The organism is Streptomyces sp. NPDC024555, assembly GCF_055559335.1.
Map to the genome: position 1 here is coordinate 1 of NZ_JBVHKV010000037.1, position 41,472 is coordinate 41,472.

Here is a 41,472-nt window from a genome sequence, read left to right on the forward strand (position 1 = left end):
GAACACCTCCCTCAACGGCACGGGAGCCCTGTCCGTTGCGCCCCCGATCCCACACCGCACCATCACTCGACCGGTGGCCACTCTGAAAACGCTCAGTGAACCCGGATTAGTCGGCCACGAGCTCAGCCGCCGAGAGGATCATTTCCGTTGTCATCCCGGACAAGCCAGACCACTTTGCTTTGGCGGACATCTCGAAAGAATGCCGCCGCTTGCGAACCGCTCTGACTCATGGCCGCAGATCCTACCGTTCCCCAAAACTCGTTTCGCTAGGAGTTCTTAGCGTTTACAGCCCACGAAGTCGATGACTTCTGCGGGGGCCTTGAGGTCCTTCAGGCTTCGGCAGTCTCGAAGCCAGTCCGGGTCTGCCTCATCGCCCATGACTGGAACTAGGGTCACTGCTGGGTCGAGCCTGGACTGGTCGCGTTTGAAGACGCTGATGTCGACGTCATCAGTGGCTGGCTCAACGCTCCACACTGCCGCAACCCAACCGTTCCAGCAGCTGACCTTCCCGAGATGCGGCGCCCCTGGGGATACGGGGACAGCGAATTGTTTCTTGATAGCCTTCCGAATGACTTCTCGCGAAGGGCAGGGGGCCCGTTTCCCTGGGTCGATCTTCGACGGGCTAGGTGTTGGAGTCGAGTTCCAGACGTGCGACCAGAGGATTTTCTCCACGTGGTAGAGATCGCTGATCTCGGCGGTCATTATAGGCTCGCCATTGCGAAGCCAGGGGTCGAACTCAATTCCTGCAGCGGTGTAAAGTCCGCCCTTGAGTTCAGCTTTTTGTTGCCCGCCGAACTCATCCACCTCTGCGATCTTGTATCCAGGGGTGATGTCGAGATAGGGGCCTGCCACGCCGTAGATTTTCGTTCCGATTCGCAGTCCCGCCTTGGCGGTGGCTTCTGTCGCGACAGTTGGTCCCTTGTTGAGCTTGAATTCATTCTCGAAGGATGCAATCGGTGTTGTCCGGCCGCCGCGCCACTCCATGCCAGCGGAAACCTTGGCATTTTGCGTGAAGTCAAAGGAGAGGTCGGACTTCAGCGTCCCCTCCAGGGCGGCTACGAGGTTTACCTCCATGGTGATCACGACTGGGATTGGCCCGACCATAAGTGTGAACGTTGCCACTGGGGCCGGCGGGTCGGGTTCCTTGAATTTGAAAGCACACTTCTGCCGCTCAACGGCGGGCATTTTCACCTTGATGTGGAAGTCTTCCTTGAGGGTGATTGTATATTTAACTCTGTTGACCCCGGACCAATCCCAATCTGCAGCGAACTCGCCTAGGCCGGGCTTTTGCCCCCCAAGGCTGATCTCCTCCAAGGGGCTAGCGGTCAGTGCTGCGGAACATTCGAAGGTGAGACCATCGATGATGGTCTTGCTGTTGAGTAGAGTGGAAATGGTGAAGGCGCCGTCACTGCCGGTCTGCACTCCTGGCTCAGAGGCTTTGGTCTGCAAAACCTGAGCGTTCCTGTTGCTTGTGACGCCAGAGCTAAACATCGCCTGGGAAGCGGGTGCGGGCTCGGAAGCCGGGCTGTCCGGCCGGACATCCTGAAAGTCGATCTTTGCCTTTGGTAGAGCGTCCCGAAGTGATGCCTGCTTCGTGCCGATGACCAGCCGCCCCCTATCGTCGTGCCGGAATGATGTCACACGCCGAATCAGCCCATTCGGCGTCTTCGGTCCGACGCCAGAGACGATCACGTCACCGACGGCGAGCGCGGCATCGGATTCCAGCACCAGCCGACTGCCTGCGACATCGCCGACAAGTTCCAGCTGAGAAGAGTCCAGGACTTTGGTCGTGTGAGGCACGACGTTGGCGTAGAGCGCCTCGGCCGTCGCTGTGCCGACTGACTCCACTGATGCAGTCACTGCGGAGCGCGTTGGGTAGACATCGACTTTCGCACCCCGCACCGGGGCAATTGAGAGGGTGTACCGCCCTGTCGGGATGTCGTTGAACGTCTGGTTGGCTGTCACGCGACGTGCAAAGCCGTCGGGCCCACGAACGGTGACGTTGGCAGCAGCTCCGCTCGGCAACTCCCTCACCAGGACCCTCAGGGCGTTGTGCTGTGGCTTCTGCCACCAGCTGTATCCGGCAGCCAATGCGCACGCAGTGAGCACGACCAGCAGGGCCAGAGTGAACCTCTTAGCCCTGCTTTCAAGATGTACGAGACTTGTCCAGCGACTCACGTAACCCCCAATGTTTGCGCCGCCGTTCGAGTCTTCTGGCGGGCGTGAAGGGGCAGCGTATCGAGTGGTCAGCCTGGAGCCGGACGTCGGACAAAGCCCTGTCGACACGGGCAGGACGGGCAGCAAGCATCATCTGATCACGATGGCTCCGGCGTCCCGCTGACCGGCGGCAACCGCAACGACGGTAGCCAGCTCATCCCGCTCCTGTAGGCGGTGCCGCGTGTGCGGGGTAGGCGCAGCCGCCCACCGCGGCGCCCTGACATCGTCCTCGCTGATCGCTGATCGCTGATCGCTGATCGCGGATACGACCACGACAAGTACCGCCGCCTGGTCTGGGGACTGGGAGTGAGACCGCTGGTCGCCTGCCGGGACACCGAGCACGGATCCGGACTGGGCACTCAACGCTGGGTGGTCGAGCGTGCTTTTGCCCATCTGCACTGGTTTCGCCGCCTACGGATCCGATGGGAGATCCGCGACGACACCCATGAAGCCTTCCTCACCCTCGGATGCGCACTGATCTGCTGGCGGCGCCTGAAGACGCCCCGCTGAGGCCGAGGCGGTTGTTGCAGGATCTGGGAGTCGGGATCCAGCTCCGGGAGGCACCCCATCGCCGGCAAGCGGGCGGAGATGACTGCGGCCGCGTCCTCCCGGGTGCAGTCCGCCAACGCGCGAAACCCAGGCAGCCGGACCGCTCAGACCGGGTTCGCCGCCCGCGCCCAGTCCGCCGCAGCGAAGGGCTCGCGCGGCGGAGGGAAGTGATTCCCGCCTGCCCAGCCAAGAGGTGGCCCCAACCGATTCGGCGGGGGCCACCTCTGTGCTCTCTTCGAGCGCTATCCGGAAGTCCTGCGCGAGGCGGGTCGCAGGGGCCCGCAGAGTGTGGGGAGCCGCTTGGTGTCGAGCGGCCGCAGAACCCTTCCGATCCTTCCCTCGACCCTGCGTACGAGACCCTCCTCAGTGTTCGCTGCCAGCGGGACGACCATCAGGCGGGTCCACCGCGCGGCGCGTCCGCGCAGTACGTGCTCTTGGACGCGGTCACCGACCGAGCCTTCGCGGAACGCACTTCCGGTGTAGCGGATGACGTTCTCGAAGTCGGCGGCGATGTAGATGCCCGTTGGGAACTCGTTCCAAGCTCCGCCCTCTGTGATCTGCAGGATCGTCGAGGCGGCCGGGACGCGGCGCAGCAGCGCGGTTCCAGCGAGATCGCACGCGGTGTTGTAGTTCTCCGGAGTGAGCGTGTACGCGGAGCGCTTCATCGGGCCTCTCCGCTCCCGTCCAGGTCCGCCCGCATCCGGTCGGCTCGGCGACGAGTGCCCCGCCATTCCGAGACGAGGTCAGTGATCTCGACGAGCGTGTTCCGCACGTTGGAGTTGTCGTACCCGAGCGTGTCCACCAGCGCCACGCCGTCCTGCCCGGTCACACCGCCGACCTGCTGAGCCGACTCGAGCAGTTCGTCCAGACGGTCCTGGAACGTCTTGAGCGCCGTCGCGAATCGGTCCTCGGGGCTGGCGTGCGTGATGCCTTCCCCCTCGAACAGGTCGGCGAGTTCGCGCAGCCGCTCGGGGGTGAGGATGTCGGCGTCCGTGATCTGGTTGTCCTGCGGCATGGTGCCCTGGGGCAGTTCCTGCGGGTCCCGGCCGGCCCGGCCGTCCAGAACGATCTGGCACAGCTGGCGCAGGCCGACGTCGGTCTTGGCCATCTGCCGCATGATTTGCTGGGGCTCGGTGTTGCTGCCGCGGCCGCCGAACTCGGAACGGGTCAGCAGCTGGGTACGGCCTCCGACCAGGTGGTAACTGGCCAGCGTGGCGAGCTCGGCGATGGCCGGGCCGGCGGCTTCCCCAGCCTGTACGAGCTCGCGAAGCGCCTTGGGCAGCAGGTCGAGCGGGGGGGCACAGGTCAGTTCGACGCCGCGCAGCGCCGACCAGCGCCAGGCCCGGTCGAGCGACGAGCGCAGGGCGGTGAGCCGCTTGTCCGCTGGGAAGCTCCGCAAGGCGACCTCGGCAGCCAGCTGGGTCCGCTCCTCCAGCTTGGGCTTGGCGCCGGTGAGGTCGACGATCGCCTCGTTGACCGCGCGGGCCTGACGCTTGTTCGGGTGCGGGTTCAGTGCGCCGCAGGCCAGGACGGCGGCCTGGTCGGGGAGAAGGCCGTGCTCGCGGTTCGAACCGTCGAGGATGTCACGGACCCCTTCGGCGGTCATCCCGCTGGGGACGGGAAGCAGGCCACGTTCGTAGAGGTTGTCCACCGCGGCGTTCGCCTTGGCGTTCAGCGTCGTCGCGGTAGAGAAGTTCATGGGCGGCGCCATGTGTAGATGCGCCACGAACCGCCGACGAGCCCGGTCGAACCCTCGCGGGGCCGAGAAGCCGATGATCACCCGGGCGTTGGGCATGATCGAGCAGCGGACCTTGCGGGCCTGCTCGTCCGTGACCATGTCGCTGCCAGCCCACTCCACAAGCTCCCGGAGCAGGCTGATCGCGCGGCGGCCGCCCGGGCGCAGGTTCCAGGCGACGTCCTTGAACGTGATGCCGAGTCCTTCGTGGCTGGCCACAGTACGGCCGAAGCCGTCCGTGGACTCCAGCCTCGTCACAGGGCCCAGGTTAGTGGTCACCCGGACGGCACTCAGCCAGCCCGGCGTTTCGATCCCGCGGTCGAGGATGGAGCCGACGTGCGGGTTGTTCGCCACCATGTCGGCGATCCGCGGGGCCATCGCGTCGATCAGCTTGTCGGCCGAGTCCATCTCGAAGGTGAGCAGCGCCTCCCGCTCGACGGCCCCGAACCGAGGCATGCCAATCGTGCCGCGAGCGTGCTCGTCCTCGAAGCGGATGTTGTCGGGCGACGGCAGGACGCGCCAGGTCACCACATCGAACTCGATGTACTCGAACTCCTCGGAGCCGAAACGCTGCACCTTCGGCGAGCGCAGGGCCCGGCGAAGCTGCTGCTGATCGGCGGCAGCGGAGGCCAGCGTCTCGGCTAGCTCCCGGCTGAGCCCGGCCGTGATCCCGGCGGCGATGCTTTTGTCGATCACCGCCTGTGAGGCGGGCGGACGCAGACGCTCACCGATGAGTCGGTGGTCGACGACTTCCGACTCGATGCGCAGGGAAAGCTGCGGCTCGACGGCCGAAGCGGGTACGTGGGACACGGGAGTCTTCCTCAGTCTCTCGACCTGCTCACCGATCTGGCAAGCAGAGGGCGAAGGCTTGGACCTGACTCGGCACCGTGCCCCCACCTGCCCTCCCGGCCGGGTGGCCGTCCAGGGTTGTGGCGCACACCACCCAGCTCGTTGCTCTTTCAGGACACCCGCCGATCAGTGACGGATGGAGCCTTGGCGCGACCGGGCCACCAGGATGGCAACGGCCGTGCTGAGCGATCGAACTGACGATGATGCAGCTAACCGGGGAGAGTACACCAGGTGCGTCATGTTGCATATGGGTTCCGGCAGGGCTAGTTGGCACGAAGCCTGGCATAAGCCCAACACCAGAGCTGTCACAGAGGATCCTGACCGGTGCCATTCGGACAGCCGTCTCCACCGAGAGCCTCGTCGCCGATCGACTCTTGCCCCCTCCTCGCCCGGATGCTCGCCCGGCGTGTACGGCCTCGGGGAACATCGGTACAGCGCGGTTGGCGCTGCGAGCGACCCTCACCGGCGATGACCTGATCGAAGGGATTGCGGCCATGTCACCGCGCGCGAACCGCACCAACCACACACTGTTGCTCCTGTCTTACGAGCAGTGGTTCACCGAGGGCGCGGCCGCACGTCGGTCCGGGACCCGCAGCGTCGTGGAGAGCGTGCTGCGCGCGGGTCGACATCGTGGCGCCCTGCGTACGCGTGGAAAGGACGACGCCCTGAGCGTCATGCGGACCCACACCCGAGCCGGCGCTTCGCCTGACGCTCACACAGCGCGCAGTAGTGGAATCTCGGTTACGGCCGTCTCCTCGACCTCGACCACATCGGCGCTCGTAGCCGCCGGCTCGACGGCGCCTGCGGGCGCCTCGTCGTGTTCGGCCTTGCGGTCGTCCAGGTGGCTCTTGAGCTTCATGCCCGCGTACACCAGCCCACCGCCCACCGTTGCCGACACCGCGGCGACGCCCGCGACAACACCGGTCGCGGAGCGCAGGCCTGCGTGACCGACGATCTTGTTGCCGGTCCCGCGCAGCAGGGCCCGGAGTACGCCGGGGCTGCTCGATTCGGACAGCGCCGTCCAGTCCGGGTGCTCGACCACCTTCAGGGTGTAGCGCACGCCGTCTTTGACCCAGCTCATGTCCATGGCGTCACTGTACGGGCGCGCCCCCGTCTCGTGGGGCGGCGGAACCGGGTGTTCTTCGCCGTCGTGGCAGGCGACCAGGGACGTCACTTTCCTCGTCGAGTGGTCGACGTCGTTCGACAAGCGTGACCCGCTGCCGGCCGGGTTCTACCTCGCCTTCTTGCAGGCGCTGGACGAAGCACAGCGGAAGACCTTCAAGAGGACGACTCCGGGCGACCAGGTGATCAAGGCGGAGTGGTCCATCGACCAACAGGAGTGACGATGGGCGGTCCAGGATGTCGAGGGCCTGGAGCCGGGCAAACCCTGACGTCGTGCGCGGTACGGCGGTGGGTCCTGGCCATGTCCCGGGCCCCACCTCCTGGTGGGGATGGACAGGTCCAGGGGCGTCGGCCTTCACGCGGAGCCAGGCAGCGCATTCCCGTAAAACAACCACTACTGCTGCCGATGGGAATGCGGATCGGGGTGCCGGTCCCTGGCTACGCTGTGCGGGTGACTTCTGCAACTGCTCTCTGGCGCCCCCTCAGCGAGATGCCGTGTGACCCAGGCCGTATCCAGTTGACGTACGAGCTGGAGGCGTCGCTGGACAACAGCGATCGTGAGGACACCCTGGAGAAATGGAGGGTGGTTGCCCACCTGGGCGAGGACTTCGGCCTGGAGAGCATCCCCCGTGTGATCGGTGCATCGAGCGATGGAACCGGACCGAGGAGACCGGCGGGTACGTCGACGAGGACGACGGCTGCGTCCACCGCCTGCACGTCGGCGTGCTGGAGCTAGTCAAGGTCCGCTGGGGCGGCTCGCAGAACCCGTTCTGGGCCATGGAGGAAGAGTCCCAGAACCTCTACGAGATCGCCGAGACCGTCTACAACGACGAGCACAACGGGTTCACGGAGGAGTTCGAGCAGATCGCCGAGTTCGGCGGCGAGGACTTGCTGGTGCTGGACAAGGCTGAGCTCGAGCCCGCGTGGCGCGGATTCAACCTCGCGCCGATGATCGCAGCGGACAGCTTCCGCCGGCTGGCCGGCGGATGCGGGGCAGTCATGGTGCACCCCAGCCCGATCGACCCGACCGGCATGAGCAAGGACGAGTGGGCTCGTGCCAGTGACCGGCTGCGTGAGACCTGGGCGCAGCTCGGGTTCGTGCCCTACGGCGCCACCCCGTACATGATCTTCGCTACCTGCTGGGCCGATCCGGAGGAGAAGCAGTACGCCCTCCGCCAGCAGTCCCAGGAGCTCAGCAAGCAATGGCGGGCAGGGAAGGGCCGCAGCTGACCCACGCGGTCGGCCTCACCGCAGCCCGAGACCTGAGCGACGCGCACGTACAGCACGCCTTCGTCCTGCTCCTGGATCGCTCCCGCGTCCCGGCGGATCGGGTCGCCGCCGGACACACTGGCGTCTTCGGGATGGCCTACCAACTCTCCGAGGGCAGCGCCCGCCCCCGTCTGGTCACCGCTCACGGGGTCACCGCCACGGATGTCCCCACCGCGCATGTCGGTTGATCACCCGTCCTGTTGGATGTGCGGCGGCGGCTCCGCCTGCCAGCGGCAACCCGCCGTGAGCGTAAACCAGCATGGTGAAGGGCCAGTTGGTGCCTTTTCGGCCAGCTGGTCCGTAACGCCATGAAGGCGGCTCTGACGCCGGTTAGCGTGATCAGAATGGCTCCGACGCGTTCCGATCAGGGGAGGATCGCCCGTATGAGCAGGCATGCCACCGCCTACGTGCACAGTCTTGGCATCGCCGATGAGACCGCCCGCCGGGTTCTGGTCCTTCTGGCCGAACGCACCCACCGCCCGGCGACCCGTACCGTCCGGAAGACGTCCCCGAGGTCATGGGCCTGCACCTTCCGGACTCCGACATCCTCGCCCTCGCAGCCCAGGCCGGGCTCGATCCGGATGCGGTGCGCCAGCAGCTGCGCGGGCTCAAGGAGCACGTGAAGATGGGCGTTCTCGAGCACACCGACGGCAGCTGGGAGATCGTCTACGGGCCCTCCTACACCCGGGCCGCGACGCCGCACCCGGCAACGCCGGACCTGACGCAAGGCGGACCGCACCCGTTCTGGCTGCCGGGCTGGGAGAAGTACAGCACCTGGGGGTACGAGCAGGGCCCTGGCGGACACCAGCACCTGTACGCGCAGCTCATCCTCAACCAGGACGGCGCCGATGCGGAGCCGCGGATCTCGATCACCCCGCCCCAGCACCCGGCAACGAGCCTCGACGAGCTCGCCGAGGCTCGTTGCCGGGGCCCTCGCGCCGTACGGTCCAGTCCCTGTGCCGGCCGCCGAGGTAATGCGGTGGCTGACCGCGCCACCTTTGTCCTCCCGGTAACTCTGTCGACACGCACCCGCCGTGCCCGGTTCAGGCGCGCAGCCTGAACCGTCAGCCGCCGTCATCAACGTCTCGGAGGTGTGGTGTTCGACGAAGACGGGTCGCTCGACCCGCTGCTGAAGTTCCTGTTGTACGCCGTCCTTGCGCTGGCCATCGGCAAGATGGCGTGGGAGTGGCTGACCGACGACGTCAGCCGGTGGATCACAGTGGACCTGTGGGGGCTGATCGCCAACCACCCCTGGTGGACCGCCCTGATCGCCGTCGGCGCACTGGTCATTGTCGTCCTTGTGGTGAGGCTGCTGTCGTTCCTGTTCGACGCCGGCACCTATGCCTACGTCGGCGGCGAGGAGGACTACTCCTTCACCGCAGGATCGGGCGAAGCGCCCGATCCTGATGTCTTGACCTTCAAGATGAAGCAGCTCGCCGCGATGAGCGCGACGGGCTTCGAGCAGGCGTGTGCCGATCTTCTGGCCCGCGACGGGTTCCGCGGAACACGGCGGGTGGGAGGGGCCGGTGACCTCGGCGTGGATGTCACGGCCCGTGACCCCGACGACCGGCTGCTGATCTTGCAGTGCAAGCAGTACAAGAATCCGGTCGGCTCGGGGCACGTGCAGAAGTTCAACGGCACGGCCCGCCTCCACCACGGAGCCGACGTCCCGATCATGATCGCCCTCAACGGCTTCACCCAGCCCGCGGCCGACTTCGCCGCGCACCACCATCTCATCCTCATGGGCCGCCCCGAACTGAAGAGATGGGCCCACGGCCAGCACTTGTACGACGTCCTTTGCATTTCGAGTACGACCCAGTGACCCTTAAAGCGGCCCCATCTCGCTGCCGGACCGCCAGCCGCCGGAGGAACGCTGCGGGGCTCCTACGAACAGCCGGTTCATCGCGGCCAGGGTCGCACGGCGGACGGCTTCAGTCTTGAACCATGCTCGCCACGGTGGCGTGGCATCCTCCGCGCCGAGCGCATCACGCCGCGTCCGGTCACACACGAGGACGCCACGATCGTCCGGGCCGTGCTGACAGACCCCGACGTCCGGGCTTTTCTGGGCGGTCCGGTGGGTGAGGGGCGCATCGAGGCCCGGCAGCGCGAGTACCCGGCCACCTCCGGCGTGTGGGCGGTCGCTTTCGCTGCTGAAGGCGAGGCGATCGGCCGGGTCAGCATCACCGTGGACAGTGCTTCGCGGGCAGGGCCGAGATCTCCCACCAACTTCTCCCCTCGGCCTGGGGCCGGAGCCTGAGAAGTCTGCCGGTTCTGGGCGACCAGATCGAACCGGTGGCTCTGCACCGGCATTTCTTCGATACGTGGTCAGCGGAGGAGGAGCATCGCCGGGTACTGCTCGCCCTCCTGAAGCCGTGGAGCCGGCGCTATCCCTCCGTCACCGTGACCGAGCACACGCAAGTGGGGTTCGCCGCCGAGATGCTGGTCTCTCTGGCTGCCGGCGCCCAGCTCCTGGTGGTCGGGCGCAGCAGTGGTGGCAGCCGGTACCTGGGGCACGTCGTCCACTCGGTACTCCATTTCGCCAACGCCCCCGTCGCCGTCGTCCCCGTCGCTGTCGTCCCCACGAAGACACAGGCCGACTGAGGCCACTGCGGGGCAGGGCGTCTCCTGGCCCCTTTTGCGCTGCCGGTGGTCAGCAGCCGGTGGCCGGAGCGGGCGCCGGCCCGCGGCCCGGCGTCTCCCGTGGTGTGTCCGGGAGGTCCCGCGGGCCGTGCCGCACACAGGCGTCGGCGAGGGCAGGCAGGACGGCGGGAAGGGCGAGCACCGCCAGTCCCGCACCGAGGACGAGCAGGGCGCGGGGCCGTACCGGGGACTGCCCGCGCACTGTACGGGTACGGCCGTGGCCGGGGTCGTCGACGCGTCCGAGGCGTGCCGTCCCCCGGGCCACGAAGGAACTCGGACTGCAGACTGCGGCACGACGCGCCACCAGCGCGGTGTGCTGGTGAGCGCGGTTGGCCGCCGAGCCGACCGATGCCTCGACTCCTTGTGCCGATGGGGCCGAGGCAGGAGCTGTCACAGAACCATGACGTGCGGGGTCACAACCAGCGGCTGGGACGGCCTGTCGAACTGTGTGGGGCGGCAGGCTGATCCACCCGCCGTCCGCGGGACGCGGCATCCGGCCGCGCCGCTCACACATCACAGGGGAAAACTTTGAACACCGTTGTCCGCACTGTGCGTTCGTCAGCCGTCGCCTCGGCGGCCGGGCTGCTTCTGACCATCACCGGGGCTGTCCTGGCCCCGGTCGCCCTTGCCGCTCCGGCCGACACCGGAACGCCCGAGCTGGCCGTCGTCACGGAGGCCCCCGCGGAGATGGGACTGGGCGGTCTGCCGGTCGCCTTCACCACCACAGCCTCCAACCCCGGCACGACCGACACCGCCTCGGCCCGCCTGATCTACCGCATCGACGGCGGCAGCGGACTGCCGGACAACGCCCTGAGCCTGGAGTACCGGCTGAATGGCTCGACGTGGAAGAAGGTCCCGCTGAGCATCGTCGACGGCACGGTCTACGGCGGCGAGCTGCCCGAGCAGTTCCCCCTGGCCGCCGGGAAGTCCCGGACCGTGCAGCTGCGCCTCGGCCTCCCGATGGGCACCCCGCACCATGGCGACAGCAACGGCGGCACCGACCACCTGAAACTGACGACGATGATCTCCTACGGCGCCTCGGGCGCCGCCAACGCCACCGATGTGGACGACGTGGCGGTCAAGGGGCTGAGCACCCACCTGACCGATGTGCCGACCACCGCGACCGCGGGCGGGGCGGCGATCACCTTCAAGGCCACCGTCGACAACCCGACCCCGTCGGCGTACGACAACGTCACGGACGTCCTGTTCACCAACCGCTACACCACTGTCCAGGTCCGCCGCTCCGGCGTGTGGACAACGCTGGAGCCGATCACCGCCGCCGCCGAACCGGACGTCTACGGATACGACGTCATCGGCAAGGATGTCTCCCTCGCCGCGCACGGCAGCGCGACTGTGGACGTCCGCGTCACCTACCGCAAGGATGCGCCGGCAAGGAAGACCGAATTGTCCCCGTGCGTGATCGTCAACGAAGGATCCATCCCGTTCACGGGCATCACCAGCTGTGGCACACCGGCCACGGTCACCGTGAAGGTGGCGAGCACCTTCGCCACCCCGTCCCCGTCCCCGTCCACCTCCGCATCGGCGCCGGCCGGTGCCTCGGCGGGCACCGGCACCACCACGTCGTCGGCCCCCGGCATGACCGAACAGCTCGCCGATACGGGAATCGGCGGCCTCGCGGCACCGGCGACGGTTGCCGCCGGCCTCGTCGCGGCCGGAGTCGGCGCTCTGGGCTTCACCGCCACGCGCCGCCGACGCAGCCGCGCCTGAGCCCGCACCACCATGGACCGCCCCCCCGCCCCCCCGCCCCCCCGCCCCCCGCCCCCCGCCCCCCGCCCCACCGCGCACCGCGCACCGCGTGCGGGGCGGGGCGCGGTCCGCCCGCCCCGCAGCCGCCATCAGTTGCGTGACCAAGAGTGACGCCCACCGGTGCTCTCGAAGGAGTGAACAGCCGATTCCCATGAAGCTGCTCCAGGGCTTTGCGAGCCCGGAAAAAAGCGTCACCACCTGGCTTCGAACCGCTCAACCGGGGGCGTGCCGGTCACCCTCAGCTCCGCACCCAGCGCCTCCGGAGGAGGCGGACCGCTCCCTTCCGCATGGTGGCGCGGAGTGAACGCCCTCGCGGAGCGAGTCCTGAGCGGCACCGGCAAAAGCATTGACGAACATATATATGTCTTCGTATCTTCTGTGTGGCGCACGCCGCAACATGCTTGATTGCGGGTCAACGCCGCGTAGAAGAAGGGGAGTTGTCATGAGTCAGGGTTCGATCCTGGTGGTCGGTGGAGGTATCGGGGGTCTCGCGACGGCTATCGCCGTTCAGCAGAAGGGCTTCGACGTGACGGTCGTCGAGCTCCACTCCGACGTGCACTCGTCCGTCTACGGCGTCGGCATCATCCAGCCGATGAACGCCCTGCGGGCTCTCGACATGATCGGCTGTGCCCAGGACTGCGTCGCGGCCGGCTACCCGGCCAAGCGCTGGGGCGGCCTGTACGCCACGGACGGGACCTTCATCAAGGAGATGCCTGGCACGCCCGTCCCGGGTGTCGACCTGCCTCCGATGAACGGCCTCACCCGTCCGAAGCTGCACGAGATCCTGACCTCCCACGCCCTCGAAGCGGGCGTGACCATCCGCTACTCGACGACCTTCACGGAGATCGAGGACGACGGCGCCGGCGTGGACGTCACTTTCACCGACGGCTCCACCGGTCGCTTCGACGTCGTCGTCGGTGCCGACGGCGTCTACTCCAAGACCCGCGGTCACGTCGTCGCGGACGAGGTCGTGCCGTACTACATCGGGCAGTCGGCGTACCGCGTCAACATCCCTCTCCTGCCGGAGATCGACAGCATCATTCTGCAGGCCGGCCCCGAGGGAATGGCCGGTCTCGTCCCGATCGGCAAGGACCTGGCCTACCTCTTCTACAACGCCCACATGGAGAAGCAGACCCCTGACTCGGGCATGGACAGCGCGGAGAAGCTCCGCGAGTACCTCGCTCCGTTCGGAGGCTTCATGGGCCGTATCCGGGACGAGTTCGTCACCGACGACTGTGACATCGTGCTGCGGCCCGAGGAGTCCCTGATCGTGGACGCCCCGTGGCACCAGGGCCGCATCGTCCTGATGGGCGACGCCGTCCACGCGATCACACCGCACCTGGGCCAGGGTGCCGCCCAGGCGATCGAGGACGGCGTGGTGCTGGCCGACTGCCTCGGCAGGCATGACGACCTCGACGTCGCCTTCGGGGAGTACACCGACCGCCGTTTCGAGCGCTGCAAGCTCGTCGTCGACACCTCGCTCGACATCGCCGAGTGGGAGATGGGCCGCAAGCCCGGCTACGACAACATTGCCGCCACCGACCACGTCCTGGAGGTCATGGCGCAGCCCCTCTGAGCTGTGCCTTCCCCGTGGGGTGGTTGACTACGATAGGCCGGATGAGCCTCTCCCCGCACCAGCCTGAACTGGCCGACGTCCTGCGCGAACTCGGGTGGACCGTCCACCGGCGGACGCCCGAGAGGGCGGGTGTCGGCCCGATCCCGACCACTGAACTGGCGCTGCTGAAGCAAGTGGTCGACGCGCCGGGGTCCACGGTCGGAGAACTGGCGCAGGTACTGGGACTGCGCCAACCGAACGTGAGCGCGGCGATCCGGGTCCTGGCCGACCGGGGCCTCGTGATCAAGGAGAGAAGCCCCAAGGACCGCCGCATCACGCTGGTCAGACCCACCCCGCTCGGCTGCTCGGAGGACGCGGCGATCGCGGCCTGCTGGGCGGCGCCGATTCGGCAGGCTCTTGAGGGGCTGAGTGACGAGCATCGGACGGCGATCGAGCAGGCCAGGGAGGCGCTGGCGGCTCTCCAGGAACGTCTCCGGGGCATAGATCCGGGCGCGACGCAGATCGGGGCCCCGGTCTGACGAACTCGTGCACGGTAAGCGGCTGACCCCGCCGCCCGCGAACAGCGAAGGCCCCGACAGTGCACCGCGTCCTCGGGGCCTTCGCCGGATACCTGCGCGACCATCGAGGACGCTGCCCGCAGTCTCATCTCGGGCTGCACCCGGCGCTACTGAAGCCCACAAGACGGACCGGCACGCCCGGTACACGGTGGGGGCGCCCCATGAGCGCACTCACACGCGCCGGTCCCTGCGGCCGGACGACCGCGGTCTGCGCCGTAGGCCTTTGGCCGGCTCTCCCCGGTGCTGATCGTTCGCGCTGAGCGTGGCTCTGCCCGCTTGCACGCCGTCCGGGCCGTGGAGGCCGCCATCGGCGACCACGACGGGGACGGCGCCGGGGCGGGCGCCCGATGAGCGACACCCACCACATGCTCCGCAACCCTGCCGGCCTGATCGGGGGCGACCGGAGTCTGCCCGGCCCCGGTGGTGGCAGGGCAGCAGCTTGCCGATGGTGACGGCCGGGCGGGTGGCGGCGTCGATGACGACCTCGTGTCCGGGGGAGTGGAGGTCAGTTCCTGCCGGAAGCGGCCACGGTCCGGTCGCGGGCGAGAACCGGAGTACTGACCAGGACGAGCACGCTCTGCGTGCTGCATCGCTGCCGGTGCTGGAGCGCGAGAGCCGGTTTGAGGCGGTCGACGGCAGCGACCGCGGACTGGCCGTTTCGCCGCACCGTGAGACGGCGTGATCTCAGCGACCGTGCTGCGTACTACGGACGATACCTTTCCAGGTGAAGCCTGGGCCGCGGCGATGCCAGCTGTGGTGTAGGACGGGCTTTCCCGTCCTGTTCACGTGTGTTCCGCACTGATCCAGCCGAGTTGTTCCGCGGATACGGCACGTGGACCGGCGGTTGGTCCGGCGCCTGTGGGTACTGGGCGTGTGCCCGGGAGCGGGGCATGAACGGTGCCGGTTCTCGCGGACCCGGCGGCACAGACGGGCGGTCCGGAGATGTTGCCGTACCGGTCCCGGGCTCTGCCCAGGCGCCCCCGGACCCCGCCCAGGCGAGGCGCGCGGGCACGTGCCGGGGAGCCTGCGTGCACCCACGGTTGGTTACTGACAGTGCTGGCCTGGTCGGTCTCGTCGGGCACGGACCGGGTACTCGTGGAAAGTTGTACGGGGTGCTTGCCGGTGCTTGTGGCGGTGTCGTCTCGGTGCGGCTGGAATGCAGTCATTCTTTCGTGTGACCTGCGCCTACAAGGTCCTGCGGGGGAGCAGAGTGGGCGCAGACGGGCCGTTGCCTCAGCCGGGTCGCCCCCCCTTCGGCGTACCTGGCAGCGGCCCAGGACAACCCCCACCCCACTTCAGGAGGTTACGCATGGCTACCGAATTGCAGGAGAGCTTCTACCGCCGGATCGACGCGGTGCTGCGGTCGAGGGACGAGGGGAACATCGCCTGGTTCCTCAAGGACACCCAGTACGTACGCTACGACCTGAAGGCCGACGAGGGCGTGGGCGGCGCCAAGCCCATCGCGGGCCACTGGGACGGGCTCCCGGACTCCTTCACCCGCGGCATCGACGCCGCACTCAACCGCCACGACCAGCCGGCCGTGGGCTACCTGTTCAAGGACGACCAGTACGTCCGCTACAACCTGGAGGCCGACGCGGCCGCGCCCGGGTACCCGAAGAGCATCGCGGAGGGATGGGCGGGCCTGCCCGTCGCGTTCCAGCAGGGCATCGACGCAGCGGTCAACCACCCCACCGACGACGAGATCGTCTGGTTCTTCAAGGACGGCCAGTACGTCCGCTACAACGTCCCCGAGGACAAGCTCGTCCTCGGCCCGAAGAGCATCGAGGGCAACTGGGCCGGCCTGCCGGACTCCTTCAACCGCGGCATCGACGCCGCCGCCCCCCACGCCACCAACCGCAACAAGGTCTACCTCTTCAAGGACGACCAGTACGTCCGCTACGACCTCGACGCCGACCGCGCCGACAGCGGCTACCCGCTGTCCATCAAGGCCAACTGGCACTTCTTCAGCTGACCCCCGGTCCGTCTGACTGAGTACCGAACCCCGCCGCCGGCCGGCCGCGCACTTCGCGGCCGGCCAGCGACGGCGTGCCCGGCCGGCTGCGCTTGGCGGGGCTGCGTGCCGAGGCTGCCTCGCCGAGGTGCGCGACTTCACCACACGGCAGGGCATGTTGCTGATAGTCGACGAGATGTACGAGCCCAAGCCCGCCACCGCACGGACCCGCGGCGGTCATCCGCGAAGCGCTGATCCGGTACGCGTCCGACGACCGCCGAGACTTCGCCGACAACGAGCGCGGCATTCTCGTCCCGTTTCCCGACCCGGTTCGCTCCGCCGACGGGTGGGTGATCTTCCACCCGTCCTGGTTCGCCTACGTCCACGACCAGGCGCTGCGGCTCGCGAACAAGGGCTACACCCCGCTGGAAGCCGCCGAGGTCATCGAACTGCCCGAAGAGCTCGGCCGGAACTGGGCCGCCCGCGGTTACCACGGAACCCTCCACCACGATGTACGCGCCGTTTTCCACAAGGAACTCGTGCCACCGCCCTCACCACGCGCGGCACCCCCCGTCCAGGGTGACGGTGCCGAGCGGGGTGAGGGCGGCCGGGTCCTCCCTGGCCGCGGTGAGGAAGATGCCGCGCCACTGGGGGACGCGGTCGCGAAGGCGGCGGGGACGATGCCCTCGCGCAGGCCTCGGTGTGGTCGGGGTCGGCGAAGACCAGCGGTGCCGGCGATCCACTGCGCGTAGGCGGTGCGGTCGGTCCTCAAGGGTGCCGGGGCCGATATGACGCTGTGGCCGCTGCCGTCGGCGGCGGTTGTCCGGTCTCTGCGAAGCTGGCGAGCGTTCCGCTGATCATGGCGAATCGGCTGGGGCCCGGTGGGCGTTACGGCTGGGCGTGCGGGTCGTGTATCGCCGGGTGCGGCCTGGTCGTGGTGCGCGGGGCAGAGGCGGTGATGCGGGGGGTGACGTGCTCGCGAGCGTGCCGGACATCGCTCACGCGCAAACGTAACGGAGGCATCGGATCGGGCCGCCCCTGCGGCGCCTGCGGCACACCCGTTACGGCTGGGCGTGCAGATTCTGCATACTGCACTGCGGCCTGCCGGCAGAGGGCATACCGAAGCCGGCGCACCCGCCGACTGCCGCCGGACCCCGTCCCGGAGTCGCCGGAGACAATCGCCCCCTTCGTCACCACCAACGACTCCGGAATCCCGCAGCCGCTCCACAGGGCGCCGTGCCGCGTACTTGGCACACATCTGCGTGACCGTGCTCCAGACGGGTTCCTCGCCAGGCCCGCCACCATGGACCCCGAGCGGGGCAAGGTCCCCGGCATCGACGAAGGCCGTCGACTCCGCACCGCCCTCCGCCACCTTCGGACGGCTCAGAACCTTCACGCCTAGACGTAACAGCCTCAACGACCCACACGCCCAGCCGTAACGCCCATCGGGCCCCAGTCGATTCGCCATGATCAGGGGAACGCTCGCCACCTTCACGGAGACCGGACGCCTTTGCCCTCGCGGAGGCGATTCACCCCCGGGAGCGCTTCCAGCCTTCAGTGTGAACACGTAGTGTGCGCATGCAAGTACTGAAAGTAATGAAAGGGAAGTTTGTGCTCCGCACCATGAAGCAGCGCCTGGCCGTCAGCGCCGCAGCACTTGTCGCCGCCACCGCAGGCTCGTTCACCGCCTCGGCCGCCGGCCCCCAGGCCACCGACCTGACCTACGGCACCAACATCCTGCTGCAGAACCAGTACGGCGGTAACGGCGGTTACCTCGACACCAACGGCGTCTCCAGTCAGCCCGGCGCCACGTACAACGTCAGCACCAACCAGACCCCCAACAGCCGCGGTCCGGCGACGTCGGTGTGGAAGGTCCTGTCCGCCACCGGGAAGGCGGCCGGCACACGCGTCACGAGCGGCGATGTCATCTACCTCGTCAACCAGTACGGCAACGGCACCTACCTCGACACCAACGGCGTCTCCACCAGGAGGGCGCCAAGTACATGGTGTCGGCCACCGCCACCAAGGACCGCGGCACCGGCACGGGCAAGTGGCACATCTTCGGCAAGACGTCCTCGCCCACGGACGGCCGCATCCGCACCGACGACATCGTGCACCTCCTCAACGACTACAACTCCGCCAACGGCGGATTCCTCGACACCAACGGCGTCGCCAACCAGTCCGGCGCCAAGTACGACGTCGTCACCAGCCACTACACCGACCGCGGCACCGGCACCGGCTCATGGAAGGTCCTGCCCTCCAGCTGACCCCGCCGCCCGCGAACAGCGAAGGCCCCGACAGCGCACCGCGTCCTCGGGGCCTTCGCCCGTACCTGCGCGACCACCGAGGACGCTGCCCGCAGTCTCATCTCGCGCCGGCCCTGTCCCCGTGCGCGGCCGTCCGTCGTGCGTCATCCTCAACGCGGTGTTCCGGCCGTCGAAGCCGGAGGCCCACGGGCCCCCGTTCAGCTCCGCGGCGCCCTGAGCGGGCCACCACGTGGCCGATGTACTGTGCGTGCCGGTCGCGGAGCGGCTTCCCGCTGACGGTGACGGAGAGGTCCTCCGGACTGATGGTGACCGTGTGGACCTCCGGGTCACTCGCCTGCATCCTGCGCAGCGCATGATGCGAACCCGGTCGGTTACCTGCTTCGCCATCAGATCGGTGTCCTGCCGGGCAGCGGTGTACGCGGTCTCCGGAGTCTCCTTGTCCTTCTCCAGCCGGGGCAGCCGCTCGCGCAGTTCCGTGAGCTCCGCGACCTCGCGCAGGTGCTCGGCGTTCTGCTCCAGCCGCGCGGCCAGCTCCCGCACCGCCGCCTCGACCCCCACCGTGATCTGCTGCCCGTCCTGGCTTGCCGCCTGCCGACGACTCCACCGCCGCTACAAACGCGCGGCCGACTGCTCCCTGGTGGCCTTCCCCCCCGGCGTCGCCCGCACCCTCCGCTGCTACCGCCAAGTCGTCACCGGATTCGGGCGTACTCTGTCGCGGGATCGAACACAGTCGAGTGGCAGTTCGCCGGAGGAAGACACCGTGCCGCGCCTCCCGCTGGGCTGCCCCGGGGGGGGACATCATGAACGACGACGACCGTGCGGCGCTGCCGCGGCGTGCGACCTGGTGGTGCCGGGTGACAGGGACGGCGGCGCTGGCGGCGGGGGCACTCACCACCCTCTGCCTGCTCTTCCCGACGCCCGATTCGGGCGTTGGGAGCGACCTGGTGGTTCGGTACGCGGTGCTGACCGCACTCCTGACCGCCCTGTGGTGGGTCGGCACGCTTCTGGCCCCTCCACTGATCCTTCCGCCCTTGTCATCGGAGCCGGGCCCTGCGGCCGTCCCCGCCCGGCTGCCACGCCGACGCAGGGCGCGGGCAACACTCCTCCCCGGGCTGATGCTGTCCGTGCTCCCGCTCGTCGTGGCCCGCACGATAGGCGCCCACGCCGGCCCGCTGGAACCGGCCATGAACCTGATCACCGTCGTCGCCGGGTTCGTGTCTCTGTACCTGCTGCGCCTGTGGGTGGTCGGCCTCTTCGCCGGTGGCGGCCCTCACGCGGGCCCCGCCGAGCTGCGCCGGGACGCTGCCGCCGGTGCGGTTGCCGCCCGCCGCGTCCGGGTGGGCAAGGCCCAGTGGGACGGCGAGGGCGACGTGACCTGGCTCGCGCGTCGCCTTACGCTCACGGCCGACGACCAGACCTTCGCGCTGAGGAGTCCGGACGAGAGGAACACGGCCTTTCGCTGGCTCGACCTGGAACCGGGCATCGCCCTTGAGGGCCGGTCCGGTTGGCTTTGCTGGGCCGCGGCCGGCGGGTCCTGGGGCGAACCGACGGAAGCGATGGGCGCGGCCTTGGTCACGGACGACGGGTACGTCGTCTGGGGCGCGACGGACCGCTACGCGGCGGAGTCGGCGTACGCACCGGAGCATGCGCAACCCACCACGGCACGCCGCGTCCGCCTGGCCCCGCGCACCTCCCAGTACCGCGCCGCGGCGCACCTTCCCGCACTGGCCATGGCCGCGGTGACGCTCCTCGCTCTCGTCGTGGCCGAACGCGGACCGGGGCCCGACGCGGTGGCGTGGATCCTGGCCGTGGCAGCCGCGTACACGGGCGTGCGCGGCATCTACCGTTTTGCGGAGGACTTCGACGCGGCCCCGGGCCCCGGCTGGGTGCGATCGACGTCCGCGAGGGCCCGGCGCGCACGCCAGGACCCGTAAGCCGCGATGTCCCGGTGGGGTGCCGCTCACCGGACACCGGCACCGCAACGGTGCGGGCGGCCTGGAGGATGCTGTCGCACATGCGGATCAGGTACCGCGGCGCTCCCGCGCGGTGGTTCTTGCCTCGCGTTCATCCTGGCGGCTTCGCGGGCAGTGGCGATGGTGAAGCCGGAGACGAGGCCTGGATGGGCGGCGACCGGTTCGGCACCGTGCACGGTTTCGACGGCGAGCCCGTCCCGGCGCCCGCGCTGCCCGATGTGTGTTGAGGCCCCGGGACGTGTGCACTGAGCCGCGGTTTCCTTGTGAGGGATGCTGATTCCGTTTCTGAGGATCATGAAGGCTGGATGGCGGCTGCTGGCTCGGCCGGCCGCGTCACGGGTTCGGGCCAGGGTTCGGTGGTGGTGTGCGGCGTCGGTCCCGAGGTCCGTCCATGCTCCCTCTGGGGTCAGCGGGCTGAACCGGGTGGATCGGTCCGGTGGTTGGTCGCGTATGCGGCCATGAACATGTCGAGCAGTCCGTCGACCGCGTCCTCGTCGACGGGGCGGGTGGAGAGGAGGCTGCGGTAGTGCAGGGCGCCGCAGAGGATTTCGGCGGCGTGTTCCAGGGGGGTGTCCGCGGTGAGTTCGCCGGTGTGCTGGGCGCGGGTGATCCGGTCGAGGGTGCGGTGCTCGACGGTGGTCAGGAAGCGTTCGTGCAGGGTCGCTCGCAGGGCGGGGTCGGACTGTGCCTCGGCGATGAGTGCGCGGTAGACGGGGCCGATCGGCGGGCTGGACAGGGCGAGTGCCGAGCGGTGTGGGCGGCCGGATTCGTGCTCACCGGCGTGACGGGCGAGGTGGAAGCGCGGATCGCCCTGCTGGTGAAGCGGGCGGTGGGATGACCGGTTGCGGTGGGGGTGTCGTCGTCGGCATGGCGGGCTCGGGGTCCCCGACGGGCCCCCGGCCGGGCGTCGGTCACCCGGGGCCGGCTTTCTGCCGCTGCAGTGCGGAGGGGTTCTCCTTCGGCGGCAGGACTTCCTCGTGGGCGTTGGACCCGTCCCGGTCCGCGTCAATCCGGGTGGAGCCGAACTCGCGGCGACCCCGCAGCATTCACCCACCTTCTACCGACCCGCCTCGCAACAGCCGGCGTTTCGCTGCAGCGAGGCAACCCTCTCCGACGAAGGAAACAGCGTTCTGGGATCCGGCTGCGAACCGGCGTAGACCCGCACACCGTCCAAGCCGGATTGCTGCAACCGGTGCCGGGTGAGAGCGCGCGCCGTGCGGATCGCCGACGCAGGCGCGCTCGTCACCCTGAAGGCGCGGCTGCTGCCTCCGGGGGTTTCCGGTGCGGTCGGCGCGCACGAGGCGACCATCCTCACCGCCGCTCCATCCCGCACCCGCCGGGAAACCTGACGCACCGACGCCGCTACTGGCCTCACCCACACCCCCTGCCGCGCCGATACCCGCGCTCGCCTCGCTGATCCCGACGAAGACGCACCGCCCCGGGCTGACCCGGGTGCCCGTAACGCACCTCAACCTTCCCCGCGAGCGGGTACTGCTTGCCTCCTGAGCGCACTGTCAGTGACCAGTGCGACGATCCCCGGACGACTGCGCGAGGAGAGACATGGGCGCCTGGGACTTCGGCCCTTTCGACAACGACACCGCCGCCGACTTCGCCGGTGACCTGGACGAGGCAGCACTGGAAGAACGCGAAGCCATGATCCGCGGCGTGCTCAAGCGCGCCGCCGGGCCGGCGGACTTCCTGGGAATCTACGACGGCGAGCGAGCCGTGGGCGCGGCGGCCCTGGTCGTCGCCCAGCATCCCGACGGCGATCCGGCGTGTTCGCACTATGGCCCATCAGAGCCGCTACCGGAGCTGTCTGCAGACCTTCGAGGGCTCGCCGTCGACGCCTTGGACCAAGTGGTCTCCAACCGGTCTGAACTCGCCGAGCTATGGGCCGAAGCTACGAACTGGTCGAAGTGGCGCCAGGACATCACCCGCCTCCGCAACGTCCTTGACCCTCCGATCCCGCCACAAGAGGAAGCCCTGTTCGAGATTTGATCGGTGACCTAAAGTCACGGACCACAGAAGTTGAGCCAGAGCCCATTGCCACGAACAGAGCCAACCGTTCCGGCCGCCGCCGACGGCGCACATCGCGTGGGCGCCGATGGGCGAGGAGGAACGCCGGGTGCTGGAGCTGCGCCAGGACATCGTCGTGGACCTGACGCTGGAGTGGCTGGGGGAGTCGGTCGCGCAGATGCGATGTGCGCCGTCGGCAGGCAGCTTCACCGAGGACATCCTCGCCGAGGACCACGGCGACGTCGCCGACGTCCTGCGCCAGCTGGAGGCCGCCGGGGTGAAGCAGGCGATGGAGGCGCACCCGCCGCACCGCACCATGATCCGCCTACGAGAATCTTGCCGGAGCCACGTTCGTGTGTACGCCGACAGCCCCTCGATCCCGTGGGCTGACCGAGCTGCGTCGCTGCAGTGGGAGCCTGATTGACGGCTCGGGAAGGAGTCGGCAGACAGTCTGCTGGGCCGCTAACATCGGCTTCGTGATGTCGCGAAGGTCGGATGCCGCGTAAGTCCCCGCGCCTGGTGCGCGCCGGTCTTAGTGATCGCCAGGTGCACGACTCGATCAGCACGCTGCTGGTCACTGCCTGTCCTGGGCCACCCGTCTGTGGTGCTGTACACACGTACCTCTTCGTCGATGGCCTCGATTTGATCGCGCGTGGCTACAGCGGTGCAGTTGGCGGTCCCCCAGGTCAGCTGCTCAGACCGGGGGGTCCGCTCTACCCCACTGATCAAGCCCGGAGTGTGGATGTTGCAGCCCATGGGCAGGGCTTCACGGCCTCGGCGCTCTGCATCCGGATACGGCTCCGAGGCCAGACCGTGCTCTGGGACGGTCTGATGTACCCAGGGGCTGACGATCGGGTCATAGAGGAAGTTCGATTTGACCTTGCTCAGTACCTAGCTGCGATCGAACAGGGTTTTTCGCGGTGGGGTCGTGGCGCGTAAGGCGTCAAGCGACCTTCGTCGGCGTAGTGGCGCGGTGGGTGCTCCGACAAGTCCGGGGCCGGAACAGGACCAGGGAGTAGGCCCGTATGGCGGATGCGACTTCGTCGGTGAGGTCCGCCGCGTTGCTGTGGCTGAGAGTGATGAGCAACGCTCAGGACTTGTGGATCGGTGCGGGGAGGGATGCGGAGAGCGTACCTTCCCGAATGATCCTGTGATGGTGACCGAGTAGGCCCGCGTTCGCAGCGCGGGTGGGGAAGGCACGCCCGTGCTCAGGGTAGTGAATGCCGACGGTTCCGCCGAGCCCGGCTCCTTGATCGGCGCGATCGTCCGTGAGGGCGCCTGTCGGAGCCTGGCTGCGGCGCTGCAAGCGGAAGTCGACTGGTACATAGCCGAGTTGGCGACCGAAGCCGACGAGCGGGGGCATCGGCTGGTGGTCCGTAACGGCCACCACCGGTCCCGGACCGTGGTCACCGCGGCCTGCCCGGCCGAGGTCACCGCGCCGGGGTGAACGACCGCCGCGTCGACGAAGAGACCGGCGAGCCCCCGTGCCGGCCACGCGCTCCGGGTCAGCAGACCGGCGCAGATGACGTCGGCGACAAGGGTGGCGCCGCGGCTGGCGGCGCAACACCGTCGGCTGCGCGAGGGCCGCCGAGGGCCGCCGCAGGCGTTACCTCCTGGGAGGAAACCGGTGGCGGGTTCGCCTGGCGCAGCGCCTCGGTCTGGCGTTCGACCGTCGCCTCGGGTTGGTGTCGGTGGATGGTCTTGACTACTACGTGCTGCATTCTCTCGTTCGCACGGGGGCGCGCCATGACACATGCCAGCCGCGGCGTTTCGTCACAGGATCTGAAACACCTTGTAGGCGATGCCGCCCTCGACGAGGTATCCCGAACCCACGCAAACCGTGTGGTTGAGCCATGCGTAACGCTCCGCCCCGGTCTCGAACAGTGGGTTGGTGCGGAAGTAGTAGCTGGCCGGGTCGATCCGGTGTCGCTCTTCGGGGTCGGCCAGGGCGTCGCGTGCCTCGGGCGGGGTGATCCAGCGACCGCCGTAGGCCATGTGCAGGAGGGCGCCGTCGTGGGTGCGCAGTGTCAGGCGTACGTCCAGCGCCATCGCTCCGTCGGGCGCGAACAAGGCCCAGTCTCCGCCTCCAGGGTGGACGTCACCGCTCAGCGCGGGGCCGTGGAACGTGCCGCCCGCCGCGCCGAAGAAGACGCGCCGGCCGAGCGGGCCATCGCCGAAGGGCAGGCGGGGGTTCAGGTCCACGACCATGTCGAAGAGGTGCGCGGTCCGGATTTCGCCAATGTCCTTCACGCGTGGGTCCTGCTTCATGCCGTCTCACCTTCCGCAAGCGCGGGGAACAGCTTCTGGCGGAGCGCGTCCGTTGAAACGCCCGACTGGGCGCACAGGGTCGCCAGGTCGAAGAAGAAGCGTTCTCCGGCGATCAGGTCGTCTTCGAAGGTGAATTGGATGAACACCGGCATCTCGGCACGCCTGCCGTTGGGGACCACGCCGAACCGGTTGCCCGTCATGGTCAGCCGCGCCGTACCCCAGCACGTGAGCGTGTCAGCGTTGTTTGCGTGGCCGTCCAGGACGACGTCATAGTCCGGGAACGAGGCGAAGAAGTGACGTAACGCCCTCTCGTTGTCGGCCAAGCCCCGATATGACGTACCTAAGGCCGGGGTCTCCAGGGCCATGTCGGGGTGGAGCAGCCGCAGGGCGGCCGGAACGTCCTGCTGGCTCTTGGCGACGGCGAGCGCCTGCGCCAGTTCAAGCATGTGTTGCCCGTGCATAGGTGCCTCCTTCAGGCTCGTGAAGTAAACGTACGATCGGTCGCACGTTTTGTGCAAGCGCATGGCAGGATGAAGCCCGGTGAACGGGCTATCAGGAAACCGAGGGGTGAGAAGTGGCTATGTCTTCGAAGGAAGCGGCAGACGTAGCGGCGTCGGACCAGCGCCTCGCCCGCGGTGCCCGGGCCCGGCAGAGAATCACGCGCCACGGCGTCGACATCGCCTCACTGGAAGGGCTCAACGGGCTTAGCATCGGCCGTCTGGCTACGGACCTGGGGCTGAGCAAGAGCGGGATCCAGACGCTCTTCAAGACCAAGCAGAACCTGCAGCTCGCGGTCGCGAAGTGTGCGCGCGAGGAATTCGCGGAAGCGGTTATCCGTCCCTCGCTGACAGCTCAGCCGGGCGCCGCCCGGTTCCGCGCGCTGATGCAACACTGGATCTCCTACGTCGAGGAACCACTGTTTCCCGGGGGCTGCTTCTGGGCGGCCTGCCTCCCCGATTTCGACAGCCGACCCGGGAAGGTCCGCGACGCCCTGCTGCTCCACCGCCACACCTGGCGCACTCTGCTCGCGGGTGAACTCGGTCGCGCAGTGAGTAACGGGGAGATCGCCCAGCTGGACGTGGACCTGGCTGCCTTTCAGATCGACGCCGTGCTTCACGCCGTGAACACCGCATTGCGCCTGGGGGAAAGTGACGCGGTCACAAAGGCCCGCTACGTGATCAACGGGATCCTCGCAGCTCCGTCTGACAGGTGCCTCTGTGGCGAGCAGCGCCTCGACGGCCGGACGGCGCGACACGTCACGGGCGGTTGAGGGCGCGGCAATGCCGGACGTGAAGACGAGACGCCGCACAGGCATGGGGCGACCCCGAGGGGAACTGACGTCATCTTCTGCGTAAAAGCCGGTTGCGAGTGCCCGCTGAGTGTCCATCGTGCAGTGGTCAAGGCAGATCACACGGGTGACGGCCGGGCTGACGGGATCTACACCTTCGGGACGTCCGGCAGCGCCAGCTGTCGCCCGCCGAGCGAGACGTGGGGCGATGACGTCGGCTACGGCTGGGCAGACCGGCCCGCACGACGAGGCGCCTCCGCAGCCACCAGTCCCTCGGTCGCGCCAGCTGTGCTGGCAGACTGGGCGGGTGAGCAGCAACGACATAAGCGCCCAGGCGGGCGGTCCCGAGCGCGAGCCCGACGGCCCTTTCCGGCACGGGAACATCACGAGTGACGGAGGGAACGCCGCCAAGGCGGATGGGCGGGTCGAGCGGGGCAACCGCACCCGGCGCCTCGTGCTACGCCGGACCGTTGACATCGCCTCCGTCGAGGGGCTCGAAGCCCTGTCGGTGGGACGGCTTGCCACCGAGCTCGGGCTGAGCAAGAGCGGGGTGTTCGCGCTGTTCGGTTCCAAGGAGGAGCTGCAACTGGCCACGGTCCGGGCTGCTTCGAGGATCTTCGCCGATGAGGTGCTGGGGCCGGTGGACGGCATTCCCTCTGGAGTGGCCCGCCTTGCGCACCTCTGCGGGAGCTGGCTTGGCTATTCGCAGCGCCGGGTGTTTCCCGGAGGCTGCTTCTTCTATGCGGTGATGGCCGAGTTCGACGCCCGGCAGGGCCCGGTACACGACGCGCTCGCGCAGTCGCTGGCGACGTGGATGGCGTACGTGGAGGACTGCGCGGTCGACGCGCAGGCAGGCGGTGAACTTCGCGGCGACAGCGATATGGCGCAGTTGGCCTTCGAGTTGGTGGCGCTCATGGAGACGGCCAACGCGCATTCGCTCCTGACCGCCGAGACCCTGCCGTACGTCCGGGCGCGGACAGGCATCATTGCCAGGCTGCAGGCGACGGCAACGGACCCTTCGCTAGTGCCCCAAACGCTCTGAATTGTTCCGTTATAGGCCCCGATCGAGCGTGGGAAAATAATAGCACGATCGGTCGTGTAGTTTTATGCTCGCGCTATGACCACTCGACCTGAGACCTACCGGCTGTTGCGCACCCGCTGGCGTTCCGGCCCTGTACCGCTGGCCCTGTGCCCCGTCGTCGTGAGCGTCACCGACTTCACCGCGACGAGTCATCCGCACGCGGCCGTGATCGCTCTCGCGGGCCTGCGCCTTCGCCGAACCTGGCCGAATACGCCGGGCGCGCTCGGCATGTGGCTGTGGGCTGACGTGGCGGGCCTGCGCTCGGGCTCGGTCAGCGTGTGGCGCGACGAGGCCGCGCTCAGTGCGTTCGTCGGCCGCTCCGACCACATGGCGGTCGTTCGGGCCCGCCGGGGCGGCGGCACGATGCGGGCCGCCGCCTGGGAAGCCGAGGATTTTGATCCGGACGCCGTGTGGGGCCGGGCCCGCGCCATTCTCACCGGTAGGACTCCCTGGCCGGAGGGCTTCGCCCGCCTGGAGGACGCGTGATGAACTTCGTGGAGCTGGACCGCATCGCCGCGCTGGAGACGTTACGTCTCGTGCGCCGCGCAGCCGACGTCGCTGCCGGCGGCGGTACAGAGACCTGGGACCCTTCCTGGCTGTGCAGACCGTCGACGAGTTCGGGGGCGTTCTGCGGAGCGCTCTGCCAGAACAGGACCGGCAGGTCGTCCCACCCGAGGTGGGCCTCCAGATTGTGACGAGCTTGGGCGGGGTCTGCCGGCGTCGTCGGGGCGGGCACAGCCCAGGGAGGGGCCGTCCGGCTGCGCAGTCCGTCGTTGATGAGCCGGTAGGCGTCATCGGCCGACATCGTCGTCGTACGGTCGTCATGCCGGATCGGGACCGTCCAGCCCTCGGTGAACTGGTCCTTGTCGTTGAGGACCTTGCGTACCAGGGCCCAGCGCTCGGCGTCGGCAAGCCCTTCGATGTCGATCACGAAGTAGTGCCCGGAGGCTTCGTCGTCGCCTTCGGGGTGAGCGAACCAGTGATAGGAGACCTTGATGAGCGGTCGGACGAGGTCGTCCACGGTGGTCTTGAACTGGTCGATCTTGATGAGCGACTGCTGGAACGGGGTGAGCTTCGTGGCGACCTCGACGAGCTCGGTCGCCTTCTGCTTCCCGGCAACGCCGCACACGATCAGCCCGCCCCCGGAATTCGCGAACGCGGCGACGTCCTTGCTGAGCTCGAACTTCCCCTTAGGCGTGCGCAGGTCGTACGGGGCGCCGAAGCCGCCGCTCTTGAAGTCGACCCAGTCGCACTCCGCAGTGCCCAACAACTCCCCGGGCTTTCCCTGTGCGAGAAGGGCGATGAGCTCGGAGCGGCTGGAAGCGGGCATGCCCGGAAGTGTAGATAGATGCGTACGCGCACGCGATCCTCTGCACGTCCCCTTCTCCCGGACGTGGAAGCAGGACGCACCGTCCGCGTCTTGGGGCGGCCGAGCAGGACCTGGGCACACGCCGCACTGTCCGTCTGTTCGGGGCAGAACGCCTCGGCGCTGATCAGGCCGGTGAGAGCCATGCGGTGGCCGGCGAGCCGAGCGCGGGTCCGCGCGTTGTCCGACGGTCCCGTGCTCCTGGCTCCCTGATCGGTGCTCTCGGTGCCCATCCGGTGTCTCCCTGCTCTGTGCGTCGGGGTGGGGAGCCGTCGTTCGGCTGCTCAGGTCACGCCGAGGGCGGTGAGTTGCGCGCGCTGGGTGGTGCTGAGGCGGTTGCGTCGGCTGCGGGTGTTGCTGATCCAGGTGCCCAGGCGGATCGGTCCGTGGGGTGTTTCCTCGATGTGGGTCCGGGGGACGACGGTGCGGCCTTCGCGTCCCGCGTACTGGGTGAGCGCGGTCAGTCCGCGCTCGAAGGAGTTCGTCTTCTCGGCAGTCGGCCCGGAGACGGTCCCGGCCGGAACAAGAACTCAGGGCGGGGCCCCGGGTCGGTCGGGCGGGGGTGGGCGGAGGTGTTTGAGGCGTTCGCGTTGTCCGGGGGGCGAGGGCCTGTCAGACATCTGGGACACGTTGGTGGTTGATCGAGGTGCCGGTGTCGAGTCCGTGGACGGTGACACCGGGCAGGACTTCGGTGAGGCCGTTCTCCTCGTCGAGGAGTTCGCGGGCGGCGGCGTAGTGGCGTTGCCAGTCGATGGGCCAGTGAGGGTTCCAGTCGGGGGCGATCGCTTCGAGCGCGCACGCCGTTCCGCGGCCCGGCCGGGGTGTGGTGGTTGTGGTGGTAGGCGCGGGCGGCGGACCGGTTCTTTTGGAACTGGGCGTCCGCGACGGGCCAGATCATGTCGCGCTCGTTGAGGAGGCGGGCGCGCCATGCCTTGAGCGTGCTGAGGCGGAAGGCGCGGCGCTGCTCGCTGACCCAGGTGCCGAGTTGGTAGAGGGTGTCGGTGGTGGTCTGGGGCGGGGTGGTGGCGTCGAGAGGAACGTCGGCGTTTGCCGTGTTCGGTGGTCCAGTGGCGCAGGGTGTTGAGGCCGGTGAGCCAGGTCTCGCGCGAGGGTTCCGGGGCAAGGGTGGCGGTCACGGATTTACCTTTCTGTATTTGAGAATCCAAAATTCGGGTACGCGAAAGCCGTGCGGCGGCCCACGGAGGGGCCGGCGGGAAGGAGGGGTCAGCCCAGTAGGGCGCACAGCGCCGTGAGGGCGAGCTGCCGGAGCCGTTCGGGCTCCGCCCCGGTCTGCGCGGTGACGCGCAGGCCCGAGATGACGGTGTTCACGAGCACGGCCCCGTCCTCCGGGTCCATGTCCTCCGGGATCGAGCCGTCGGTCCGGCCGGCGCGGATCGAGTCGGCCAGCAGGGCGGTCCGCTCCCGCAGGTCTTGCCGGAGGATGCGCGTGATGCGCTCGTCGCGCCCGCGGAGGTCGGGGCTCATGAAGCTGTTCACGACCATGCAGCCGGCCGCGTGGCCGTGCTCGGCCGCGTGCCGTTCCTCCTCGACGACGAGTTCGATCAGCGCGCGCAGCCGGTCCGCCCCGGGGCGTGAGCCGTCCGCGAGGATGGCCGTCTGCCACGCGCGGATCGTCGTGATGTAGCGCTCCAGCGCCCGTACGAACAACTCGTCCTTCGAGACGAAGGCGTTGTACAGGCTGCTGCGGCGTACGCCCGCCGCCTCGCAGAGCTGCCCGGTGGACGTGTCGGCGTAGCCGTGCACCCGGAACTGGGCGGCGGCGGCGTCGAGCACGGCGTTCTCGTCGAACGTGCGGGGCCTGGCCATGGGCACACCGTAGCGCATTCTGTATTCGAGAGTCTAAAACAAGGGCGGGGCCCAGCCGCCTGGTCCTCCCCAGCGAGGGCCGGGGTGAGGCCGGCCGCCGTTCTGGCCGACTTGTCGAGCGCAGACGGCCCGGTAGCGGTGCGCGTACGGCGGGACGTTTCCCCGAAAACCGCCGCGTATGGCGGTGACCTGCGAAAGCGGGACCGCCGGACACTGATATCGGCGCCGCGGCAGCGCGGCACGCGACGAGGGCGACCGGTGCCCGGCTCGCCCTTCGAGAAGGAGTGGGAAAATGAAGGCCGCACGGTTCTACGGCAAGGAAGACGTTCGCATCGAGGAGGTGCCGGAGCCCTGTCCCGGGCCCGGGCAGGTGAAGCTCCGCAACGCCTTCGCCGGCATCTGCGGTTCCGATCTCCACTTCTACTTCTTTCCGGAATCGCTGCCCTTCGACCTGGACCAGCCGCATCCCCTCACCGGCGCCATGCTGCCGCAGATTCTCGGCCACGAGTTCGCCGGCACCGTCGTCGAGGTCGGCGAGGGCGTGACGGACGTGAAGCCGGGCGACCTCGGCGCCGTCTACCCCCTCGCGGTCTCCTGCGGCGAGTGCGGGGCCTGCCGTAAGGGGCTGCCCTTCTCCTGCCGGCTGATGGGTTCGCTCGGATCGAACGTCGATGGCGGCGGCCTGGCGGAGTTCACCCTGGTCGACGCCTCGAAGCTGCATGTGCTGCCGGACGGCGTCGACCTGCGCATGGGAGCGCTCGTCGAACCGATGGCCGTGGGCTGGCACGCTGTGTCGCGCAGCGGCGTGCGGGCGGGCGGCAGCGCGCTCGTCGCCGGGGCCGGACCGGTCGGGATCGGCACCTGGTTCGCGCTCAAGGCCCGCGGTGTGGAGAAGGTCCTTGTTTCCGAGCCCAGCGCGGACCGCCGAGCCGTCATGGCCGCCCTGGGCGCCCGGACCGTCGATCCCGTGAACGAGGACCTCGACGCCGCCGTCGCCGCGCTCACCGACGGCGACGGAGTGGACGTCGCGGTGGACGCCGCAGGAGCGGGCCCGGTGATCACCTCCGCGCTGGCGGGTCTGGTCCCCGGCGGCCGTCTGGTGGTCGTCGCGCTGCACGAGCACCCCACGGACTTCCAGCCCACGCAGCTGATGATGGGGGAGACGGAGATCGTCGGAGCGGTCGGATACCGTCCCGAGGAGTTCGACGCGGTCATCGCGGCCATGGCCGACGGGGTATACGACACCACTGGTTGGGTGCAGGAACTGCCGTGGGAAGGCCTCACCGACGCCCTCCACTCGCTGCGCGCCGGCGTTGGCGGAAAGGTCCTGCTGAAGGTCGACTGATGTTGCGGCGTCGGCGGACCTTGCAGCGTGGCATCGGCGGGAAGGTCCCCGAGGGTCTCAGCTGATCTTCCTCGAAACGGTCCGGTACGGACGGCCTGTGAGCCCGTCCGTACCGGACCGAGGCATATGCCCCGGCGGGCAGTGCGTGAACGGCGGGGACACGGCCCCGGAGCGCGGCGTTCGGCGGTTCCTCGCGCGGCGCCCCGCGCACGACGATGGGGTTCCGCCGAGTCCAGGCGACCCCGAGCACCCCGCGCAGACCAAGGAGCCCTCCGATGTCCGACAGCCTTCCGCGACCGCCGTTCGCCCCCGAGCTGGAGGCCGTTCTCGCGGTCCTCGCCGACCAGCTTCCACCGCCCCTGACCGCGGACATGATCCCGGCCATGCGCCGGTCGTCGCTGGCCGAGGTCACCGACGAGACGCTGGAGGCCGCCGCTCTGACCCGGCGTGACGTGACCGTCCCCGGGTACCGGGTTGATGAGAGCACCGTCTCCGTGATCGCCCGCGCGGACCACCGGGGACTCGGTCCGGGCATCTACCACACGCACGGCGGCGGCATGGTCTCCGGCAACCGGTTTTCCGGCCTGAGCCAGGTCCTCCCGTGGGTCGTCGAGCACGACGCCGTACTCGTCACGGTCGACTACCGGCTCGCGCCCGAGCACCCCGAGCCCTACCCGGTCGAGGACTGCTACGCCGGACTGCTGTGGACGGCCGCGCACGCCCGGGAACTGGGAATGGACCCGGACAGGCTGATCATCGCCGGGCAGAGCGCCGGGGGAGGGCTAGCCGCCGGCGTCGCGCTGATGACACGCGACCGGCGGGAGCGCACCTCATGGGCCAGGTCCTCATCTACCCGATGCTCGACGACAGGGGCCGGACGGTCTCATCGGCGCCGGCGCCGTGCGCCGACGGGAGCAGAGCATCGAGGACCACCGCCTCGTGCCCCGCCGACACAAGGCTCCGCACGATCTCCGAACCGATGAACCCGGCGCCGCCGGTGACCAGTACACGCATACCGCTCACCGTAGGCCGCACGGACCGGACAGGGCGCCGACGCCCCGGCACGTCACGGGAACGTAAGAAGAAGGGGCCCACGGTGTTCGTCGCGACCGGCCCGTGCAGGGGGAGCCGACCGCGCGACCCGGCGGGAGGTGCTTGCCGGGTCCGGATCCCGATGAGATCGGGAGGCATCCGCCGGCACTCGGCAACGGCGTCAGGACGGCCGTCACCTGCGCCCGCAGCCGGGCCCCTTGCCCCTCGGCCGCCCCGTTCCCTACGGTCCAATCCCGCGGTGGTCATTCATCGACGGTGCTTGCGGCAGACGCCGCAAATGAATCCTCGCCATGAAGGTAGCGCCCCGGGGAAGTGCCGACGGTTCGCCGGAACGCTGCCAGGAAGGCGCTCGGTGTCGCGTATCCCACGGTATGTGCGACCCGGGAGACGGGCTGGCCTTCAGCAAGGAGGGGCAAGGCGGCACGCAGGCGTACATGGGTGCGCCAGCGGTCGAAGTTCATGCCGGTGTCGTGGACGAACAGCCGGGTCAGCGTGCGCCGGCTCACCCCGACGGCCCGTGCGTGGGCTTCAAGACTCCGAGGGTCCGCGGGGTCGGCGAGCAGCGCGTCGGCCACGGCGCGTACACGGTCGTCGGCGGGGCTCGGTACATCGATGGGCGTGGACGGCAGGGGGTGCAGCAGGTCCAGGACGACCGCCTCGGCCCGCAGACGCGCGTCGTCGTGAAGGTTCCCGCGGCTGAGGTAGCTGATCAGGTGGGCCAGCAGCCCATCGACGCCGACCGGTGTGGGTTCCGGCCAGTCCTGATCGCATCTGTCTGGTTCGAAGTAGAGGCTGCACAGCACCGCGTCGCGGGTCGCGCCGGTCCGGTGGACAACCCCCGCAGGCAGCCACAACGCCCGCGTCCGGGGCAGGACCCAGTAGGCATCTCCGACGGCGACACCGAGCACCCCGCGCCGCGCCCAGGCCAACTGGTGCTGCGGGTGGCTGTGCGGGACGAACCACTGCCCGGACGCCAGCGGAAAGTTCCCGACGACGATGGCGCCCACCCCTGCTGGAACGGCCCCCACGACGGCATCGGTCATGCCTCCCAGCGTATGTCCTCAATGCGATATGACGTGGCCTCGTAGCGCATCGCGGCCAGCGCGGCGGGTACGTAGCGTCGCCTTGTGCGAATCAATCATCCGCGCAGCGGGCGCTGCCACAGTGCGAACGAGCCGCTCACGAGGACAGGACGCTCAGCATGACGCCGGTATCAACCACGGTCGGTGCCCAGCCGGTTGGGCGCCGAGGGCCGGCTCTCGTGGTGTTGTGCTTCGTGCAGTTCATGCTCGTCCTGGACGACAACGTGGTGAGTGTCGCGCTCCCCAGCATGCGCGATGACCTCGGCTTCAGCACCGCGGGGCTGGCCTGGGTCGTCAACGCCTACTTCCTCGCCTTCGGCGGACTGTTGCTGCTGTTCGGCCGCATGGCCGACCTGCTCGGCCGCAGACGCGTCTTCCTGACCGGTGTGGCACTGTTCGGCGCGGCGAGTCTGGTCTGCGGGCTCGCGCAGGAACCCTGGCAGCTCGTGGCCGGGCGGTTCGTCCAGGGAGCGGGTGCGGCCATGGCCGGCCCGGCCGCGCTGGCACTGATCACCCTCCTGTTCCCCGGTACCGAGGAGCGCGCCAAGGCATTTGGCATCTGGGGCGGCATCGCGGCTCTGGGCGGCACGATGGGCCTGGTGATCTCCGGCGCGCTGACCGGCCTCGCGTCCTGGCGGTGGGTCTTCCTGATCAACCTGCCGGTGGCCCTTGCGGCCGTTGCGCTGCTCCCGCGCCTGGTCCCCGAGAGCCGGGCCGCGCGCGCGGCACGCCTCGACGTACCCGGTGCGGTACTGGGCACCGGTGCCCTGGTGTCCCTGGTCTACGGACTGCTTCGGACCGGTGAGTCGGGCTGGGGGACCACCGCCGCCGTGGGGCCCCTGGCTCTCGCCGTACTCCTGGCCGTCGCCTTCGTCGCGGTCGAGGCACGAACCGCCGAGCCGCTGGTGCCGTTGTCGTTCCTGTCCTCCCGGCTCCGCGCCGTTGCCAATGGGGCGACCCTGCTGTTCTCCGCCGCCATGTACGCGATGGCCTTCCTGCTGATGGTGCACCTGCAGACCGTCCTGGGCTACCGCCCCCTCACAGCCGGCCTCGCCTACCTGCCCCATGGCGCCGGCATCCTCTTGGGCATGTGGCTCTCCTCCCGGGCAGTGACCAGGCTGGGCATGCGACCGGCCCTCGTCATCTCCTTCCTGATCAGCGCGGCCGGGCTGCTCCTGCTCTCCGGCGTGGCACCGAGCGACGGATACGCTTCCGGAGTACTGCCCGGCATGCTCGTCACGAGCCTCGGGTGCGGACTGGGCCTGCCGGCCCTGACCGTCGCGGCACTCACGGGCACCACCGAGGAGAACGCCGGGCTCGGCTCCGCAGTCCTGAGCTCCGTTCAACAGGCCGGAGGCGCCCTGGGGGTGGCGGTGCTCGTCGCGCTGGCCACACGCCGCAGCGACGCCCTGGCCGCACAATCCGGCCTCCAGCACGCCGCGACGGAAGGCTTCTCCTACGCCCTCACCGCCGCCGCCGTCCTCCTCACGCTCGGCGCTGTCCTCGTGGCCACCTTGCTCGGGAGGAACCACCACCCAGGAGGTGCGCTTGACGCCGGAGAATCTGCGGCCAAGCACGGGAATCGTACGTAGCTAACACTTCGGTCGCCTCTGTCGTACTCCTTCCTCACTCGGGCAGCAGCTGGGGCGCTCGTCTACCGATGTGCAGGCCAGGGAACAGGCGGGTCCACCCTTGTCGCAGCAACCCAGCCGTCGAAGGGATGGATCCGGTCGGCGAGGACGGTCTCGGACACTGACCTGCAGGAGCGGGCCAGTGACGTGTCCAGGCCGTGGCCCGAGGTGTTCCAACAGGGCATCGACGCAGCGTTCAACCACCCTACCGACGACGAGATCGTCTGGTTCTTCGAGGACGGCCAGTACGTCCGCTACAACGTTCCCGAGGACGAACTCATCCTTTATGTCCAACGTGAGCATGGTGCCCCGGTTCACCACGGCCGTGCTGAAGGCGCTCTCATGCTGTGTCACTGAACGATCGCCGACCGCGCGCCCCGCTCCACCAGGGCGGAACAGTCCGGGCAGTCGGAGATGACCGGGTGTACGCAGTGCACCAGGTGGGCCAGGAACCGGTCAGCCAGTTCGAGGTTCGTGATGTGTTCGGCGATCCGGGCGCGCTTCGCGTTGACGAGGCTGATGCGGTCGGCCCTTTGTCCTGCGGCAAGTTCACGGATCTCGGCCAGTGACAGCCCGGCCCGCTGGCCGATTTGGATGAGGCGGGCCTGGCCGACGGTCTGGTCGTCGTAGACGCGATGCCCGGAAGGCAGCCGACGCGGGTTGAGCAGTCCGATGTCCTCCCAGTGCCGGAGGACATGCGTCGCCACCCCGAGCAGGGCAGCCGCATCGCCGATCTTCAACTCCACTGCGGACATCACGCTCCTTTACTTCAGGTCGGCCTGAAGTTATACCGTCCCGTCATCGAACCCACCACCCGATCGCGAGAGGGACAGGGCTGCCATGTCCGACGCTGTGAGATCACCGACGCTGGCCGCATGCTGCGGCGCGGTCGCAAGCCTAGCCAAGGGTTTTGTACGCCCCCGACGCCACGACCAGCGGTTTCTGCGCAACTTGACCGACGTGGGGCTACCGGACACTGCGGTGTCGGTCACCGTGTCCGCACTGAGGCAGGTGCCACGATCCGTGCCCACCGCGCTGATCGTGGAGGGGCTGCGGCAACCGCGGCGCATCGCGAATTCGCTGATGTCGTTCGTGATCACCCACCCGGAAACGACGTTCATCGTGGATCCGGGTGTCTGCCTGGATGTCGACAGCCGCGCCATTGCGGACTTGCCGCCGTTCCTGCGGGTCGCGGTGCGTCCCCCGGCGGACACCGTCGCCACCGTTACCGCGCTGCACGAGCGACCGGGTCCCGACCTGGATTTCGCGCTGCCGACGCACACGCATTGGGACCACGTATGCGGACTCCTCGATCTCCCCGAACTGCCGGTACACCTGCACCGCCGCGAACACGACTGGGTCATGCAAGGCTCGATCGCGCCCGTGGGCGGCGTCCGCGAGGCCCTGCGCGGGCGGGGCCTCGTCCAGTACGAACTGGACGGCCCGCCGATCCTCACTTTTGCCGCCAGCCACGACCTCTTCGGCGACGGTTCCGTCCTGCTCGTCGACCTCCCGGGACACACCCCTGGCAGCGTCGGAGTTCTGGCGCACACCGCAACGGGCTGGGTGCTGCTCGCCGGCGACGCTGCCTGGCACACCGACCAGATCGACCTCATCCGCCAAAAGGCCGGCTACCCCGGCAAGCTCGCCGACGAAGACCGGCACGAGACCTTCCAGACGCTGCACCGCCTGCACGCCGTCAAGGACCGAGTCACGATCATCCCGACGCACGACCACCGCGCGGCCCAGCGACTGCCGGCTTGATCACTCAGAGGGGCTCCTGCGGGCACACCGGCTGTCACCCGACCCACAGCCCGATCAGATTCCGTTACTCATGCCCGCTGAGCGAGGAACATCGGCATTGCTCCTCCGGACGCCCGGCGGGCTGTTCCCGGACAACGCGCGCGTCACCCGCCCACCCTCAGCGCCAGGGATCGAGGACGTGCTTGCCGTGGGTGGCGCCCGCTTCGAGTTGATGAAGCACCTCGGGCCCTTCGGCCAGGGGATGGATCTGGGGAGTTCCTGGCGGGTAGACGCCGTTGGTGACGAGCGCCTCGATCTCGGTGAGTACCGTCTGGTAGAGGGTCGGGGCCTCGGTCGCGAGCGCACCGATGTGCAGTCCCTTGATCTGGGCGTGGTGGGTGAAGACCAGATCGTGCGTGGTGACGGCGGCGTCGCCGGAGGCCGCGCCGAAGACGACGATGCGGCCGGTGAAGGGTCTGGCGACCGCCAGACTGGTGGCGAACGTGGCCTTGCCGACCGATTCCAGAACCAGGTCGACCCCGTCCCCGCCGGTCAGCCGGGTGATCTCTGCGGCAAGTCCGGGATGGCGGCTGTCCAGGACCTCGTTGGCACCGAGTGCTTTGACGGTTGCGTGCTTGGCCGGGGAGGCCGTGGCGATCACACGTGCGCCGTAGTGGCGGGCGAGGCGGACAGCGGCCTGTCCCACGCCGCCGGCCGCAGCATGGATGAGCACCACATCGCCGGTCCTGATCTCACCCAGCGGCTTGAGCGCGGCCAGCGCGGTGGCCCAGTTCAGCACCATGCCGAGCGCCTCGGCGTCGCTCCAGTCGGTCGGTACGGGCAGGACGCCGGCGGCCGGCATCGTCATGTACTGCGCGAAGGCGCCCGGACCAGCTCCGATGACATGGGTGCCGAGAGGAAGCGGGTGTTCCACGTCCGTGCCGATCCCCACGATCTCGCCCGCGGCTTCGAAGCCCGCCACGTAGGGCGCCCGCGGCCCTCCGCCGTAGGTTCCGTGGGTCTGCATGACGTCGGCGAAGTTGACCCCGGCGGCGCCGACGCGGATCAGGTATTCGCCGGGTCCCGGAGTAGGACGGCGGTGACCGGTGGCAAGGGCGAGGTCCTTCGGCCCCCGGTGCGAGTGCTGGATCAGGGCCCGCATCGTCTGTTCGGCGGTCTGTTGGTGCTCGTTGATCTCCATGCACCGAACGTAGAAACCTGACACTTACGTCAAGGTCAAGCGAATCTCACAGATCGGTGCGGCGGGCTTCCCGAAGGTAGGTGTCCAGGGCCATCTGCTGATCGCTGAGAGCGGCGATGCGTGCAACGAGTCGATCGCGATAGCTCTGCACCTCCTGCAGAAACTCCGCGCACGCCGCCTCGGTCCGGGCATCAGTCCCGTCGCTGAGGCCGGGCAGGACGTCCCTGATCAGACGCACCGGCAATCCGGACTCCAGCAGGGAACGGATGACGAGCACCCGGTCGATCGTCGATTGGCAGTAGTCCCGGAACCCGTTGCTGAAGCGGCCGGGGACGATCAGCCCTTCGTCCTCGTAGTGCCGCAACGAGCGTGCGCTCGCACCACTGGCCCGGGAGGCTTCGCTGATCTTCATGCTGGGAAGCAACGTCGGAGATCACCGAAATCTTCCGGCACCAACCGCCACGGACGACGTGAAGACCTGCTCAGGCGCCCACAACGTCGTGTCCCGCAACAGCTGACTCTGCCTCCTTGATGAGTCGGTCCGCTGATCGGCGTCCCCTGAATGCTTGCGGCACCGCACATGGAAGCCTGTCCGCATGGACACATTCGCGGACCGACTCGACGGCGGGTGGACGTGGTGGGAGGCCGCCATCGAAGAAGCACAGGAAGGGCGCTGGGTCCGTGACGCCGTGGAACGGCAAGCCATCAAGGACATCGCTGCCGCCACCAACCCTCTCCACGGCGGGCGGATGGCTCCGTTCACCGAGGACTCGTGGCACGTACGCATTGGAAGGATCGCGAACTGGGCCGGGGTGCTGCGGCTCGCGGCCCGATCAGGCGGTTGGGTGCTCCAACCGGTCGCCGGACGCATCCCGTCGAACCCTGCCGGCATGTCCGAGCTGCTGTCTGGCATCTACGCGGTCGGTGAGCAGGGAGAAATCTGGATGCAGCAGCTTCTGACGGGCGAGCTGCCGCCAGAGGACGAGATCGCGAAGGCTGAGGGTTTCCTCACCGGGCCGGGGTCCATCGAAGACCTTGAGCTCTTCTTCTACGACTGAAAGGCCGTCCCTTCATCGTCATCGCCGTACCCAGATGAGGATTGGCGCCAACGTGGAGTGCGGCCCGGTAGGCGATGGCGAGCTTGTCGTTCGCATGGCCGGGCCGCGCCACTGCTTCAGCCAATTGATGCATAGCCCGACAGTATTGCGCTACTTGTACGCCTCGGCGTCGAAAACAGGTGCGCGACCGCCGACACGACCTTGCCACGGACGGTGACCAAACCGGTCGGGCGGCTGGGGGACGACACCGCGGATCCCACGTCGGCGTGGACGCCTCACGTTGCTATGCCGTCAAGTCAGGCCGTGTGAGCGGTGAGGTCAGGCGTTTTCGTCGTCGAACAGGGTCTCTTCGATCTCGTCGAGTTCGTCGTCGGTCAGCTGCGGCGGGCTCCAGTTCCGGGTTTTGGCGTACTGCATGAACCGGTCGTCCACGATGGGTGGTGGGGCGTTCCCTTGGCGAACTGCGGGGCGGGCTCGGCGAGGTGGTCCAGCCGGGTGTAGAGGGCCTGTATGAGGCGAGCGCGGTTCTGGACGCAGCCGGCGGCGCCCTGGGGTGGGGCGGCCCATGTGGTCGTCGGCTTCGCGGAGGACGAATTCGGCGAGGGCGCAGCGGCCATCGTTCTTGGGCGGGGCGGCGAGACGTCGGACGTTGTCGGCGATCGCGCGAGCGTGCCCGGTGAGTTGGAGGGCGATCTGCTCGTCGTCGCGGTGTGCGAGATCCGGGTTGTTCCAGGCAGGGGCTGCGGTGACGAACGCCTCGTGCGGGGCGCGGTTCAGAGGGAGTTCAGCTTCGGGTCAGGCCGTGCGGGTCGTGGAGCACGGTGTGGGTGTTGTTCATCGTGTGCCCGCCGGGTCGTCGTCCTGGCCATCGTCGGCGGTCGGAGGTCGGCGCGGGCGATCAGCGCCGGAGAAGGCCGGCCGAAAGCGGGCGGCCGAAGGCCGTGGTCGGCGGGCCGTAGACGACATGCCCCCGAAGCACGGGGTCGTCGCCGCACTCCTGCAGGCCGCTGCCGGGCCAAGCGACCAGGTGCAACGTCACCTCAGGCACAACTCGCACGAGTGATATGCCTTGCGCAAACGCGAGCCGTGTCACGGCAGACCAGAGCGTTAGCACATGGCCATGGGGTCCCTTGGGGCAAAACTGCTGGCCAGGAGGGATGTTTCCGTGGCAGTGTCCCGGTCGTGACAGAGATAGACAGCATCGTGATCACCACCCTCGACGAGCGTCCGTCATTGCTCTCCCGTATCTACGAGATCGCTGAGACGTGGCCGGCCTTCATACCGCACGATCCGGTAGGGGAGGCGCTGCTGGGCCGGGTGGCGGAGGACTTCCCTCAGTACTGCGTGGTGGCAACGGATGGTGGCCGTGTCGTCGCCCGCGGGCTGAGCGTGCCGTTCAATGCAGACCTTGACGGCCGTGAGGAGACGCCGGACAAGGGCTGGGACCAGGTGCTCGTCTGGGCGTTCCGTGACCAGCGCCAGGGGCGCCCACCGACAGTAGCCAGTGCTCTGGAAATCACGGTGGACACCGAGTATCTCGGTCGCGGCCTGTCCTACCGCATGCTGGCCGCGCTGCAGGAGGCCGTCGGCCGACAGGGCCACAACGTGCTGCTGGCCCCGGTCCGTCCCACGGCCAAGCACCGCGAACCGCACGTCACCATGACCGACTACATCCGACGACAGGGCACCGACGGATTCCCGACCGACCCGTGGCTCCGAGTACACGTCAAGGCCGGTGGCAGTATCCAGAAGATCGCCCCGGCATCGATGACTGTCAGCGGCTCACTGTCCCAGTGGCGCCAGTGGACCGGCCTGCCGTTCGACACCAGCGGCGACATCGCCGTACCAGGCGCTCTCGTCCCGGTGCACTGCGACACCGCACATGACCAAGCCGTCTACGTAGAGCCCAACGTATGGATCCGGCACGACGTGAAGCCGCCCACCACCTGACTTATTTGGTGACGGTGTGGACCAACCGTCCGCAGGACGAACACCGCCTGCTCTCCGAGGTGTTGCGTTGTCTGATCCGTACGCGGGTGCT

Annotated in this window: 38 protein-coding genes and 7 pseudogenes; 29 read left to right on the plus strand and 16 right to left on the minus strand. The window is 68.6% G+C overall.

The window, feature by feature from the left end:
* Window positions 1–276: 276 nt before the first annotated feature.
* Window positions 277–2,178, minus strand: coding sequence for a hypothetical protein (locus ACZ4FH_RS36325; protein WP_467310341.1), 1,902 nt, complete (start codon window positions 2,176–2,178; stop codon window positions 277–279).
* Window positions 2,179–2,224: 46 nt separating this feature from the next.
* Between ACZ4FH_RS36325 and ACZ4FH_RS36330 the strand changes: the two are divergent.
* Window positions 2,225–2,727 (plus strand): annotated as a pseudogene (locus ACZ4FH_RS36330) (transposase); the annotation flags it as partial.
* 281 nt (window positions 2,728–3,008) lie between these two features.
* Here the strand turns inward: ACZ4FH_RS36330 and ACZ4FH_RS36335 are convergent.
* The 3 genes from ACZ4FH_RS36335 to ACZ4FH_RS36345 form a co-directional block, all read right to left on the minus strand.
* The gene (locus ACZ4FH_RS36335; RefSeq protein ID WP_467310343.1) at window positions 3,009–3,431 is read right to left on the minus strand and encodes a hypothetical protein; all 423 of its coding nucleotides are present in this window, start codon (window positions 3,429–3,431) and stop codon (window positions 3,009–3,011) included.
* Window positions 3,428–5,311 carry a hypothetical protein gene (locus ACZ4FH_RS36340; RefSeq protein ID WP_467310345.1) on the minus strand — a complete coding sequence of 628 codons (1,884 nt, stop codon included), beginning with the start codon at window positions 5,309–5,311 and terminating at the stop codon, window positions 3,428–3,430. The genes ACZ4FH_RS36335 and ACZ4FH_RS36340 overlap by 4 nt, the downstream gene beginning before the upstream one ends.
* A gap of 751 nt (window positions 5,312–6,062) precedes the next feature.
* The gene (locus ACZ4FH_RS36345) at window positions 6,063–6,437 is read right to left on the minus strand and encodes a hypothetical protein (RefSeq protein ID WP_467310346.1); all 375 of its coding nucleotides are present in this window, start codon (window positions 6,435–6,437) and stop codon (window positions 6,063–6,065) included.
* Here ACZ4FH_RS36345 and ACZ4FH_RS36350 point away from each other — a divergent pair.
* From ACZ4FH_RS36350 to ACZ4FH_RS36410, 13 genes are all read left to right on the plus strand, one after another.
* On the plus strand, window positions 6,430–6,693 hold the full coding sequence (locus ACZ4FH_RS36350; protein WP_467310348.1) for a hypothetical protein: 264 nt from the start codon (window positions 6,430–6,432) through the stop codon (window positions 6,691–6,693). The two genes, ACZ4FH_RS36345 and ACZ4FH_RS36350, sit on opposite strands and share 8 nt — an antisense overlap.
* Window positions 6,694–7,195: 502 nt before the next feature.
* A complete protein-coding gene (locus tag ACZ4FH_RS36355) occupies window positions 7,196–7,702 on the plus strand; it encodes a hypothetical protein (protein ID WP_467310350.1) in 507 nt (168 codons plus the stop codon).
* Window positions 7,675–7,929, plus strand: coding sequence for a hypothetical protein (locus tag ACZ4FH_RS36360; RefSeq protein ID WP_467310352.1), 255 nt, complete (start codon window positions 7,675–7,677; stop codon window positions 7,927–7,929). The genes ACZ4FH_RS36355 and ACZ4FH_RS36360 overlap by 28 nt, the downstream gene beginning before the upstream one ends.
* 329 nt (window positions 7,930–8,258) lie before the next feature.
* On the plus strand, window positions 8,259–8,801 hold the full coding sequence (locus ACZ4FH_RS36365; protein WP_467310354.1) for a hypothetical protein: 543 nt from the start codon (window positions 8,259–8,261) through the stop codon (window positions 8,799–8,801).
* Window positions 8,802–8,837: 36 nt separating this feature from the next.
* Window positions 8,838–9,563, plus strand: a complete 726-nt coding sequence (locus ACZ4FH_RS36370; RefSeq protein ID WP_467310356.1) for a restriction endonuclease — start codon at window positions 8,838–8,840, stop codon at window positions 9,561–9,563.
* Window positions 9,564–10,033: 470 nt separating this feature from the next.
* The gene (locus ACZ4FH_RS36375; protein WP_467310358.1) at window positions 10,034–10,342 is read left to right on the plus strand and encodes a universal stress protein; all 309 of its coding nucleotides are present in this window, start codon (window positions 10,034–10,036) and stop codon (window positions 10,340–10,342) included.
* Between the two features lie 588 nt (window positions 10,343–10,930).
* Window positions 10,931–12,109 carry a hypothetical protein gene (locus tag ACZ4FH_RS36380; RefSeq protein ID WP_467310360.1) on the plus strand — a complete coding sequence of 393 codons (1,179 nt, stop codon included), beginning with the start codon at window positions 10,931–10,933 and terminating at the stop codon, window positions 12,107–12,109.
* A gap of 481 nt (window positions 12,110–12,590) precedes the next feature.
* Window positions 12,591–13,724, plus strand: coding sequence for an FAD-dependent monooxygenase (locus tag ACZ4FH_RS36385; RefSeq protein ID WP_467310362.1), 1,134 nt, complete (start codon window positions 12,591–12,593; stop codon window positions 13,722–13,724).
* 41 nt (window positions 13,725–13,765) lie between these two features.
* Complete coding sequence (locus ACZ4FH_RS36390; protein ID WP_467310364.1) at window positions 13,766–14,242, plus strand: MarR family winged helix-turn-helix transcriptional regulator; 477 nt, start codon at window positions 13,766–13,768, stop codon at window positions 14,240–14,242.
* A gap of 1,348 nt (window positions 14,243–15,590) precedes the next feature.
* Window positions 15,591–16,253 carry a hemopexin repeat-containing protein gene (locus tag ACZ4FH_RS36395; protein ID WP_467310366.1) on the plus strand — a complete coding sequence of 221 codons (663 nt, stop codon included), beginning with the start codon at window positions 15,591–15,593 and terminating at the stop codon, window positions 16,251–16,253.
* Between the two features lie 329 nt (window positions 16,254–16,582).
* On the plus strand, window positions 16,583–16,984 hold the full coding sequence (locus ACZ4FH_RS36400; protein WP_467310368.1) for an alkyl sulfatase dimerization domain-containing protein: 402 nt from the start codon (window positions 16,583–16,585) through the stop codon (window positions 16,982–16,984).
* A 1,251-nt stretch (window positions 16,985–18,235) separates the two neighbouring features.
* Window positions 18,236–18,499, plus strand: coding sequence for a hypothetical protein (locus ACZ4FH_RS36405; protein ID WP_467310370.1), 264 nt, complete (start codon window positions 18,236–18,238; stop codon window positions 18,497–18,499).
* Window positions 18,500–19,299: 800 nt separating this feature from the next.
* Window positions 19,300–20,433, plus strand: a complete 1,134-nt coding sequence (locus tag ACZ4FH_RS36410; RefSeq protein WP_467310372.1) for a hypothetical protein — start codon at window positions 19,300–19,302, stop codon at window positions 20,431–20,433.
* A gap of 445 nt (window positions 20,434–20,878) precedes the next feature.
* Here the strand turns inward: ACZ4FH_RS36410 and ACZ4FH_RS36415 are convergent, their stop codons facing one another.
* Complete coding sequence (locus ACZ4FH_RS36415; RefSeq protein ID WP_467310374.1) at window positions 20,879–21,526, minus strand: TetR-like C-terminal domain-containing protein; 648 nt, start codon at window positions 21,524–21,526, stop codon at window positions 20,879–20,881.
* Between the two features lie 160 nt (window positions 21,527–21,686).
* On the opposite strand from ACZ4FH_RS36415, the gene ACZ4FH_RS36420 reads away from it, so the two are divergent.
* The 4 genes and pseudogenes from ACZ4FH_RS36420 to ACZ4FH_RS36435 all read left to right on the plus strand — a co-directional run.
* On the plus strand, window positions 21,687–21,821 hold the full coding sequence (locus ACZ4FH_RS36420) for a hypothetical protein (RefSeq protein ID WP_467310376.1): 135 nt from the start codon (window positions 21,687–21,689) through the stop codon (window positions 21,819–21,821).
* A 211-nt stretch (window positions 21,822–22,032) separates the two neighbouring features.
* On the plus strand, window positions 22,033–22,470 hold the full coding sequence (locus ACZ4FH_RS36425) for a DUF4259 domain-containing protein (RefSeq protein WP_467310378.1): 438 nt from the start codon (window positions 22,033–22,035) through the stop codon (window positions 22,468–22,470).
* Window positions 22,471–22,597: 127 nt separating this feature from the next.
* A complete protein-coding gene (locus ACZ4FH_RS36430) occupies window positions 22,598–22,912 on the plus strand; it encodes a hypothetical protein (RefSeq protein ID WP_467310380.1) in 315 nt (104 codons plus the stop codon).
* Between the two features lie 780 nt (window positions 22,913–23,692).
* Window positions 23,693–23,967: pseudogene (locus tag ACZ4FH_RS36435) on the plus strand (IS256 family transposase); the annotation flags it as partial.
* A gap of 294 nt (window positions 23,968–24,261) precedes the next feature.
* Here ACZ4FH_RS36435 and ACZ4FH_RS36440 read toward each other — a convergent pair.
* Both ACZ4FH_RS36440 and ACZ4FH_RS36445 read right to left on the minus strand, forming a co-directional pair.
* Window positions 24,262–24,756, minus strand: coding sequence for a DUF3237 domain-containing protein (locus tag ACZ4FH_RS36440; RefSeq protein WP_467310382.1), 495 nt, complete (start codon window positions 24,754–24,756; stop codon window positions 24,262–24,264).
* Window positions 24,753–25,217, minus strand: a complete 465-nt coding sequence (locus ACZ4FH_RS36445; protein WP_467310384.1) for an ester cyclase — start codon at window positions 25,215–25,217, stop codon at window positions 24,753–24,755. The genes ACZ4FH_RS36440 and ACZ4FH_RS36445 overlap by 4 nt, the downstream gene beginning before the upstream one ends.
* Window positions 25,218–25,336: 119 nt before the next feature.
* Here ACZ4FH_RS36445 and ACZ4FH_RS36450 point away from each other — a divergent pair, with 119 nt between their 5' ends.
* From ACZ4FH_RS36450 to ACZ4FH_RS36460, 3 genes are all read left to right on the plus strand, one after another.
* Complete coding sequence (locus ACZ4FH_RS36450) at window positions 25,337–26,026, plus strand: TetR/AcrR family transcriptional regulator (protein WP_467310385.1); 690 nt, start codon at window positions 25,337–25,339, stop codon at window positions 26,024–26,026.
* Between the two features lie 400 nt (window positions 26,027–26,426).
* Window positions 26,427–27,086 (plus strand): TetR/AcrR family transcriptional regulator, encoded by a 660-nt coding sequence (locus tag ACZ4FH_RS36455; protein ID WP_467310410.1) that lies wholly within the window; start codon window positions 26,427–26,429, stop codon window positions 27,084–27,086.
* A 75-nt stretch (window positions 27,087–27,161) separates the two neighbouring features.
* Window positions 27,162–27,611: a hypothetical protein gene (locus ACZ4FH_RS36460; protein WP_467310386.1), complete on the plus strand. Its 450-nt coding sequence runs from the start codon at window positions 27,162–27,164 to the stop codon at window positions 27,609–27,611.
* Here ACZ4FH_RS36460 and ACZ4FH_RS36465 read toward each other — a convergent pair.
* From ACZ4FH_RS36465 to ACZ4FH_RS36475, 3 genes and pseudogenes are all read right to left on the minus strand, one after another.
* Complete coding sequence (locus tag ACZ4FH_RS36465) at window positions 27,559–28,455, minus strand: AlbA family DNA-binding domain-containing protein (protein ID WP_467310388.1); 897 nt, start codon at window positions 28,453–28,455, stop codon at window positions 27,559–27,561. The genes ACZ4FH_RS36460 and ACZ4FH_RS36465 overlap by 53 nt on opposite strands.
* Before the next feature lie 320 nt (window positions 28,456–28,775).
* Window positions 28,776–28,961 (minus strand): annotated as a pseudogene (locus tag ACZ4FH_RS36470) (helicase associated domain-containing protein); the annotation flags it as partial.
* A gap of 754 nt (window positions 28,962–29,715) precedes the next feature.
* The gene (locus ACZ4FH_RS36475; RefSeq protein ID WP_467310389.1) at window positions 29,716–30,318 is read right to left on the minus strand and encodes a TetR/AcrR family transcriptional regulator; all 603 of its coding nucleotides are present in this window, start codon (window positions 30,316–30,318) and stop codon (window positions 29,716–29,718) included.
* A gap of 292 nt (window positions 30,319–30,610) precedes the next feature.
* Between ACZ4FH_RS36475 and ACZ4FH_RS36480 the strand changes: the two genes are divergently transcribed.
* Both ACZ4FH_RS36480 and ACZ4FH_RS36485 read left to right on the plus strand, forming a co-directional pair.
* On the plus strand, window positions 30,611–31,663 hold the full coding sequence (locus ACZ4FH_RS36480) for a 2,3-butanediol dehydrogenase (protein ID WP_467310391.1): 1,053 nt from the start codon (window positions 30,611–30,613) through the stop codon (window positions 31,661–31,663).
* Window positions 31,664–32,220: 557 nt separating this feature from the next.
* Window positions 32,221–32,427, plus strand: a pseudogene (locus tag ACZ4FH_RS36485) (alpha/beta hydrolase); the annotation flags it as partial.
* Between the two features lie 127 nt (window positions 32,428–32,554).
* Here ACZ4FH_RS36485 and ACZ4FH_RS36490 read toward each other — a convergent pair.
* Both ACZ4FH_RS36490 and ACZ4FH_RS36495 read right to left on the minus strand, forming a co-directional pair.
* Window positions 32,555–32,677 (minus strand): annotated as a pseudogene (locus ACZ4FH_RS36490) (NAD-dependent epimerase/dehydratase family protein); the annotation flags it as partial.
* 281 nt (window positions 32,678–32,958) lie between these two features.
* Window positions 32,959–33,759, minus strand: coding sequence for a helix-turn-helix transcriptional regulator (locus ACZ4FH_RS36495; protein ID WP_467310393.1), 801 nt, complete (start codon window positions 33,757–33,759; stop codon window positions 32,959–32,961).
* A 158-nt stretch (window positions 33,760–33,917) separates the two neighbouring features.
* Here ACZ4FH_RS36495 and ACZ4FH_RS36500 point away from each other — a divergent pair, with 158 nt between their 5' ends.
* Window positions 33,918–35,390 carry an MFS transporter gene (locus tag ACZ4FH_RS36500; protein ID WP_467310395.1) on the plus strand — a complete coding sequence of 491 codons (1,473 nt, stop codon included), beginning with the start codon at window positions 33,918–33,920 and terminating at the stop codon, window positions 35,388–35,390.
* Between the two features lie 186 nt (window positions 35,391–35,576).
* Complete coding sequence (locus ACZ4FH_RS36505) at window positions 35,577–35,786, plus strand: hypothetical protein (RefSeq protein ID WP_467310397.1); 210 nt, start codon at window positions 35,577–35,579, stop codon at window positions 35,784–35,786.
* On the opposite strand, the gene ACZ4FH_RS36510 is transcribed toward ACZ4FH_RS36505, so the two are convergent.
* Complete coding sequence (locus ACZ4FH_RS36510) at window positions 35,780–36,184, minus strand: MerR family transcriptional regulator (RefSeq protein WP_467310399.1); 405 nt, start codon at window positions 36,182–36,184, stop codon at window positions 35,780–35,782. The genes ACZ4FH_RS36505 and ACZ4FH_RS36510 overlap by 7 nt on opposite strands.
* Window positions 36,185–36,452: 268 nt before the next feature.
* Between ACZ4FH_RS36510 and ACZ4FH_RS36515 the strand changes: the two genes are divergently transcribed.
* Window positions 36,453–37,193, plus strand: coding sequence for an MBL fold metallo-hydrolase (locus ACZ4FH_RS36515; RefSeq protein WP_467310401.1), 741 nt, complete (start codon window positions 36,453–36,455; stop codon window positions 37,191–37,193).
* Window positions 37,194–37,350: 157 nt separating this feature from the next.
* On the opposite strand, the gene ACZ4FH_RS36520 is transcribed toward ACZ4FH_RS36515, so the two are convergent.
* Complete coding sequence (locus ACZ4FH_RS36520) at window positions 37,351–38,373, minus strand: zinc-binding dehydrogenase (RefSeq protein ID WP_467310403.1); 1,023 nt, start codon at window positions 38,371–38,373, stop codon at window positions 37,351–37,353.
* Window positions 38,374–38,419: 46 nt separating this feature from the next.
* Window positions 38,420–38,785 carry a MerR family transcriptional regulator gene (locus ACZ4FH_RS36525; protein ID WP_467310405.1) on the minus strand — a complete coding sequence of 122 codons (366 nt, stop codon included), beginning with the start codon at window positions 38,783–38,785 and terminating at the stop codon, window positions 38,420–38,422.
* A gap of 184 nt (window positions 38,786–38,969) precedes the next feature.
* Between ACZ4FH_RS36525 and ACZ4FH_RS36530 the strand changes: the two genes are divergently transcribed.
* A complete protein-coding gene (locus ACZ4FH_RS36530) occupies window positions 38,970–39,431 on the plus strand; it encodes a hypothetical protein (RefSeq protein WP_467310407.1) in 462 nt (153 codons plus the stop codon).
* 18 nt (window positions 39,432–39,449) lie between these two features.
* Here the strand turns inward: ACZ4FH_RS36530 and ACZ4FH_RS36535 are convergent.
* Window positions 39,450–39,707, minus strand: a pseudogene (locus ACZ4FH_RS36535) (IS5/IS1182 family transposase); the annotation flags it as partial.
* Between the two features lie 906 nt (window positions 39,708–40,613).
* On the opposite strand from ACZ4FH_RS36535, the gene ACZ4FH_RS36540 reads away from it, so the two are divergent.
* Together ACZ4FH_RS36540 and ACZ4FH_RS36545 are read left to right on the plus strand one after the other, a co-directional pair.
* A complete protein-coding gene (locus tag ACZ4FH_RS36540) occupies window positions 40,614–41,381 on the plus strand; it encodes an N-acetyltransferase (RefSeq protein WP_467310408.1) in 768 nt (255 codons plus the stop codon).
* Window positions 41,378–41,472 (plus strand): annotated as a pseudogene (locus ACZ4FH_RS36545) (Pvc16 family protein); the annotation flags it as partial. The gene ACZ4FH_RS36540 and the pseudogene ACZ4FH_RS36545, both read left to right, overlap by 4 nt.

Excerpts from the sequence above, each read along its gene's own strand:
- ACZ4FH_RS36335 (WP_467310343.1), bottom strand. The coding sequence starts at position 3,431 with ATGAAGCGCTCCGCGTACACGCTCACTCCGGAGAACTACAACACCGCG.
- ACZ4FH_RS36350 (WP_467310348.1), top strand. The coding sequence starts at position 6,430 with ATGTCCATGGCGTCACTGTACGGGCGCGCCCCCGTCTCGTGGGGCGGC.
- ACZ4FH_RS36345 (WP_467310346.1), bottom strand. The coding sequence starts at position 6,437 with ATGGACATGAGCTGGGTCAAAGACGGCGTGCGCTACACCCTGAAGGTG.
- ACZ4FH_RS36360 (WP_467310352.1), top strand. The coding sequence starts at position 7,675 with ATGGCGGGCAGGGAAGGGCCGCAGCTGACCCACGCGGTCGGCCTCACC.
- ACZ4FH_RS36365 (WP_467310354.1), top strand. The coding sequence starts at position 8,259 with ATGGGCCTGCACCTTCCGGACTCCGACATCCTCGCCCTCGCAGCCCAG.
- ACZ4FH_RS36385 (WP_467310362.1), top strand. The coding sequence starts at position 12,591 with ATGAGTCAGGGTTCGATCCTGGTGGTCGGTGGAGGTATCGGGGGTCTC.
- ACZ4FH_RS36390 (WP_467310364.1), top strand. The coding sequence starts at position 13,766 with ATGAGCCTCTCCCCGCACCAGCCTGAACTGGCCGACGTCCTGCGCGAA.
- ACZ4FH_RS36395 (WP_467310366.1), top strand. The coding sequence starts at position 15,591 with ATGGCTACCGAATTGCAGGAGAGCTTCTACCGCCGGATCGACGCGGTG.
- ACZ4FH_RS36405 (WP_467310370.1), top strand. The coding sequence starts at position 18,236 with ATGGTGTCGGCCACCGCCACCAAGGACCGCGGCACCGGCACGGGCAAG.
- ACZ4FH_RS36410 (WP_467310372.1), top strand. The coding sequence starts at position 19,300 with ATGAACGACGACGACCGTGCGGCGCTGCCGCGGCGTGCGACCTGGTGG.
- ACZ4FH_RS36425 (WP_467310378.1), top strand. The coding sequence starts at position 22,033 with ATGGGCGCCTGGGACTTCGGCCCTTTCGACAACGACACCGCCGCCGAC.
- ACZ4FH_RS36440 (WP_467310382.1), bottom strand. The coding sequence starts at position 24,756 with ATGAAGCAGGACCCACGCGTGAAGGACATTGGCGAAATCCGGACCGCG.
- ACZ4FH_RS36445 (WP_467310384.1), bottom strand. The coding sequence starts at position 25,217 with ATGCACGGGCAACACATGCTTGAACTGGCGCAGGCGCTCGCCGTCGCC.
- ACZ4FH_RS36450 (WP_467310385.1), top strand. The coding sequence starts at position 25,337 with ATGTCTTCGAAGGAAGCGGCAGACGTAGCGGCGTCGGACCAGCGCCTC.
- ACZ4FH_RS36460 (WP_467310386.1), top strand. The coding sequence starts at position 27,162 with ATGACCACTCGACCTGAGACCTACCGGCTGTTGCGCACCCGCTGGCGT.
- ACZ4FH_RS36465 (WP_467310388.1), bottom strand. The coding sequence starts at position 28,455 with ATGCCCGCTTCCAGCCGCTCCGAGCTCATCGCCCTTCTCGCACAGGGA.
- ACZ4FH_RS36475 (WP_467310389.1), bottom strand. The coding sequence starts at position 30,318 with ATGGCCAGGCCCCGCACGTTCGACGAGAACGCCGTGCTCGACGCCGCC.
- ACZ4FH_RS36480 (WP_467310391.1), top strand. The coding sequence starts at position 30,611 with ATGAAGGCCGCACGGTTCTACGGCAAGGAAGACGTTCGCATCGAGGAG.
- ACZ4FH_RS36495 (WP_467310393.1), bottom strand. The coding sequence starts at position 33,759 with ATGACCGATGCCGTCGTGGGGGCCGTTCCAGCAGGGGTGGGCGCCATC.
- ACZ4FH_RS36500 (WP_467310395.1), top strand. The coding sequence starts at position 33,918 with ATGACGCCGGTATCAACCACGGTCGGTGCCCAGCCGGTTGGGCGCCGA.
- ACZ4FH_RS36510 (WP_467310399.1), bottom strand. The coding sequence starts at position 36,184 with ATGTCCGCAGTGGAGTTGAAGATCGGCGATGCGGCTGCCCTGCTCGGG.
- ACZ4FH_RS36520 (WP_467310403.1), bottom strand. The coding sequence starts at position 38,373 with ATGGAGATCAACGAGCACCAACAGACCGCCGAACAGACGATGCGGGCC.
- ACZ4FH_RS36525 (WP_467310405.1), bottom strand. The coding sequence starts at position 38,785 with ATGAAGATCAGCGAAGCCTCCCGGGCCAGTGGTGCGAGCGCACGCTCG.
- ACZ4FH_RS36530 (WP_467310407.1), top strand. The coding sequence starts at position 38,970 with ATGGACACATTCGCGGACCGACTCGACGGCGGGTGGACGTGGTGGGAG.